We start from the raw sequence: 56,189 nt of genomic DNA on the forward strand, positions 1-56,189 counted from the left end.
TGCGTCGCATAGAGCGCGCTCAGGGCTGTCGCGCAAAACGAACATGCGCCCTGTTCCGGTTTATGGATTGAGGGAAACCAACCCACCCCGCAGATACCTGCGCAGGCAGGTATCCATGACATTGAAGGTTCAGCGGGGGTGTTTCCGGCGCTCAGGCATGGATCCCAGATCAAGTCTGGGATCGGCGGTTGAGAGGGTGAACTTGAAAAATGTAGGGCGGTGTTGAGCGTGAGACGCGATACCCGCCGTGAGGAGAGGCGTTATGCTGGCGGGATTGGCATCCCGCCCTACTGTTTGCTCGGTGCTGTTGTTTCGCCTTTGGCTCAACGCACCTGCGCCTGCACGGTCGTTTGTGGGGTGCCTCACGCAGGGGAAGTTTTTTACGTTTGCTTCCGTTTGCGTTCCGCAAACATGAAGCGGGCTCAAGGCTGCTTTTGTTTGCTCTCGCGACGCTGGTGCGTCGCATAGAGCGGACTCAGGGCTGTTCTGGTGCACTGCGCCGGGATGCTCCCGGCTTCGTGACACCCTACAATTCACCTCACGATGTCATCCCGGAATGGCCGCAGGGCATATACGGGATCCAGGGCATTTCGAGCTGGTTCCCGGAGACAGGCTCTGGGAAAGCTCAGAAATTGAAAGCCGCTGTGGGATATGAAACGTGACCCGGCAGGCAAAACCTGCTTTAAGCCCTCGCAAACACCTTAAAGCTTAAAAGCCCCATCATGACACTTCGCATTTATGACACCATGGCGCGTGAAAAGCGCGTTTTCGAGCCGCAAGATCCATCCCGCATCACGCTCTATGTGTGCGGTCCGACGGTGTATAACTATGCCCATATCGGCAATGCGCGCCCGCCTGTGGTGTTTGATGTGCTGCGTCGCCTGTTGAAAGACATGTATGGCCGCGATGCGGTGGTCTTTGCGCGCAACTTCACGGATGTCGATGACAAGATCATCAAGGCGCATCAGGAAACCGGTGAGCCGATTGCGGCCATCACGAAGAAATATGCCGATATCTATCTGGAAGACATGAGCGCGCTGAATGTGCTGGCGCCGGACCTCTCGCCGCGCGCGACGGATCATATCTCCGACATGATTGCCATTGGCGAACAGCTCAAGCGCAAGGGCTATGCCTATGTGACGAAGGATGGCCTGTATTTCCAGGTCGATCAGATGAGCGATTATGGCAAGCTGTCCGGGCGCAGGCAGGAAGACAATGAAGCCGGTGCGCGGATCGCTGTCGATGAAGGCAAGCGCAATCCGGCTGACTTTGCGATCTGGAAATTTGCCAAGGAAGGCGAACCGGAAGACGCGATCTGGGACAGCCCATGGGGACGCGGTCGTCCGGGCTGGCATATCGAATGCTCGGCCATGATCAAGGCGCTGATGGGCGACACGATCGACATTCATGGCGGCGGCATCGACCTGCAGTTTCCTCACCATGAGAATGAAATCGCGCAGAGCGAATGCGCCCATGGCGAGACGCTGGCCAATTACTGGATGCATAACGGCTTTCTCGACATGGAAGGCGAGAAAATGTCGAAATCGCTGGGCAATGTGAAGCTGGTGCATGACCTGACAAAGGAATGGCCGGGCGAAGTGCTGCGTTATGCGCTCTTGTCCGGGCATTACCGCGCGCCGCTCGACTGGACGCGCAGCCTGCTGGAGCAATCCAAGACGACGCTCGACCGGATTTATGGCGCGTATCGCCGGGTCTGGGGCGATGGTCATCCGCTGGCGGACAATCGCCACGGCGTGCGCGACAAGCTGATGGATGATCTGAACACGCCGCTGGCGCTGGCCGAGCTGAACGCGCTGGCCGGGGAAGCAAACCGCGCAGCCGATGAACAGAATGAAAGTGCGATGGAAATCGTGCGGAACATGATGTTCGACGCAGGTCAGGTGCTGGGGCTGCTCTCCAAGACACCGGCCGAGTGGGAACAGGGCGGCGATGGCGATGACAAGGCACGCATTGACGGGCTGGTTCAGGCGCGTCTCGATGCGCGCAAGAACAAGGACTGGGCCGAAGCCGACCGCATTCGCGATCAGCTGAAAGCTGAAGGCATTGAGATCATGGACGGCGCCGGTGGTTCAACCTGGCGCCGGGTGTGATCGCCTAGCGCGTCGTCTGCAAAAGCAGGTAAGAGAACAGCGAAATACTGCCGACGCCGCCTGCAAAGGTGACAAGGGTGATCATGAATTCGCGCAGTGCATTTTCCGCATGCGGACGTGATTGGATGGACGGGGTGCGTGTGCCCGATACATCGGACATGCTGATATCGCTCATGTTTTCCTCCCCAGGATTTTCCTGGTTATATATATTTTGCTTGAGGCTAGCATATTTCAGAAGATTCTCAAGCTGCTTGATTAGCGCGCGAAAAGGGGGCGGGTTGCCATGAAAAGTTTCAGACAGGTGATGACGGTTCTGATGGGGATGGTCTGGCTGGCGGCGTGTATGGTGCCGGCCTCGCAGGCTGAACCTGCGCTGACGGTGTATCTGGTGCGCCATGCCGAGAAGCTGACGGGGGATGATCCGGGACTGACAGAGGCGGGCGCGGCGCGGGCGGAGCGCATTGCCGATATCTTCGAGGACGTTGCGCTGAGCGGGGTCTATTCGACCGATACGAAACGCACGCGGGCAACGGCTGCGCCAAGCGCAGAGCAGGCCGGGCTGGAGATCCAGATCTATGATGCCGGGGATATGGCGCCGTTCGCCGAAACGCTGAAAGCGCAGTCCGGTGTGGTGCTGGTGGTGGGTCATTCCAACACCATTCCCACGCTGGCGGGTCTGCTGACGGGGCGCGATGAGGGCGGCGATCTCGATGAAAGCCAGTATGACGTGCTCTATCGCATCGCCTTTAACCGGGCTGGTGAGCCGGTGAGCTTTCTGATGAGCTATGACACGCTGGAAGCGTCACTCGCGGACTAGGCGCGGCGGCGCCAGGCGGGTCTGTCTGCGGCGCGATTGGCCGAGGCGGTCCGGTTGGTGCGCTGCTGCTCATCGGTGATGTAGGCAGTGACGTCGCTGATCGACATGGGACGGGCAATGTGGAAGCCCTGGACCAGGCGGCCGCCCATGTCGCGGACCATTTTGAGCTGGCTTTCGGTCTCCACGCCTTCGAGGATGCAATCGATCTTCATGCTGCGGCAGAGGAGGATCAGAGCGCGGATGATGTCCTGGCTGGCGCGGTCGGTTTCCATATTCGCGATGAAGCTGGAGTCGATCTTCAGCTTGTCGAGCGGCAGGAGCTGTAAGTGGCTGAGGCTGGAATGGCCGGTGCCGAAGTCATCCAGCGCGATGCGGGCGCCGAGGGCGGCAAACTTTGTCAGCGCTGCGCGGGCCTGATCAAAGTCACAGACAAGCGCGGTTTCCGTGATCTCGAAGTCAATGCGGCGCGGGTCGATCAGGCTTTCGCGGACAATGCGGATCAGCGCGTCAACGGCGTCCATGGATGCGATGTCGCGGGCGGACAGATTGATGGAGACGCGCATATGCTTGGGCCAGCTATGGGCGTGTTGCAGCGTGCGGCGGACAAGCTGACGGGTCAGTTCGACGATGAAACCGGAACGCTCTGCCGCCTGAATGAAGAGGTTGGGTGCCACCGGGCCGAGCTCCGGGCTTTGCCAGCGGGCCAGGGCTTCGAACGCGTGCGTGTGACCCAGACGGATATCGGTGATGGGCTGGAACTCGACATACATTTCTTTTGACAGGTCCGCGCGGCGCAGGAGTTGTTCGACGCGCGCAAGCTGGCAGATTTCGACTTCGTGTTCGGGTTCGAACAGGACCGCTGTACCCTTGTGGAACTGCTTGGCGAAATAGAGCGCGTAGTCGGCGCGCTGACAGAGCTGTTCGGCATCGCTGCCATCAATCGGTGCGCGGCTGAGCCCGACAGAGGCGCCGATTTCAGCGACCACACCTGTCAGTTCATAGGGTTGTGACAGACGCTCGACCAGAGCGTTGCCGAAGGCTTCAAGGTCTTCCGGGTCGATGCGGTTTTTCAGGATGAAGCCGAATTCATCACCGCCGAGGCGGGCGACATAGAAGATGCTGCCAACCATGGTTTTCAGGCGCTTGCCGACTTCGATGAGCAACTGGTCACCCGTGGCGTGTCCGAAGGCGTCATTGACCGGCTTGAAGCCATCCAGATCGATCACGCCAATGGTAAAGTCACGCGATGAACGCAGAATATGGTTGGTGACGGTCCGGAAGCCGCGCCGGTTTGGCAGATCCGTGAGCGGATCGCGCATGGCGGCGTATTCGAGATCGCGTGTCCGCTTGGTGACTTTCTTTTCCAGAGACTGGTTCAGATCCGTCAGCTCCCGAACCAGACCGCTGTTGGTTGCCTGAAGCTCCAGAGCCTGACGGTGAACGCGGTGATTGTTGGAGAGGCCAAATAGCAGGGTTGCACAGCATATGACCGCCATGATCGCGAGCAGGGGATCTGAACTCGGCCCGATGGCCAGTATGGCTGCGCTCGGCAAAAGCAGGCTGGAGATGTAAGCGCGTCCTACACCTTTGAGGGGCGCACAGATGCTGGCCGCGCCGCCTGCGAGCCCTGCAATGACGATACAAGTGAAGTATTTCGCGTCCACGCTGGCCGAGATTGACCGTTCCAGAATGAAAGACCAGAGCAGGCCCGCCGTGATAAGACCGGCAGCATAACGGAAGCGCCATTTCCGGATAAACGCCCGACGCATGCCTGCATCTTCAAGTGAGCCATTGGCGCCAGGTTCGATATTTGCATGCACTTCGTCGAAGAAGTGCTGCCATTTGATCCGGCGAATGAGGCTGAGGAGCAGAATCGCAACGACCCAACCCATCGCATAGGCAGGCTTCATGGGATAGAGGAAGCAGCCAACAGCGATGGCTGCCGCCGCGTTGACGAAAATCATTGCCCGGCCATTGGCATAGGCGTTCAGCAGAAGATTGAATTCGATATCGTCTTCAAAGCGCTGATGCAGTTTGCCGAACGTGTCGTTCTGCTGTTGCATAAAGATGGAGGACGTACCGAAAACGGTCGCGTGTCCGTCTCTTGCGACAGCGCGGCGGCATCTGGTTACCAGTGCGGAAAAAATACGTCCCATCCATTCCATGCGAATGTGTTTAGGTGAAAAAGGTTAAAACACACCCGCATGAATCTTCGTGATTTTCTCGAATAAATCGAAAAAGATCAGAATCTCCGCCTAATCCAGGGTGAGGATCAGATGAAAAGCAACCCGCGCAATATATAAGCGATGGTTGCAATACACGCACCGCTGACAATCGATATACCGGCGAACCAGAGCAGTTGGCGCCAAAGCGGGCGACCTTCCGGCTGCTCATCAGGAGCAACCGGTTCGATCAGATCATGTCCCTTAGTCATGATAGGCCTCATCAGGGTCAACCTTGCCCCAGAAGAGCGAGTAGACATACACGGTGTAGGCCAGAATGATCGGCAGCATGATCCCGGCACCCACAAGCATCAGCATGAGGGCATTGTCACGGGCGGCAGTCTGCCAGATGTCATACTGGAACGGCACCAGATATGGAAACAGACTGATCGCAAGGCCGAGATAGCCGGTCAGAAACAGACCTGCCGCATAGATCATGGGGCGCCAGTCCGGCGCTTTGTCGAAACGCAGCGCCAGATCACGCCAGATCAGGGCAAACAGGATGCCAGCGATCAGCGGGATCGGGGCAAGCGGCAGGAACTTGCCGAAATTGAAGGCCTGCATATCAATGCCCCAGCGCGCGGTGACGCGTGGATCAATGGACAGGGTGGCAAGGCTGACCGCGCCCATGGCGATGAGGACGAAGATCGTCATGCGCTTCGCCCATTTCAGGCAGCCTTTCTGGATGTCACCTTCGGTTTTCAGAACCAGCCAGCAAGACCCAAGCAGCATATAGCCGCCTGCAACCGACAGAGCTGTCAGCACGGTGAAAGGCGTGAACCAGTCAAATGTGCCACCGGTAAAGCCCCGGTCTGCGGCTTCGACGCCCTGAATGAAGCCGCCAAGGATGAAGCCTTGTGCCAGAGCGGCCGCAAGCGAGCCGTAAGCGAAGGCACCATTCCAGAACAGTTTGGTCGGCTTGCGAACGGCCTTGTGCCGGAATTCAAAGGCGACGCCCCGGAAGATCAGGGCGGCGAGCATGATCAGAACCGGAATGTAGAAGGCGGGCATGAGAACCGCATAGGCAAGCGGGAAGGCCGCAAACAGGCCGCCACCGCCGAGGATGAGCCAGGTTTCGTTCCCGTCCCAGACGGGCTCGATTGTGGCTGTCATCATGTTGCGCTCATGATCGCTCTTCGCGAAGGCTGTGAGCATGCCGATGCCCAGGTCAGAACCGTCCAGCAAGACATAGAGCATGACGGCAGTTGCAATGAGCAGCGACCAGATCAGTGGTAAGTCCATAATCAGCCCTCCTTATCCGTCGCAATGGTGTCGGATGGGGTTTCAGCGGGGTCGTCGACAGAGCCGAAGGCAGACCCCGGTGCGCGGTTTTCTTTTTGTGGTGGATCGGTTTTGTCATCGACAAAGCCGCGGGTCGCGATGCGGGCCATGTAGACGACACCCGCCGTAAAGATGATGGCATAGACCACCATGAAGACGATCAGCGATGTCGCGACCGAACTGACCTCGACCGGCGAGACACTGTCCTCGGTACGCAGCACGCCATAGACCGTATAGGGCTGACGTCCGACTTCGGCGACAATCCAGCCGGTGATCACGGCGACAAAGCCCATCACGCCGGTCGGAACGGCCAGCCAGTGGAAGAGGGCCGGCTTGTCGATCTTGTTGCGCAGCCACAGCACCACGCCCCAGCCGCCCATGAAGAGCATGGCAAGACCAGCCGCTACCATGATGCGGAACGCCCAGAATACGATGAAGACCGGCGGACGTTCTGTATCCGGGAAGGCTTTGAGACCCTTGAGCGGACCTTCTGCAGAGAAAAGGAATTTGCTGGTGCCTGGAATTTCGATCTCGGCAATATTGCGTTCTGCTTCCTCATCGGGAAATCCGAATAAAACGGTGCCCTGTTCATCCGCGGTATCCCACCAGCCTTCAATCGCGGCCACTTTGGCCGGTTGGTGATGGTGGGCGACTTCGCCTGACCAGTGACCGGCCCAGATTTGAAACGGCATCAGCACGAGCAGTGTGCCCGCAGCCATGCGGATCTGCCATTTGGTTGGCTCGGAATTGCGTCCGCGCAGGATCTGATAGCCACCCGCGGCGAGGACGACAGCCGCCGTGGTGATGAAGGCTGCCAGCATCATGTGGACATAACGGGATGGGAAGCTCGGATTGAATATGACCGCCATCCAGTCTGTCGCGAAGAGATTGCCGGTTTCCGGGTCCACATCGAAGCCGACCGGTGTTTGCATCCAGCTATTGGCGGACAGAATCCAGAATGCGGAAATCGAGGTACCAATGGCAACGGCGAGCGTGGCAATGAAGTGAAGCTTGCGGCCAACCCGTTTCCAGCCAAACAGCATGACACCGAGGAAGGTCGCTTCAAGAAAGAAGGCTGTCAGCACTTCATAGCCAAGAAGCGGGCCAATGACACTGCCGGCTTTGTCGGAGAAGACGGCCCAGTTCGTACCGAACTGGTAGCTCATCACGACACCGGACACGACGCCCATGGCAAAAGCCAGCGCGAAAATCTTGATCCAGTGGAGGTAAAGTCTCTTGAAAACGTCTCTTTTGGTCGCGAGCCACAAGCCTTCACAGACCGCCAGGAACGCGGCGAGACCGATTGTGAAAGCGGGAAACATGATGTGGAACGCAACGACGAAAGCGAACTGAAGTCGTGAAAGTAATAATGCGTCGAAATCCATAATGATCTCCAATCTGGAGTCTGACTATCGTATATGCGTGTTTTCTAAAATGGTACAAACTGTCCCTGAGGCAGAAGGGCCCATAATTCGAGTGTGGTTTCTCTCCAGAGTGATCTGAGTGCCTGAGGCTAGAGGTAGGTTATGGGTGACGCAATGCGCCGGGCGTTGAAATCTGTGACCGAAAGAGGGGGAACGCCGCAAAGCCGTTGCGGTTCTGTCTTGTGAAGTTTGCGTCAGTCATTGAAACTGGCATTGCGTGTGAAGAGGATGATTCATGGCGACAACGCTTTGCGGCCTGTTTGATCGCCTTGTTGCCGAAACCGAAGGCGACAAGGTCAGTATTCGCGATCTGTTGCAGATCGTCGGGGCACGGTCTTATGGCCCGATCATCCTATTGCTGGGGTTTATTGCGGTCAGCCCGCTGACCATTATTCCCGGTGCGACCTGGATTGTGGCGCTGTTAACGCTGGTCATCACGCTTCAAATCGTTCTCGGCTTTCGCAATCCATGGATACCGGCGCGTCTGCTGGATTTTGAGTTTCAGCGCGAGCATCTGGTCGAGGGGACGCGCACGGCGCGCCGATGGGCTGAAATCTTTGACCGCATCCTGCAGCCAAGACTGACCTTTCTGACCCGAAAGCCGTTTCTGCAGCTTGTGGCGCTGATGTGCGTGGCGGCGGCGTTGATTACATTCCCGCTTGGCTTTGTGCCGTTTGCGCCGCTTCTGCCGGGCATCACGATTCTGATTTTCGGACTGGGGCTGATGTCCCGCGATGGTGTGGTGATCCTGCTGGCGAGTGCCAGCCTTGTGGGGGCGGTGATCGTGCTCTCCAAGCTCGCCGAGCGCTGGCTGGGGATCTCTGTCTTCTAAAGCCGCGCGGCCGGCGGTGTCAGGACTGGGTTTCCAATCCGGAAAAGGGGGCTTTCCGTTACGACTCTTGTCGAACTTGCTCTTGCGAGTTATTCGCAATACGTCTCAGAGCGTGCTCAGACGCGCTCTGGCAAATGCAAGGAAACCCGTATGACTTCGACAACACTTGATGCCCCGAAAATTCGCCGTGAACGACTGCCCCTCGTGCGCCGTGAGCTGAAGGTCATCGAGAAGTTTTGTCCAACGCCCAACCTCATACGGGTTGTCCTTGCGGGCGAGGAGCTGGAAGGCTTTCTGTCGCCTTCACCGGATGACAATATCAAGATCTTCATCACGGATGAGGATGGGACTTCGACCATGCGCAGCTATACGCCGCGCCGTCATGATGCCGAGAAAGGCGAGCTGTTGCTCGACTTCGCGCTGCATCAGGCCGGTCCTGCGACGCAGTGGGCGATCGATATTCAGGTTGGCGACATGGCCCATATTGGCGGGCCGCGAGGGTCCAAGGTTCTGGAAGGCAATGTTGAGCGCCTGCTGCTGATCGGCGATGACACGGCTTTGCCGGCTATGGCGCGCCGGGTGGAAGAAGCCGAAGCGGGCCAGGCCATCACTATGTTAGCTTCAATTCCGGAAGCAGCCGACGAGCAGGACATTGAAACACCCGCGCTGTTCACGCCGCTCTGGCTGCATCGCAATGGCGCTGCGCCCGAAGACGCAGAGCCTTTCCTCAAGGCTCTGGAGACGCTGGATATTCCGCCGGGCACCTTTATCTGGCTGGCGGCAGAAGGCCAGGCGGTGAAAGCGATCCGCAGCTATCTGATGGAAAGCCGGGGCGTGCCGCGCAACTGGATCAAGGCCACTGGCTATTGGGTGAAGGGCAAAGCCGACACCACAGCCAAGTTCGAAGAATAGGCCTCTTTCAGCTTAACGGAATGGCGGCTCGTCGAAGGATCTGAGCTTGCGTGAGTGCACGCTGTTGGCACCTTCTTCGGCAATCCGCTCGAGCGTCGCAATGCCGATCTGGATGTGCTCGCTGATGGCCTTGTTGTAAAACGCATTGGCCGCGCCAGGCAGCTTGATTTCGCCATGCAGGGGTTTGTCTGACACGCAGAGCAGAACCCCATAGGGCACACGTAGCCGATAGCCGTTTGCGGCAATCGTGGCGCTTTCCATATCAATCGCGATGGCACGAGACTGGTTGAAGCGTTTGGCCGATTTGGTGAAGCGCAGCTCCCAGTTCCGGTCATCAATGGTGACGACGGTGCCCGTGCGCAAGCGCGCTTTCAGCGCCTCGCCGGTTTCCTGTGTCACGCGCTCTGCGGCGTCGTGCAGAGCGATCTGGATCTCGGCAATCGGTGGCACGGGAATGTCTGGCGGAAGGACGTCATCCAGCACATGATCATCACGCAGATAAGCGTGCGCCAGAACATAGTCGCCAATGCGCTGTGAATGACGCAGGCCGCCGCAATGGCCGACCATGACCCAGCATTGCGGGCGCAGAACAGCGAGGTGATCGGTGATCGTCTTCGCATTGGACGGGCCAACGCCGATATTGACCATGGTGATGCCCTGACCGTCTGCGCGGCGCAAATGGTAGGCTGGCATCTGGTGACGACGCCATGGCGCGTTGCGGATCTTCTCCAGCGCGTCCGGTGTATCTGCGGTCACTTCAATGCCGCCCGCAGCCGAGAGGCTGACATAGGGACCAGGCTGCTTGATGCGCTCGACCGCCCATTCGGCAAAGGCATCGATATAGCGGTGATAATTGGTGAAGAGCAGATAGCTCTGAAAATGCTCGAACGGCGTGCCGGTATAATGGTTCAGGCGCTGCAGGGAGAAGTCCACGCGCGGCGCATCGAACAGGGCGAGCGGTTTGCGATTGTTTTCCAGAACATACTCGCCATCGGCAATCTCATCGCCAATGGTGGCGAGATTGGGCGCCGGGAACCAGCGTGCGATCTCTGCCGACTGTTCGACATTCAGGCGTGCGGCTTGTTCCTGATCCCAGACATAGGGGTAGGGAATCTCATCTCGTGAGGGCTGGACCTGCAGCTCGATGTCATAATCGCGGCAGAGCGGTTCGAGCTGATCACGCAGATAGCCTTCGAAAAATTCGGGATGCGTAATCGTGGTTGAAAAAATGCCCGGCTCTGAAAACTTGCCGAAAGAGCGGGAAATCTGCGGAATGCTGGTGTCGGGCTGATAGCGGACAATCAGTTCCGGATAGGCGAACAGGCCCTGCTGACGCGCCTGTTTGTCAGGAAGTGTGCCATGTTCGAGAAATTCAGCCAGCGCATTACGGAGCGCTGTGGTCGAGTTCGTGTAGAGCCGTTTCAGCTCATTTATTGTTTCATCTATCGTCATGGCGAGCCCTTAAAGCATAAGATGTTGCCTGACAATTCCTGAGAAAAACTTGGGATTTGTCAAAAGCTCGGTTAGGAGCAAGGTTTTAAGTGTATAGTATCGGGGTATGACATGCAGATAACCCGCTTTGATATTCCTGGGCTCTTTCTGCTCAAGCCTAAGATTTTTCGCGATGATCGCGGCTGGTTCAGTGAAACCTTCAATGCGGAGACGTTCCGCGAAGCGCTCGGTTTTGTCCCGGACTTCGTTCAGGACAATGAATCCTTTTCCATGTACGAAAACACGATTCGCGGGCTTCATCTGCAGTTGAATCCCTATGCGCAGGCCAAGCTGGTTCGTGTGCTGAGCGGGGCCATTCTGGATGTGGTGGTCGACATTCGCAAAGGATCACCGACCTATCTTTCAACCGTATCGGTGCGGCTGGATGCGACCGGCATGCAGCAATTCTACATTCCGGCGGGCTTTCTGCATGGTTTCCGGACGCTCGAAGACAATACCCGCATCGCCTATAAAGTGGACGCGCATTATAATGCGCAGAGCGATCGCACCATACGCTTTGACGACCCTGCGTTGAAATGCAATTGGGATCTGGATGGTAAAGAGAAACTACACCTGTCAGACAAGGATAAAGACGCGCCGCCTTTCAAATCTCTCGGCGATGTTTTCCAGTATGATGACATGGCAGGGCCTGTGACATGAAGCGTGTGATCGTGACCGGAGGCGCCGGGTTTATCGGTGCCAATCTCTGCCACGCACTTGTCGCGAGCAAACGCTATCACGTGCTCAATATTGATAAGCTGACCGAAGCTTCCTGCCGGGCCTCCCTAGCAGAGCTTGAAGACAATCCGGCCTATACCTTTTTGCACGCAGATATCTGCGATGGCGGCAAGATGCGCGGTGCTGTGCAGGATTTTGCGCCTGACGGGATCATGCATCTGGCTGCGGAAACACATGTCGACCGCTCCATTGATGGCGCGCTGCCGTTTGTTCAGACCAATCTGGTCGGCACGTTTTCCTTGCTGGAGGCCGCGCGTGCCTATTGGATGTCGCTTGATCCTGCCGCGCAGAAGGCGTTCCGGTTTTTGCATGTCTCGACCGATGAAGTGTTTGGCAGTCTGGGGGCTGATGGCCTGTTCACGCCGGAATCGCCCTATGATCCGAGTTCACCGTATTCCGCGTCCAAGGCAGGGGCAGATCATCTGGTCAGAGCCTGGCACCGCACCTATGGCCTGCCTGCGCTGATCACGAATTGCTCGAACAATTATGGCCCGTATCAGTTTCCCGAAAAGCTGATCCCGCTGATGATCCTGAATGCGCTCGAAGGGCAGGGGCTGCCGGTTTATGGCAAGGGCAATCAGGTTCGCGACTGGTTGCATGTGTCCGATCATGTCTCTGCGCTGATCGCTGCTCTGGAGAAAGGCGCGCCGGGGGACACCTATCTGGTGGGCGGACGTTCGGAGCGGGAAAACATCGATGTGGTTCGCCAGATCTGTACCTATCTGGATGAGGCGTGCGGCACAGGCGGCCCACGCGAACGCCTGATTGAGCATGTCGAGGATCGCCCCGGGCATGACCAGCGCTACGCGATTGATGCCAGCGCAACGGAGAAGGCACTCGACTGGAAGCCGACTGTCTCTTTTGAGGAAGGCCTTCGGCGCACGGTCGACTGGTATCTCGCCAATGAGAGCTGGTGGCGTCCGCTGCGCGAACGCTTCCATACGCATGAACGTATCGGGCTTGGCACGACCGTATGATCCTGTGTGTTGGCGCTTCGGGACAGCTGGCAAGATCGCTGGTTGAGGTGGATGGAAAGCGCGTGCGTGCGCTTGGTCGCCCTGAACTGGATCTGACCGACGATCGCAGCATTCAAAACGCGCTGGAAACAGTGCAGCCAGATGCCGTGATCAATGCCGCAGCCTTTACCGCCGTTGACGATGCTGAAGCGAACGAAGACGCGGCCTTTGCGCTGAACCGTGATGGACCTGAGCAACTCGCCAGGCTGTGTGCCCGCCATGATGTGCCGCTGATCCATGTCTCCACGGATTTCGTTTTTGATGGCAAAAAGGGTGCGCCTTATTCGGAAACAGACCGGGCCGCGCCGCTGAATGTCTATGGCCGTTCCAAGCTTGCCGGAGAAGAAGCCGTGCTGGACGCGCACCCCAGGGCGATGGTGGTGCGAACAGCCTGGGTGCATAGCCCGTTTGGGACGAATTTCACAAAGCTCATGGCGGGGCTGCTGCAAACGCGTGAGGAAATCGGCGTGGTCGTCGACCAGGTCGGCTCACCGACTTATGCGCCGGATCTGGCTGCAGCTTTACTTAAACTGGCTGACGGAATGCAAAATCATCAGTGTACGGAAAATGGCATCTATCATCTGGCTGGTGATGGAGGTGCCACGCGCCATGAATGGGTCTCGGTTATTGCTGACACGCTGGCTGAGCGGGGGCTGAAAACGGCGCGAATTCGGGAAGCGTCTGCCCGTGAATTTCCCGCGCCTGCCCAGCGTCCAAACGATACGCGCCTGAATTGCATGAAGATTCAGCAAGACTGCGGACTTGCCTTGCCAGCCTGGCAGGAGGGGGTTAGGGCCTGCGTGTTGCGATTGTTGTCCGGGATGGAGGGGTCAGCATGAAGGGTATTGTATTGGCCGGTGGTTCCGGTACGCGGCTCGCGCCGCTGACAATTGCTGTCTCCAAGCAATTGCTGCCCATCTATGACAAGCCGATGGTGTTCTATCCAATCGGAACACTGATGAATGCCGGTATTCGCGATATTCTGATCATCACGACGCCGCATGATGCGCCGCTGTTCCAGAAGCTTCTGGGAGATGGGTCAAACTTTGGCGTGAATCTGAGCTATGCTGTGCAGCCGGAACCCGGCGGCCTGGCGCAGGCCTTTCTGATTGGCGAAGAGTTCATCAATGGGGAGCCGGTCTGCCTGATCCTTGGTGACAATATCTTTTATGGTCCGACCTTGCCGGAGCGCCTGAAAAAGGCCGCTGACCTGAAATCGGGTGGCCGGGTGTTCAGCTATGAAGTGCATGACCCGGAACGCTATGGCGTTGTCGCCTATGATGAGAATGGCAAGGCGACGTCCATTGAAGAGAAGCCGGAAAATCCGAAATCATCCTGCGCGGTGACGGGTATTTATTTCTTCGATTCCGAGGTCGTTCGCATCGCAAAGGCGATCAAGCCATCAGCGCGCGATCAGCTTGAGATCACCGATATCAATCAGACTTATCTTGAAGCGGGAGAGCTGGAAGTCATTCCGATGAAGACCGGCGATGTCTGGCATGATGCCGGCACGCATGCCTCTTTGCTGGAAGCAGGCCGTTTCATTGAGACGCTGGAGCGACTTCAGCACATTCATGTGGCCAATCTGGAAGCAATTGCCTGGAAGGCGGGCTGGATTGACGAAACGGTACTTGAGCGGCAGATGAATGCGTATAGCAATTCAGGATACGGCAAATACCTGAAACGTCTTCTGGACCGACGGGGCTGAATGGGGACTTATGCGCGTCAGGCGCATAGCGTAATTGGACGAAACAAAGGGGGCTCGTCATTTCCATGACAACAGAGATTAATGCAGCTTTATCTGACAAGCTGGTCAAACTGGCCATTGATGCGGGCGTCGTCATCATGGACGTTTACAATGCTGCGTCCGGCATCGACACAGACACCAAGAAGGATGATTCTCCGGTCACGGTCGCAGACCAGAAAGCCGAAGACCTGATCCTTGCGGGCCTGAAGGAAGCTGCGCCGGAAATCCCGGTGCTGGCCGAAGAATCGGTTGCTGCAGGCAAGATCCCTGAGCTGGGTGAGCAATTCTTTCTGGTCGATCCGCTGGATGGCACCAAGGAATTCATCAAGAGGGGCACCGACTTTACCGTCAATATCGCGCTGATCGTCAGTGGCCGCCCTGTCATGGGTGTGGTGTATGCACCGGCCCGTGACCACCTGTGGGTGGCGGAAGGCCCGACCAAAGCCTGGCAGGCTGAAGTCGCGCCGGGCGGCGATGTGCCGGCAGCGTCCGCGCGCAAGCCGATGAAGATCCGCAAACTGCCTGAAGCAGGCGTGACCGCCGTGGCATCGAAAAGTCACCGGACACCGGAAACCGACGAGTTTCTGGGTAAGTTCGAGGTTGCTGAACTAGTCTCCATGGGCAGTTCGCTGAAGTTCTGCATGATCGCTGCCGGTGATGCTGATCTCTATCCGCGCCTTGGCCGCACCATGGAATGGGACACGGGCGCTGCGCATGCGGTGATCTCGGCAGCCGGTGGTCGGGTGTTGACCTTGGAAGGCGAAGACCTCACTTACGGAAAGAAAGAACGCGGGTATGATAACCCGTATTTTGTCGTATATGGTGACGTTGAACCGCCTAAATCATAAGCGTTCGCAGAGTGGATGAATAAAGCGCATGGCCGTGAATACCTATCTTGATTTCGAAAAGTCTCTGGCAGAGCTGGACCGTAAGATCGTTGAGCTGGAAACCCTTTCCGCGACCAATGATGGGCCATCCCTTTCCGATGAGATTTCGAAGCTGAAAGAGAAGTCTTCGCGCCAGCTGCATGAAATCTACAAGAACCTGGATGCGTGGCGGAAAACGCAAGTGGCCCGCCACCCGGAGCGTCCACACTTCATGGACTATATCCAGAATGCGTTCGAGGACTTTGTCCCGCTCGCAGGTGACCGCGTGTTTGGCGAAGACGAAGCCCTGATGGGTGGACTGGCGCGCTTTAACGGGCGTTCGGTTGTCGTAATGGGCCATGAAAAGGGCCGCACGACGGAGACGCGTCTGAAGCACAATTTCGGCATGGCGCACCCGGAAGGCTATCGCAAAGCCGTACGTCTGATGGATATGGCCGAGCAGTTTGATCTGCCGGTGATTACGCTGGTTGATACGGCAGGTGCCTTTCCCGGCAAGGCCGGTGAAGAGCGCGGTCAGGCTGAAGCAATCGCGCGCTCAACAGAGCGTTGTCTGACGCTGCCAACGCCAATGGTGTCTGTCATTGTTGGTGAAGGTGGTTCTGGCGGTGCGATCGGGATTGCAGCGGCCAATAAAGTTCTGATCCTCGAGCATTCTATCTATTCGGTGATTTCACCGGAGGGCTGCGCATCTATTCTCTGGCGTGATGCGGCACGCGCACGCGATGCTGCCGAAGCCATGAAGATCACAGCCCATGAGCTGCTCGGCAACAAGATTGTCGATGAAGTGATCAATGAGCCGCTGGGCGGTGCACATCGCGATGTGATCGGCACGGTGCGCACGGTCGCTGATGCGGTCGAGCGCCAGCTTGTGTCACTGGAAGGCATGACGCCGGCGGAACTGCGCCGCCAGCGCAAAGAGCGTTTCTATGCCATTGGCCGGATGAACTAGCTCCGGCCTTTTCAGATTGAATCTTCAGACAGCAATAATCGGGTCGCTGAGGTTCGATTGATCTGGCTTTGTCTCTTCAGCCATGGAGGGACAAATGAGATTATCCGGCAAAACAGGTATTATTACAGGCGCCAGCAGCGGCATAGGTGCGGCAGCGGTTCGGCTGTTTGCGCGTGAAGGCGCCGCGCTGGTTATTACGGCGCGTCGTGAAGACCTGCTTCACGCGCTCAGAGACTCATGCCCAGAGCCATCGCGAATTATCGTTGTAGCAGGCGACACCTGTCTGGAAGAGACGCACAAGGCCTGTGTCGATGCGGCGATGCGGTCGTTTGGCCAGCTTGATTTCGGATTTAACAATGCGGGGATGACCGGCCCGAATGCGCCGCTGACAGAACTGGCGGAAGATGCCTGGCGGTCTGTCCTCGATACCAATCTCAACAGTGCTTATTATGCCTCGAAATACCAACTGCCGATGATGCAGACAGCTCAAAAGGGCTCTCTTGTCTTTACGTCCAGTTTTGTGGGCCACACGATTGGGCTGCCGGGCATGTCCGCTTATGCTGCGGCAAAGGCCGGGCTGATTGGTTTGACTCAGGTGCTGGCATCAGAAGTTGGTTCGGATGGCGTTCGGGTTAATGCGCTCCTGCCAGGAGGGACCATGACAGAAATGGCAGGTACGGACGCGAATTTCCACGCATTTGTACGTGGACTACATGCGCTGAAACGGATGGCCGAGCCAGAAGAAATAGCGCAGGCAGCGTTGTTCCTGGTCAGTGACGATTCAAGTTTCGTCACCGGAACAGCGCTGCTGGCTGATGGTGGCAATTCGATCTGTAAGACCTGAACCTATTTCAGGATTTCCGGTTCGCCGCCTTTTTCAACGGCGCGCTGATAGCCCGGACGGGCATGAATGCGTGCCACATAGGCGGCGATGTTCGGATAGGCATCACCCAGACCAAGACGTGCAGAGGCCGCTTCCAGCGGATAGCTCATCATGATGTCTGCGCCGGTGAGGTAGGGACCCGTGATCCAGTCTGAATAGCCGAGCTGCTCATTGGCATACTCAAACAGCGCCTTCGTGGTCGGCGACAGATACAGGTCACGTACGCGGCCTGTGACCGCTTTGATGATCGGACGCAGGAAGAATGGCGGCTGTGTTTCCATGCGGGAAAAGAACAGTCCCATGACGAGCGGCGGCATATAGCTGCCCTCTGCGGCGTGCATCCAGTAATGATAGCGGGCGCGGGCCGGATCGTGCAGGTCCGGGCGCATGCCGGCATTTGGATAGCGATCCATGAAATACTCAACAATCGCGCCGGTTTCTGCGAGCACATTGTCGCCATCGGTGACGATCGGCGATTTGCCGAGCGGATGCAGCGCCTTGTAGTCTTCGGGTGCGAGATTGGTTTCGGGATCTCTGGCGTAGACCTTGACCTCATAGTCGAGGCCGAGTTCTTCCATCAGCCAGAGGAGCCGCATGGATCGCGAATTCTGAAGGTGGTGGATGGTGATCATGAGCCCGCCTTTCGATGTCCGGTGTCTCTGCTTTCGTCTGAGCTAGACCTGTTGGTTGAGAAATCCAATTTATCTGGAGGCTCTCGGCTTCTTTCATGCAAATGTCCAGTGTTTCGTTTTTCCCGCGTGGGGGTAAACAGGCATTGGGGGAGACTTGCATGGAAATTGACGAACAGACGCCACTGGGCAGGCGTCTCGGCATCGACAATCTGGACCGGTTTATCGATGCGGATCTGGTCCCTGTTCTGGAGGAAGGCGCAGATGCACAGTCCGCGCAGGAACAGGATGTTCTGCTTGGAAAGCTGCGCTCAACCTTCACCCTGGCCTCCTTTGCGTTCATCGTGGCGTTCATGCCCTTCTTCGTTTTCCTGCCAGATGTGTGGTGGGGCAATATCGGGCGGTTTTTGGTCTTTCCGGTCCTGTTTTTCGGGGCCTTTATCATCGCCGCCTGGTTTCGCCGGGATTTGCTGGTCCAGTTTTTCATGAAGGCTGAAACGAATTTCCTGGTCCGCGCGGAGGCCCTGCAGAAGGTCGCCAGGGCCGTAGGTATCACTTATGTCCCATCGCCGGGTGGTGCACCGGAAGCGTTGAAGGTTCTGGCAAAACTCAACTTTGTGCCCAAACGCCTGTCTCAGCTCACAGACACGCTGGATGCGCATGGTGGGATGGATGATGTTGTGCGGGCAGCCGTGGAAAGCGGTCTCCTTGTCGGTGATACCGTCGTTCTGGGCAATGACGAACAGAAGGCGCGCTTTTATCGGCAATCGGCACTGGGAATTGCCTTCGAGGACGGATTTGAAGGCGCGCGCAATGGGCTGAGATTTTCGGCCTTTGAATGGCTTGAGGATGTTGATGAGGGCGAAGATCGCTATCATTTGCTGATTGCTCTCAAGCCGCCGCACAGGCTGCACGGCGTGACCCAGCTCCGTTCGCGCAAAACGCCCTGGCCAAATGCGCCCGAGGCACAGAGCCTGTCAGCTGTCGAGCTGGTGCCAGACACGTTCAACAGGCAGATGCGACTGCGCAGTTCTGATCAGGTCGAGGCGCGCACTATCTTTAACCCGGCTGTCGTGGAGCGAGTGCTCAAGCTTGCCCATGATATGCCGTTTCGTGCGGTGGCGGCTGGCAATTTCCTGATCCTCGACATTGTGGGAGACAACCGGTTTTCGGTCATCGAACTGGCAACGGGCAAGTGGAGCCGGCAGCGTATTGAAGATGCGCTGCGTGATGTCGCCGAGCTGCTGGAGCTGGTTGATGAGGCGGCGCACACTTTCATGATCCGCTGAGCTGTCTGTGTCGCTCAGTCCTCTTTGAGATTGGGGGAATACGCCTCCCCCGGTGCGGACACGAATGAGACGTCGCGGCCGGCATTGACGATCATGGCTGTCAGCGCGCCGCCATGAACCGCGCCGGTGTCGATGCCTGTGGCGTGCGCAAAACGGGCCGGCCCCTGCATGAAAACCTCATGGCCGAAGACGACATGTCCGAAACGGCCATCATAGACCTCCGCCCAGAAGGGATCGTCTGCTGCCTCGCGGCCGCGTGAGAGAAAGACGCCTGTTTCTCGATCAATATACCGCGTGCGCCAGATCTTGTTGAACTTGTCTCGCTTGCGAGCTGACAGGCTTTCCAGATCGGACGCGTCCTCCGGGAATTCGCGCATATTGCCGGGAATGCCGCCATGCAGGGCGAGCATGTTCAGCTCGGGAAGCTTCAGGAAGGGCAGGGCGCTGTTCAGAATGGCCCAGTCGCTGTCTTCCGCCTCGCGGTGAAAATGGCCGAGCACGGGGGCGCGCTCTGCCTGCTGGCGCGCGATTTTCGGGCGCATGTCCAGATTGCGGCGATAGCGAAGATGCTGGTCTTCATGATTGCCGCGAACGAACAGGGTATTGAGATCAGGGTTTTCGATCAGTTCGCCGACGCGACGGACAACGCCGACCGGGTCTGGCCCCTTGTCGATCAGGTCGCCGAGAAAGACCAGCCGGTCGCCGGTCTGCAGGGCAAGTCTGCCAAGCAAGTCATCGAGCGTTGCCAGCATGCCATGAACGTCACCAATGAAGATTGTTCGCATGCCGGTCGTGTGTTCCTCAATTCGATGCGTTTTTACCAGCGATCCTTTTTACGTTTGTGATGATCGCGGCGGTCCCGGTGATAATGATCATCCGGGTCTCGTGGGCCATCATAAGCGCGGTTTCGTTCCCAGCAGCCACAATGCGAGCCCCAGGTAAAGGCTTCACCGCGTCCATTTACGCGCAGGCTGGAGGATGAGTAGGAGCCGTCATCGGCGTTTCCGAACATGTCGGCATAGCCATTTCCGTCGGTATCACACGAGTAAAAGCTGCCAGAATGGCGACAGCTTAGCACGCCAACCCAGTTTCCATAGCTGAGCCCGGTCGGCCAGCCGCCATAGGTCGAAAACGTGTTGGGTGAGTAGAAGCCGCCATAAGGATAGCTGTTATAGGCGCTGGTGGTCGGGTAGGTGTTATAGGGAGAGCCATAAGCGCCATATTGCATGTCGTAATTAGCTTGCTCCATGGCGGCATTGAAAGCCATCAGGTCTTCGGTGGTACAGGCGCTGAGCGTTAGACCGGCTGCGGCCGTTGCCAGTAATGTTCGGATACCCATTGCGCCCTCCAGACATGATCGCTTGTGAACAAAGCGTAATCTTCGAATTTGACCATGTCGAGGCAGGTTCAGGGCCATATGAACCTGTTAAGAGAGCAATTTTCGTCGCGATGCACGCTGAGCGAGAAGTTTGGCACACTCTGCCATGTCGACGTACGACTTCCTGCCTCGGGCATTTGATGCCCAGAGGCAGAGCGCAGGTTTCTTGGGTTGCACCAGATGTTCGGTATTTGTGTCAGCCTACGACTTCGGTGAGCTTTGGCATTTTATACTCCCAGCTCATGAATTCGTCTTTCGGGAGGTAGCCTCTGAAGAAGACTGAGAACGGTCTCTCAGCAGGTGTCGGCAACCAGTTGGTCTGTATGTTTGCAGGTGGAGGTGTACGCGACATCCAGATATCAATTCCGCCATCGTCCATGCGAACCAGGTCTGGAGACCGATCGCCGATCACATAGCGATCCAGCGGGTTATCGACGAAGAAATACTGCCCTTCTGGCGTTTGCTCATACATGCTTAGAGACCAGAAGGCATCAACCGGAGGAAGCGCAGAGCCAGGCAATATCAGCCGCCAGACCTTGTTGCTGTCAAAATTCGGGTTTCCGCTGTCGCTGACCGGGCGAAGGTACATGGCTTCCACCATGGGCAAGGCGCCAAGACCGGCTATGGCAACCTGTGCCCGGTAGAGAAAATCATCGCCAAAGTCGCCAAGCGTGGCTTTCGGATAGGACCAGTTATTGATGACCGGGCCTGGCCGCCCAGCCGATCTCAACCATTTTTTAGCTGCGAGGAAGCCCGCGTCAATTTCGGCGCTTTGGGTTTCGTCGAACCGGGACGGATCGAAACCACCTGACATGCTCAGACCTAGCGGAGACATCGTCTCAAAGTAGCGTTCGTCTGTGACGGGGGGCGGGTTTTCCAAGACAAGCTTCTGGACACTCGTGAGGAATTCCTGCCATGGCGCAGATCGCTCGGCATATTCTGGTGGAAAGTCTGCAGCCGGGCCAGTGACCTTGAATTTATTCTGAATAGATCGTGCAGTATCGAGATCTTGCGGACCGTTGACCAGAACACGCAGCGTGCTCCAGACCCACGGCGTTGGCGCTCTGATTGTAAAAGCGTCCTCAATCGGATCTTTTGGCCCTACCAGTTTGTAGGTGCCTCCATCGTTTCCGGTTGTTCGGGTGCCGAGGATCGCGAAATTGTTCATATACATGTCCATCAGGGCGACGGACACGTAACGATCTCCACCTTTTGGAACCTGTATCTCAACAGGCCCTTCGGTCAAGTTGATCCAGGATCTGGAGTAGAGCGTGTCATTATTCGGTGTTGTGACGTCGCGCCAGCTCGCGTCCACAAGCTTGCCCTCATGAACGACCGTATTCGGCTTGCCGCGCTTGAGAACATCTGCTCTGGATTTCGCATTCTCAATCAATGCAAGACCGTAGATCCAGGCGTTCCGTGCTGCAATCGACAGGGGAGACAGATTGGTATCCTGCGCAGATGCCGGCGTGACGGGATCTGCAGCGAAAACTGGTTGTCCTGTGAGGGGCAATCCAGACATCAGCATTGAAGCAGCCGTCGTTTTCATCATGGTTCGACGATTCACAATTTATCTCCCTATTTTAGCTTTGGTTGTCCGGCCCTCTCCGCATGGGGCGCGGTTGTCCGGTCCAAGCATTTTATCATTGTTAGCTGTCGGCTTTTTCGCGACGCAGCTTCTCATGTCTTAACGTCACGAATTTTAGCGGTCAATCTTGACTGCAAATATCATGAGGCATAAGGGCTAAAGGCAAATTCATGTGATCAAACATGCAAACCTTCTGGCGAAATACGGAATATGAGGAAGCCAGCTCAAAACGTTGGGTACAGATTGTTCTGTGCGGGGGATGGTCCGTTTCTTCGCAGATCGCTCAGCTCTGCCAGACAACGAAGCATGGTAATCTTTTTAACCGTGCCTTATTGCTGGAATTGATCGAAAAAGCGGGGATAAAATTGTGGGATCGGGAAGCGGCGAACAAAGTCCTGCCAGAAAACAGGGAAATCCCTCTGTAACGCGTCGGGGGACGCACGAAGAGCGCACAGCCAAGATGCGGGAAAAGCTAATCGCTAGTGCGATCAGCTGCCTGTACAATGACGGATATTCGGCTGCTACAACTCTGAATGTGCAAAAAAAGGCGGGCGTTAGCCGCGGGGCTTTGGTCCATCACTTTCCCACGCGCGCGGATTTGTTGATTGCGGTTGCCAAGAAAATCATCGAAGAGCAGACGAAATTTTACATCAGCGAATTGGAAAAAATTGGCGATAACCGCGAACGGTATCTGCAAATCATTGCCATTGCCTGGAAGGCTCTGAAAAAACCATCAGGCATGGCTTTGCTGGAAATTCTTCTCGGCTGTCGCAGCGATGAAGACCTTTCTGTGCGTCTCGCACCGGTTATTCGGGATCTGACGGCGTTTCAGCGTCAGGGCATGTGGTATCTTGCAAAAGGCGCGGGCGCGACGGATCGTGCTGCCGTGCAAAGCGCCAACGATCTCTGTCTGGCTGCCTTGCGCGGCTTATCCATCCAGCTGCTCTATGATGACGATCCTGATGCGACGGAAAGCAGCGTAACATTGCTCCTCCATTGGGCTCGCAAATGGCTGGCGGAGACGGCGCCTGCAGATACGGCCATGGCCACTTTGCGCGCACTACGATAGTTCGCCACAGCTCATCATTTTCGTGCAGGTGTTTCTTGCAAAGAAAAAGCCGTCCCGGAACTGGGACGGCTTGAAGGTCTTGGGATAATACCGGCAAGACAGAGCTTGCCAGATGAACTAGAAGCGATACTTCGTCGAAATCCGGAATGTCTGGGGCTGCCCAAGCAGGCATCGTTGCGTAATGCCCCCTGTCTCTGGGTTCTGCAGACCAAGCGGTCCTCCGAAGGTCTGGCCGTACATGCCCGTGCAATAGTCTTCGTCGAGCAGATTCTCCCCGGAAAGTGAAACCTGCCAGGTGTCGTCTCTGCCGTAGAGTGTGACTGTGGCTCCCACCAGGGCAAACGCTTCCTGAATGGATTGAGGATTGTTGTCGCCGCCGCCACCGACGTCATTGTCTGACGTGTAGGACACGCGGCCATTGAAGCCGATATCAATGTCGGACAGGAGTGGCGTGCGGTAGTCCACGATGGCTGTCCCCTGCCATTCGGGAGAATAAGGTACCTCTTCGCCGGTCAGATTCTGAACGCCACCGAAACCAGGCAGACCCGGCGCATTTTCAAAACTTGTATATTCAGAGTCCAGATGCGTGCCGTTGAGAGACAGCGTCAAATCTTGCGATGGCATCCAGGAGAGGTCGAATTCAGCGCCCTGTTGTCTGATCGAACCTGCATTTCGAACACTGAACGCAGTGCCATCATAGGCTCTGAGCTGAAAGTCATCGACATCCATTCTGAAAAGTGTGGCATTTGCCGTCAGTGTTCGGTTCAGCCAGTCACTTTTGATACCTAGCTCATAGTTGGAAACTGTTTCAGGCGCAAACACGCGGTCTGTTCCAAATGCTGACCCGGCACCTGTGTCGAAGCCGCCAGATTTATATCCGGTCGATACGGTTGCGAATAACATTGTATTGGACGTTGGTCGGTAACGCGAGTTCAGACGATAGGTGACCTTGTCGCCTGAATAGCTCAGATCAGCGCTGTCGGGAACGACGATAATGGCAGCAGCGCGATTTGCCGCTTCGGAATAAAACTGCGCCGTTTTTTCGTCTCTGGAATATCGCAAGCCAACCGTGACATCCCACACAGGTGAAAACTCGTAAGTTGCCTGACCGTAAGCCGCATAGCTGTCTGTGGTTTGCTTGAAGTCGGTGATCGCAGCCTGCTGCTGTGGTCCAGCCAGGCAAGGTGCCTGCAGAACCGGAATGGCATTGGCCATAAGAATATTGCAATAGCCAGTACCGAGATTGTAGTCAGTGTGGATGTCGTACTGCTCGTTGAAGTAGTACAGACCAGCAACATACGTCAGATCACCCGTCTGTGGAGAGATGTACTGAAGTTCTTCTGAGTGAGAACGGCTCAGGAAGCTGCCATCGCGGCCAATCAGATCTGCAGACGTGAATGTCAGATCGCGGTCGGACTGCGTGTAGTCCCAGTCTCGATAGGAACTGATCAGGTTTACACTGGCGTCGCCAATATCCCATGTCAGCTGACTTGAAATGCCCCACTGATCGGAGTCGAGATTGTTACCGGGCGTTTGACGCACAACACGGCTATAATCGGTATCAAGACGCGGCGTGAGCCCATTCAGGCGGTCGATGAAGTTCTGTCGGCCTTCCGGCGTCAGGGTAGAAGCCATGAGTGTGACCGGTCCGGTGCCATCGCCTGTCATCTTCTGATAGTCGCCACGAACAACCCAGTTCAGGTTACCAGATAGCTCGATATCCGCCGCGCCGCGCAGGGAAAGGGTTTCTTCCTCTCCCAGGTCACTGTTGTTGTACTGATTGTAGCCGAAACCGTCGGTGCGGTCATACAGAGCTGAGAAGCGTGTGTTTACGGTGTCGGAAACCGGCAGGTTCAGAACGCCGTCTGCTCTCACTTTGCCAAAGCTGCCGGCTGCTAGTCCAACAGAGCCACCGAGTTCGTTTCCGGGCAGATTTGTTTTGATGTTGAGTGCCCCGACTGCAGCATTACGGCCAAACAGCGTGCCCTGTGGGCCGCGAAGGACTTCGACACTCGCAATATCATTCAGCGCTGAAAGCAAGGGGCCTGGTCGTGGAATGTAAACACCATCGACATATGCGCCGACGCTCGGCTCGATTGCGGCGTTTCCATAGGAGCCAATCCCGCGGATCGAAATACGCGTGTTTGCCGCTTGTGGAGATCGCTGAACATAGAGACCAGAGGCCAGTCTGGGCAGGTTTTCGATATTGTCGATATTTGCTTTAGCCAGCTCTGTTTCGGGCACGACCATCATGGAGATCGGGACGTCCTGGGCATTTTCTGCGCGTCGCTGGGCGGTCACAACGACCGCATTCAGCGTGCGTTCTTCGGCAGCATCCTCCACGGTTGACGCAGAGCTGCTCGCTTCAGCGGATACAGTGCCTGCTGTCTGAGCGTCCGTCGAATCGTACACTTCCTGCGCCGCTGCGACAGAGAAGGAAGACGTGCTGGCAAGCATAGCTATGGCGAGTTTTCTGAACATTCTTGTAAACCTCCCTTGGCGAACTTTTCCGTTCGCTCGTCGAATTGCGGGTGGCTTACCACCTTCGCAAATTGACAGTCAATACTGACTGCAAAATGCTGCTGACAAAATCTGCTCGCCTGGGAGAACATTCCAAGGACAGCTGTTCGCAGCCTGACATGCTGGGGCGGCAGCGAAACAAGCCCTGCGCGTCCGGACGCCGACATTGAACTCGTATCGGTTCGTTAGTGCTGAATATAAAAAAAGCCCTCCGACCTTTGGTCGAAGGGCTGTGTTGTCGATTGGTGCAGGTCTGCCTATGGGCGGGAGGACAGGAATGGGTAGTCGGTATATCCCGTCTCGTCGCCGCCATAGAAGGTTTCCTGGTTCGGCTCGTTCATGTCGGCACCGATGCGAATGCGTTCTGGCAGATCCGGGTTGGCGATATAAGGACGGCCAAAGGCGACAGCTGTTGCATAGCCGCTTTCGATCGCTTCGCTTGCGCGTTCGCCATCATATCCGCCGTTTGCGATGTAATTGCCTTCATAGCGCGAACGCAGACGTTTCAGCATGGCCGCATCCTCATCGCTGGAATCGCTGGTGAAAAAGCTTTCGACGACGTGCAGATAGGCGAGATTGCGCAGGGACAATGTCGAGTAGATGGCACCGAAAGTTGCTTCCGGATCGCTGTCTGACATGTCGTTTGCCTGTCCAAGCGGTGACAGACGCACACCGATGCGGCCTGGCGGGAAAATGCCTTCAACGGCGGCCAGAACTTCCAGAAGGAAGCGCATCCGGTTTTCAACATTGCCACCATAGGCATCGTCGCGGTTGTTCACGCCATTCTGGAGGAACTGGTCCAGCAGATAGCCATTGGCGGCATGGACTTCCACGCCATCAAAACCGGCTGCGCGGGCGAACTGCGCCGCATTCTGATAGTCTTTGATGGTTGCTTGAATGCCATCAATGCTGAGGGCTTCCGGCTTGGAGGTCGCTTCAAAGCCATTGGCTGTGAAGGTCTGGCTGTCTGCCTGTTTGTCGGATGATGAGACGGGGGCGCGTCCATCCGGCAGGAGCGAGGTGTGGCTGATGCGGCCAACATGCCAGAGCTGGCAGAAAATGCGTCCACCGCCCGCATGGACGGCATCTGTGATCTTCTTCCATGCGGCCATGTGTTCGGCCGTGTGAATGCCCGGCGTATCAATATAGCCTTTGCCCATGGGCGAAATCTGCGTGGCTTCGGAAATGATCAGGCCGGAGCTCGCGCGCTGGTAATAATAGGTTTCGGCCCAGGATTTCGGGGTGCCATCGCTTTCAGAGCGATTGCGTGTGAGCGGGGCCATCAGAATTCGGTTCGGAATTTCAACATCGCCCAGTCTGGTGGGCTCGAACAGTTTCTCTGAGATCGACATTTTTTCTCCCTTTTGGATACGTAATGACGACGCTTCAGATGTGGTGAGGTTCCGATCGTTAAAGGCTGTTCAAGGAAAGGTGATCAACGTCAGGTGGACATTCCGGGCAGTTGATCACGGTAACTGCGCGATCCGGGGATCTGTGCGCCGTTCTCCAGAAGGATGGACACATTGCCATCGCCCGTAGGCCGGATTTCCTGAATGTGACCGGTGTGGACGAGATAGGAGCGATGCACGCGGATATGGCCTGTGCCGGATTCGTGAAGCAGGCGTTCGAGTTCGGAAAGTGGCATGCGTGCCAGATGGGTCTGGTGCGGTGTGGTGACTTCCACATAGTTCGAAGCGGCCTTTGCGCAGATCACATCATCGGCCTGAATGAACAGGGTGCGTCCACCGGATTTGAGCGTGAGGCGACCGCGCTCATGCGCGTCCTCACGGGCAGCGCGGGCTTCGAGGGCGCGCTGTTCCAGCAGGCGCCCGGTGGAGAAGGCAAGCGCAAGCAGCGTGTAGCTCAGAATGTCCTTGCGATATTCATAGAGCCAGATCTCGGGCTGGAAGAGGCCGAACTCATAAGGCTCGCTGGACAGGAAGGACTGAGCGATTTTGCGGATCGCGACCATGGTGAGGATGTGGCACGCCGAAAACACCATGGAGGCCAGAATGTGTGCTGGCAGCGTTCGATACCAATTGCTTGCCGAGACCGGAAACCGGGACAGCATGACGGGAACAATCGGGATGAAGATCAGGGCTGCGAGGTGGGATGACCCCTGCCAGATCCAGGGATAGACCCATTCGGTGTGACCATCGCGTGCGAGATCAAACTGATCGGAACTGGCCTCGACCAGAAAATAGGCGAAGACGAGTATGACGACCAGCACCCAGGTCTGCCGGTCGGCGTGTCTGTCTGCGAGGTGTTCGGGGTGGGTTTGCGTCGTCGTCATCCGGTTCTACTGGCACAATTTTTCGAAAGGCCAAATTGGCGCGGCCCGGCATTCGTCCCGGCAGGCTGAATTTCGTCCCCGGCGAGCCGATTTCGTCACCTCTGTCTGATGATGGTGGCAAAGCGGCGGCTGCGCGCGGGTCAAACGGGCAGGGTGAGCTTTGCTGAAACGGAGCTTTTCATGACCCTTATTTCGACCCGGCGATATGATCTCGACTGGCTGCGGATCATCGCTTTCCTGCTGCTGATCTTCTACCATACCGGCATGTTCTATGTGAGCTGGGACTGGCATGTGAAAAGCGTTCATGCGGGGCCCGATGCCGAATGGCTGATGCGTTTGCTGAACCCGTGGCGGTTATCACTCCTGTTCTTCATTTCCGGTGTGGCCCTGCGTTTCGCCGCAGATAAATCCGGGGCTGCCTCATTGCTGAAGAGCCGGTTGCTGCGTCTGGGGCTCCCCATTCTGTTTGGCATGATCCTCATCGTTGCGCCGCAAAGCTGGCTGCAGCTGGTGGAGTCAGGTGAGTTTGAAGGCAGTTTCGCGGCCTTCTGGCCACGTTATCTGTTTGTCGGGCCCGCCTTTTCTGTGCTGACGCCGACCTGGAACCACCTCTGGTATGTTGTCTATCTGTTGGTCTATGTGCTGCTGATCGCGCCAGTGTCAGGCCCGATGAGCCGGTTTATGGCGGGTCGCGGCGAGGCGATCTGCAAGCAGGTTGTTGCCGGATGGCCGGGTGTTCTGGCTATGCTGGCGCTACCGGCGCTGCCGCATATGATCTATCGCCTGGTGCTCGATCCATACTTTCCCACCACGCATAATCTGATCTGGGACTGGGCCAATCATGCCCATAGCCTGACCTATGTGCTGATCGGGTTCTGGCTCGCCAAATCTGAAAGTTTCTGGGGGGCTGTGCGCCGTGTGATACCTGCCGCGATCTCGCTCGCGATTGGCCTTGGCGTAGTTCTATCGGTGCTCTGGGCGCAATGGGACGCGCTGGCTGTCTCTGAAGACTGGCAGTGGGTGATCTGGCCGGCACGCATGGGCCGCATTCTCTATGCCTGGCTTGTGATCCTATCACTGATCGGATTGGCGCAGCGCTATCTGAACCGGCCGGGCCCGCTCCTGACCTATATGACGAAGGCGATTTTTCCCTGGTACATCCTGCATCAGACGCTGATCATTCTGGCAGGTTTCTGGCTGACGCGGCAGGGCTTGAATGTCTGGGCAGAGTTTGCGCTGGTGATCACGGCAACGGTCGCGGGGTGTTTCCTGCTGAATGAGCTGATCATCCGGCGCGTGCCGGTCCTGCGACCGCTCTTTGGTCTGCCCTATCGGCAAGAGCAAGCGCGCACCGATACGCTGCCGGGCTTTCAGCTGTCGCATAAAAACACAGGTCCGGCATGAAGTTGATGCGCGCAAAGCAATGGGGCGGTTGAGCGCTGGACAGCACAAAGCCGGTGCGCCATTAGATCGCGAGTTCGGAAACCGTCCCTAATTTCCGGTGTGGAGCACCGGTCGGAGGCATCTATCGTGAGTGCCGAAGCGTTGCCTGAGAAAGATCCGACTGCGCTTCTGCGCGGACTGACCGAGCGACTCTACCGCAAACATGGCGCGCATCTGATTGTCTGGCTCCGCAAACGGTTCGGCGATGGACCGCCGGAGCCGGAAGACTGCGCACAGGCGGCGTTTGCGAAAATTTCCGGCATGGACAGTTTCGATCATGTCGAGGATCAGCGCGCCTTTCTCTACACTGTTGCAGCCAATATTGCTGTCTCCGGCATACGCTCTCAGCGCCGGGCGACGCGCCTCATCGAAGAAAATGTCAGTCATACTGACATTATTTTTGAAAATCTGACGCCTGAACGCGTCCTCCTAGGCAAGGACAATTTCAAGCAGCTGAAAAAGGCGCTCTCGCAATTGACGGACAGGCAGCGTGAAATCGTGGAACGAAGCAGGCTGAAAGGGCAGACCTATGCTCAGATCAGTCAGGAAACCGGTTGGAGTCTGGGGACGATTTCAGCCGAACTGCGGACTGCCATGCTTGTGCTTGCGAAAATACATGACCCGTCGGGAGGGGACGAATGACGCGGGAAATAAGTCGCCGCGAGCTGCTGCCAGTCGGCAGTGATGCTGTGACATCACTGGATGAGGAAGCGGCGCTGTGGCTTTCAGAGCTGCACGGAGATGCGTTCAGCGAGGCTGATGAGCAGCGTTTCAGGGCGTGGATTTCGCAATCGGATGCACATGCGTCATCGCTTGCGAGGCTCGAGCAATCCTGGCGGGACCTCGATCTGTTGCTCGTGGAAAACGCGCTACAGTCGGAAGCTGATGCGGATACCAGATCGACCAGCGTGTCCGCGCATGTCGCTAATGACAATAAACCCGCCCGGTTTGGAAAATTGTTGAAATGGGCTGCGCCTCTTGCAGCCGCCTGCGCTGTCATAATTGGACTTATGATCATCCAGAACGCTCCGGGGTCGGAGCCTGACCGATTTCGGTATGCGAGCGATAAGGGCGAAATAAAGACGGTGGAGCTTGCCGACGGCACCCAATTGACATTGGGCGCGCGCACGACAGTGACTGGCAGCTACACCGAAGGTCGCCGCTTTCTCCAGCTCCAGCAAGGGCGCGTCTTTCTGGATGTGGTCAGGGATGAAGACCGTCCGTTTATTGTCGAGTCCGATAACACCCAGGTCCGGGTTCTTGGCACGACATTTGATGTGGAGCGGGGCCGTGACTGGGTGAATGTCGCTTTGGCAAGCGGACGGATTGAAGTTGGTCTGCGCGGCAAAACCGATCGGGAAAACCGCGTCCTGGAGCCGGGGCAGAAAATACGGGTCTTTCGCGATGGTCAGCTTGGTGATGTGAGCCGCTTTGATGTCGCCTCTCTGTCCTGGCGCAATGGCAATCTGGAATATCTGAATGCTCGTTTAAGTGATGTTGTCTTCGAATTGAACCGCTATCGAGACGTCCCGATCCTCCTGGCAGACAGAGATATCGGTGATCTGCGGGTGACGTTTTCCGTTCCGTCCGGAGAAACCGACGTGTTCCTGAAGGCGGTGGAAGAGACCTTGCCAGTGCGCGCAGTCGAGACCGCGGGGGCTGTTGCGCTTTACAGGAAATGATTTTCAAGAATACAACTATTGAAGTATAATTTGGTAGATACAAATAGTTTTGTGACATTTATTTAAATATAATGTGTATCAATTGTTTCAATTATTTGAAAGTAAAAAACTGTTCTGTGAAACAATTGTGAAATCATGATTTTCTCCTGAAAATAAACTTGGCTGAAGCGACCAGTTCTCGGAGACCAACTTCGGCGCGTCTGACGGGGCGCTGTCGGAGCTGGCTTCAAAGCTGTTCTTTTCAGGGGAAAACCTACAATGTCGCAACAAGCCAACGGGCAAATGAAGACCGGTATCACCCGGTCACTGCTTGCTGCCGTATCTGTCTTCGCACTCCAGGGGGTGGCGCAAGCCGCAAGTGCACAGGACGCATCTGCTGTTCAGCCGATCTCGCTGAATGGCGGGAATCTGAGTGAAGTCATCGTCGAGCTCTCACGTGAGAGCGGCGTGCCTATTTTCGTGTCCGGTGAATTGATCGAGGGCATTAATGTTCCACCCCTGTCAGGTGAGATGTCGGTCCGCACCGCGCTGGAAAGCCTGACACTCGGTCAGGAACTGGAGATTTCCGAGAATGAAAGCGGTGCGCTGATCATAAAGTCAGTGAATGCTCCGAAAGAGATTTCACAAAGCGAGGCCTCGATCTCCACGTCTTTGTCCGGCCAGGTGACGGCTGCAGGCACGATGGGGTATCTGGAAGGCGCGCTCGTTGAAATTCCTTCGCTGAACCGTTCGGCAGAGACCGACCGCGAAGGCCGCTTTATCATCCGCAATCTGCCTACAGGCACGTTTGACGTGCTGATCACGTATCAGGGCAAGCGTGATTTCTCGAGCACTGTGAAAGTCGCGGACGGCAAGTCCAAGACGTTGAGCGTGGCCATGCTGCCATTGTCGGCCGATGACGATGTCGGTGTCATGGACAAGGTGATTGTAACCGCGTCCCCGATTGCAGATTCAGAAGCTGCTGCCTATTCGCGCCAGAAAGCCTCAGACAACCTCGTCAACATTATTGCATCCGACACGATTGGTCGCTTTCCTGACCAGAACGTCGCTGCGGCACTGTCTCGCGTGCCGGGTGTTTCCGTCGAGCGTGACCAGGGCCAGGCGCGTTACATCAACCTGCGTGGTGCGCCGACGAAATGGACAACCCTGTCTTTCAACGGATTGAACATTGTTTCGCCGAGTGGACGTACGCCGCGCTTTGATACGGTTCCGAATGCGATTGTGTCATCGATTGAAACAACGAAGGCGACGACAGCGGACATGCCTGCGGAGTCGATCGCCGGTAACGTCAACATCATCACGAGAAGTCCGTTCGACCATAACGGTCTGATGATTTCCGGTCAGGTTGCCGGTGGCTATATGGAACTCGGCGGCGGTGGAGAGCAGGATCTGAACCTCGCGATCTCCAATACCTTCAACAATGACACGATGGGCTTTGTGGTTTCTGCCGCGCATTATGAGCGCGATCAGGTGACCGACAATATCGAAAACCGTTTTGAACAGGCGAGCGAAGCGCGTGGCACGCCCGGTGAAGATATCATTTGGGCCAGTCAGTATGATTATCGTCTCTATCGCCTGAATCGCCAGAACAGAGCATATTCTGGCCGCTTCGACTGGCGTCCGAATGCCGATCACGAGCTCTTCGTTTCATCCATTTACACCGAGTTCCGTGACCATGAGCAGCGCCATTTGCTGCGATTTGACCTGGATGATTCCGAATCGTGTTATGCGCAGGTCTCATGCGGCAACACGTTTGAAGAAGGTATTGTTTATGGCGTCGAAGGTGACGGCCAGTTCAATACCGGCCTCAGCATTCAGAGCATTCTGACGAATACACTCGGCGGTGATCACTTCATCAAGGGCTGGGATGTCAGCTGGCGCCTCAATCAAACCAGCGCAAATGATGAAGGTTTCGCGTATTCTCAGTACGCGTTTACCAGCGATAGCAGTCTCGAGAGCCGTTTCACGGTCGAGTATGACTACACCGACCCTGACTATCCGATCTTCACCATGTTCGATACGATTGATAACGGGGACGGCACGTATTCTGCAGGACAGCAGCTCGATTTCTATGACGTTGAACGCCTGAAGTTTGATCGTGTGACCGAGTATCACAATCTGGATATGACGCAGTCCTGGGGCGGTCGTATCGACCTTGAACGCGACATTTCCGTCTATGATCTGCCGGTCACGGTGAAGTTTGGCGGCTCCTATGACACCCGTCTGAAGAAAGTCAAAGAGGACCGTACGCAGGTCTCTCCGGATACGCTCGAGGCGGCTGGTCTCAGTCAATTCAATGCGACCGAGATCATGTCTGACGAGTTGATGTTCGGTGAATTCCCTAGCGGCTGGGACGGATATCTTTACGACCATGACAAGGCGGCGCGTGTGCTGCGCACAGCGCTTGCGCAAGGTGCTGGTGAATATCAGAGCGACCGTTTCCTTGAAAACTACTATCGCGTTCAGGAAGATATCGCAGCGCTGTATGCGATGGCGACGGTTGATTTCGACTGGGGTAACATCGTTGCCGGTCTACGCGTAGAGCGTTCCGAAAACGAAGGTGAAGCCTATGGCGTCGAGGATGACGAGTTCGTTCTGCTGGATGCCGGTGATAGCCACACAGGCTATTTCCCATCCATTCACATCAACTACGACATCACTGAAGATCAGAAGTTCCGTCTGTCCTTTAACTCTGGTCTGGCGCGCGCCGACTTCGATACCCGGGCACCAAACTTTGAGATCAATGATGAGGATCAGGAGATTTCCGGCGGCAACCCATTCGTCAAACCAGAACTCGCCTATGGTGTGGACGCTTATTACGAGTGGTATCTGAAGCCGGTTGGTATTCTGTCTGCCGGTGCTTTCTTCAAGTACATCAAAGATCCGATCGTTTCCATGAATACGCGGTTTGGCTCTAATCAGCTGAACACACCGCTCTACAATCGTGCCGACTACATGTTCGACACCGATGCGAATGGTGACAAGGGGCAGTATTACGGTCTCGAATTTGTCTATGCCCAGAAGTTCGACTTCCTGCCGGATTACGGTCTGCCGGAATGGACGGATGGTTTTGGTTTCAATGGAAACCTGACAATCGCCGATTCTGAAATCACATTGGGTGATGGCCGTACGGCGCCAATGACGAGTTCGTCTGATTATAACTACAACACGTCCGTTTACTGGGAGAAATACGGTATTTCTGCTCGGGTGAACTGGCAGTGGCGTACCGAGTGGTTGAACTCCTACGGCAGTTCCGAGGAATTTGACCGTTACTGGGATGGCCTGGGTCGTCTCTCCTTCGGCGCGCGCTATCAGGCGAATGACAATCTCGAATTCTACTTTGATGCAAAGAACCTGACCGATCAGGTTGGCCGTCGCTATCGCGGCAATGACAGCCGCGTCTACGAGATTGAGGGCTTTGGTCGCACCTATATGGCAGGTCTGCGGTTCAATTTCTAACGGCCTCAAATGACCTTTCCATCCGGGGCAGAATGGCTGCCCCGGATGCTTTTTTTTCAGACAATCCGGATGAACAGAATGATGAAGCATTTGCTGCTCTCACTATGCTGCCTTGGTGCGAGCCTTGCGCCGCAAGCCTATGCACATGGCGAACACGACCATGACGAAAAACCCCTGACGCCGCCCTGGCAGGACGCCTCGAGCTGGCCTGACCGCATCGTCACCACGATCCCGGAAGCGCCGCAGACAAGCTTTGCTGTGACCTGGCGAACGGATGATGATGTGAGCTCTGCTGTGGCTCAGATCGTCGAAGCAACCGATGCGGCGCGCTTCGATGCGGGCGCAGAAATTGTGCTGGGTGAGACCGAAGCGCTCGATCTGGTGGATGTGCCGATTGCGCAGGAAATCTGGAAAGCGGACTGGAATGAAGGTCTGGCGCCGGTTCACTATCACTCTGTCATCTTTCGCGATCTGAAGCCGGACACGGTCTATGCCTATCGTGTGCGCGGTGGTGAGGGGAACTGGAGTGAGTGGTTCCAGATCCGCACAGCGGCAGAAGACGGCCCTGTGAAGTTCATCTATGTCGGGGACGCGCAGAACGGTGTTCTGTCACACTGGTCGCGCCTGATCCGCGCCGCATATTCGACAGCGCCGGACTCCCGCTTCATTCTGCATGCGGGAGACCTCGTCAATAATGGCGCGCGTGACATTGAATGGGCGAGCTGGTTCAAGGCTGTCGGCTTTATTCATGGCATGCTGCCAGCCATTCCGGTGGCGGGAAATCATGAATACCGCCGCTACAAGCTGAATGGTGAAGAATCTGACCGGCTGTTGTCCATGATGTGGCGGCCGCAATTCACCCTGCCGGAAGCACCTGGTCTGCCAGATGATCTGCAGGAAGCGGCTTATGACATTCGCTATTCTGACGACATTCACATCTTCATTCTGTCGACACAGAACGAGAAAATACAGGCGCAGGCGGACTGGCTGGACGAACAGCTGGCACGCAGTGATGCGAAGTGGAAAATCCTGTCCATGCACCACCCGATTTTCTCTTCAGGCAGTGACCGGGATACGCCTGAGCTTCGCGACGTTCTGTTGCCTGTGATCCAGAAACATAAGGTCGATCTGGTTCTGCAGGGCCATGATCACACATATGCGCGCGGCGCGATGAGCCAGACGCCGGAGCGGATCAGCTATACTGATGCTGGCGGCGATGTGGACATCATGTTCGTGAACTCTGTGTCCGGTCCGAAGCAGTATGACTTCAAGGACACTGGCTGGGATGACTATGCCGACACGGGCGTCCAGCTACAGCGCAGGGCGGAGAACACGCAGTTCTTCCAGATCATCACGATTGATGGCGATACGCTGACCTATGAAGCCCGCACGGCGCTGAACAATCTCTATGATGACTTCGTCATGACCAAGGGTGAAGACGGCAACAAGACGATCACGCGCGGCGCTCAGTCGACCATGGATGAACGCATGTTCGATTCAAGCGAGCCATATGTGAAGGGCGGCCTCGACTAAGGCGTACCGCCAACCTGTTTCGCCGCCTTCGCGCGAACCCATCCAGCTGCATGCAGGTTGCTTACCCCTCCCTGCATGCGAGCGGAGGCGGCGATCCCTCTTCTAAAGGAGCATCTGCACGCCGCAGAACTCAAAGCCGCGCGCGTCGATCTCGCAGCCTTGCTCGCTGGCACGTTTGAGGATGCTGGCTTTGTCCGGCAGGTCGAGATGATAGGCTGTGATGCCGGTTGTCTCTCCATGCTGGAAACAGACCGGTCCGTCTTCGGTATCAAAGCAATTGCGCGCGTCATCATAATCTGCGCCGAGGGCGGTAGCCCATGTCTTACCGAGTGCGACCGGGTCTGGCGCACTGAGCGTGATGCCACATACGCCGCCGACTGCGCTGCGCTGGTCCCAGTCCGGTCCACCCCAGCGCCAGGCCGATGCCGGGCGGGGTTCATCGATGGAGACAATCGCGCCGCCAATATCTGCCGGGTGAATATGGCTGGCGGAGATGTCATCAAGATCAATATCCCAGACGCGGCGCAGCTTTTGCGCATCCAGCCGGGCGCGTGAGGCCTGAATGTCAGGGACCTGGAAGATGGCCATATAGCCGCCTTCGCCATTACGGTCGAGAAAGCGTCTGGCGGGTGCTTCCGGTGTGGTGGGAACAACGATTTCGATGAATTGGTCGCCGAGCGCGTAGACCTCATTCACCAGTCCGAATTCGGCGACGCCCGGGTCCGGAAAGGGCGTCTGAAGCCCTAAAATCGCAGTCAGTTCGGAAAAACGTTCCGTGCTTTCGCACGCAAAGACGATCTGTCGGATCCGCAATCCGCTTGTCATTCATGCCTCCCAGCTTTTTTTGTTTTTCTTTGCAGAATGCCGGAGGAATGTGCGCACGTCGACCTATAAAACGTCGTGTTTATTCCGCTGCGGTTGCTTCGGTCTCACGCGCGTCGCGCATGGCTTCAGCCTTTTTCTCGACCAGTTCGACAATGTGCTCGATCATGTCAGCGTTCGAGACATTATGATCGGCCTTGCCGGAGACGAACATCTTGCCGGATTCCTTGCCGCCCCCGGTAAAGCCGAGGTCAGTCAGGGCCGCTTCGCCCGGTCCGTTGACGACACAGCCAATGATGGAGAGCGAGATCGGCTCTGCAATATGGGCGAGGCGATCTTCGAGTGTTTCAACCGTTTTGATGACGTCGAAGCCCTGCCGCGCGCAGCTTGGGCAGGCAATGATGTTCACACCGCGTGTGCGCAGACCAAGGCTTTTCAGCATGTCAAAGCCGACTTTGACTTCTTCGACCGGATCGGCGGACAGGGAGACACGGATGGTATCACCAATGCCCATCCAGAGGAGATTGCCCATGCCGATAGAGGATTTCACGGTGCCGGTGCGCAGGCCGCCTGCCTCTGTAATACCCAGATGAAGCGGGGCATCGGTTGCTTCAGCCAGTTGCTGATAGGCCGCGACGGTGAGGAACATGTCTGAGGCTTTGACCGAGATCTTGTAGTCGTGAAAGTCCAGATCATCGAGAATTCTGGCATGGTCGAGCGCGCTTTCGACCATGGCATCGGGGCAGGGCTCGCCGTACTTCTCCAACAGATGGCGTTCGAGCGATCCACCGTTCACGCCGATGCGGATGGAGCAGCCATTATTGCGTGCAGCAGAAACGACTTCCTTCACGCGGGCCTGATTGCCGATATTGCCGGGATTGATGCGCAGGCAAGCTGCGCCAGCCTCGGCCGCTTCAATGCCGCGCTTATAGTGGAAGTGAATATCCGCCACGATCGGCACCGGGCTTTCGCGGCAGATTTGCGGCATGGCGGCTGTGGCGTCTTCGGTCGGGCAGGACACGCGGACAATATCTACGCCAGCGTCGGCGGCGCGATGAATCTGGTCCAGCGTTGCGGCGGCATCTTCCGTCGGTGTGTTGGTCATGGTCTGGACAGCGATTGGCGCATCCCCGCCAACCGGCACATTGCCGACGAAAATCTGGCGGGATTTGCGGCGCTCAATATGTCGCCAGGGGCGTATGGCCTGCATGAGAGACGTCCTTTTGCCGTTGGCTCATACATGGTCCGGTAATCCTGTCAGGTAAAGGGCGATTTATGGGCAGGACTGCAGGTTTCTGCTGCCAGTAAGCCATTCTGCTTCATTGCAGGGGATGGGAGATGCTTTTAGGGAGGAGAGAAGCAGACAAGAGGCAGGTTATGCGCGTTTCGACCCGAGGGGATGTGGCCCCTTTCATCGTGATGGATGTGATGGAGCAGGCTGCCCGGCTGGAGGCGCAGGGGCGTCGCATCATTCACATGGAGGTTGGCCAGCCTGGGACAGCCGCGCCTGAAGTTGCGCGCACACGCCTTGCTGCCGAAATGAATGAAGGTCCGCTTGGTTATACCGGCGCGCTGGGGCTGCCAGCCTTGCGCGCGCGCATCGCGCAGCTTTATCGCGATTGGTACAATGTTGATCTGAACCCTGAGCGCGTGGTTATCACGACCGGCTCATCGGGCGGATTTACGCTCGCTTTTACGTCTCTGTTTGATGTGGGAGCAAAGGTCGGTATCGGGATGCCGGGCTATCCATCCTATAAGGCCATCCTGCAGGCATTGGGGCTGGAGACCGTGGCGATTTCCTGCGCTCCGGAAAACCGCTATCAGCCTGTGCCGGCTGATCTGCCGGATGATCTGGATGGTTTGCTGGTGGCTTCACCGGCCAATCCATCCGGAACCATGCTGGACCGCGAAGCGCTGAGTGCGCTGATTGGCGCGGTTCAGGCAAAGCATGCGGCGTTCATCTCGGACGAGATTTATCACGGCATTGATTATGAGCAGAGACCGGTAACGGCGCTGGAAGTGAGTGATGATGTCTATGTCATCAACTCATTCTCGAAATACTTCTCGATGACCGGCTGGCGCGTCGGATGGATGGTTGTGCCGGAAGATCATATCCGCCGGGTCGAACGGCTGGCGCAGAACTTCTTTATCTGTCCGCCGCATGCCAGTCAGATCGCGGCGCTGGCAGCGTTCGACGGGGAAGCGGAGCTGACGGCCAATGTCGCGGTTTATACGCGCAACCGCGCGCTGATGCTGGAGGGGTTGTCTGAGGCTGGCTTTACGAAGATCGCGCCACCGGACGGTGCGTTCTATATCTATGCTGATGTGTCGGATTTTACCGAGGACAGCCTCGCTTTTGCCAGGGAAATCCTGGAAGAGGCGGGGGTGGCTGTCACGCCAGGTGTCGATTTCGACCCGGAGCGCGGCCACCACATGATGCGCTTTTCCTATGCGCGCGCGACGGGCGACATTGAAGAAGGCCTTGCGCGGCTCAAGGCGTTCATGGCGCGTCGCTGACATTCAGCATCAAAAAACAAAGGCCGCCCAGAGGGCGACCTTTGTTGAAAAGAGCGAATGAAAAAGGATCTATTCGGCGGCTGCGAGCTGTTCGGCTTCTGCGGCGCGCGCGTCATTGACCATTTTGACGATGGTGTCGATGCCGAGCGTATAGAGCGGCTCGTCAGCTTCGCCGAGTGTGGAGAAGGTTTCGCCATCAACCACCCATTCGAATGCACCGGCATCCTGTGTGGTGAGCGTCCAGCCAGCACCAATGCGCAGGTCGTAGACTTCGTTCTTCGCCAGTTGGCGGTCAATGAAGAGTGTGCCGTCAGCGCCGCGGATCTCGATCCAGGCGCGGCGATTGGCGCGGACGCCCAGCTTCATCGGGTGATTGGCGCTCGCGAGTACTGGCGAGGAAGCATCCGTCACCGGCGTGCGGGCCGCATTGAGGCGCGGTGTCATCGCGATTGGCGGCGCGGTTTCCGTCACCACCGGGCTTTCGTTCATTTTGGACAGCGCCTGGAATCCGAACCAGCCGCTTGCGCCCAGAATCACGAGGCCGAGCAACATCAGTACCGGTTTCAGGAAATTGGTTTCCTGACGCGGTGAAATCTGTGGTGCAGGTTTGGTGTCACCAAATGTGAGTGAGCCGCACTGACTGTTGAAGTCTTTGACGCAGACCGTCGGGTCCAGACCAAGATAGCGGGCATAATCGCGCACATATGGATTGACCATACCGCGCGGCAGACGTGATGCCTGCATTGCCTCAATCGCTTCCAAGTATTCACGGCGATATTTCAAGTGCCGTGCAATATCGTCTGTTTTGAGATTTCTGTTTTCGCGCGCGGCCCGAAGTCGGTCGCCTACGCGAATATTAGGATCGTTGGTTTCGTCTACGAGATGTAAGTGACTAGACTTATTCTGTGTAAGTCTTTTGCCCTCGGAGATACCCACAATCGTGTCAGCTTTTTTTGTTTCTATCGCCTGCGCCATGGCTCGCCCGCCTGTTCAGAGCTCTTTTGCCCGTAAAAAACTCTATCCAGATTGTTAGACATGGAATCTATTGTTTTCAACAGGCGATCACAGCTCCACATAATCTTTCAGCAAGTTTAACAAATCCTTGTTGATATCAGATTTCTTATTATCCAGCGCTGCCTGAAATTTTACCAATGTTTCCGACAAGTTGACGGAACGAAGTGTTTTCTTGACAGGGCCAACGCCGGAAGCGGGCATGGAGAGGTGTCTGAAGCCGAGCAGGGCGAAAATCAGCGCCATTCTTGGCTGGCCTGCCGCTTCACCACAGATTGATACCGGAATGCCCATCCTGTTCGCGCGCGCGGCGACGTCCTGAAGGAAACGCAGAAATGCGCGGTCGATGATCGGATAGCGGTCCGACAGCATGCGATTGTCGCGGTCCGCAGCGAAGAAATACTGATGCAGATCATTCGTGCCGACCGACAGGAAATCGATCTCGCCTTCCAGCTCATCAAAGCTGAGTGCAAAGGCGGGCGTCTCGATCATCGCGCCAACCCGAATGTGGTCGGGTGCCGGATGGTTATGCTTGCGACCGAAGGCGAGCTCTTTTTCCAGCAGCGCCTTGGCTTCGCGGAATTCGTCCGGTTTGGTCACGAGCGGGAACATGACCGAAAGGGTGTGACCTTCAGCGGCGCGGCATAGCGCACGGAGCTGGCGGCGGAACAGGCCCTTCTTGTCGAGCGCAAAGCGAAGCGAGCGCCAGCCGAGTGCCGGGTTTTCTTCGGGCTGATGCCCACTCGGCAGCAGCTTGTCGCCGCCCAGATCCAGCGTCCGGAACAAGACAGGTCGATCGCCAGCCGTTTCGACGACATTGCGATAATAGTCCTGTTGCTCTTTCAGTGTTGGCAGGGTCTCGGAAACCAGGAACTGGAACTCGGTCCGGAACAGACCAATGCCTTCGGCGCCTGACGCGTCGAGATTGTCGACGTCGAGCCCAAGGCCTGCATTCATGAAGAGGTGAACATGCTCGCCATCTTTGGTGATGGCTTTCAGGTCGCGAATGGCTGCAAATTCGGCAAGCTTCTGGCTGCGCATGGCCAGACGATCGCGATAGAGCGTGACGATGTCCGCTTCCGGGCGAATATAAATGTGGCCGGTATCGCCATCGACAATGGCTTCATCGCCGCTCTCGACGCTTGCCATGATCCGGCCAACGCCGCCAATCAGCGGCAGGCCAAGCGCGCGTGCAACAATGACGGCGTGGGATTGTGTGCTGTCATCCTCGAGGATGAGGGCTTTGAGGCCCGCATTCCGGTATTCCAGAAGATCAGCAGGTCCGAGGCGTCTGGCGACGAGGATGGCACCATCAAGTGATGTGTTCGAGAAGGAATGATCATGCCCGGCCAGCAGGCGCAGCAGGCGGTTGTCCAGATCTTCCAGATCGTGCAGGCGCTCGCGCAGATAGCTGTCGGTCGCATTCTGCAGGCGAGCGCGGTGCTCGCGGCGCGCCCGGTCGACGGCAGCTTCTGCGGAGAGGCCTGAGGCCACGGCATCAAACAGGCGTCCAGCCCAGGACGGGTCATGCGCCAGCATGCGGTAGGTTTCCAGAATGTCTCTGGTATCTCCGGCCAGCGGCGAGAGATGCTGGACAACAATCGTGTCCAGATGGCTGCGCATCTGCTCGAGCGAGGTGCGCAGGCGTTGTTCTTCGAGTGCAATGTCCTGCGCGAAGAATTTCGCAGGCGGGACGACCGGGTCGTGCAGATGGATCGGGCCCATGGCAAGGCCCTCACTCAGAGAGCGTCCGAAGATCTCCAATGGGCGATTTGCCCGAACGGCGACATCGGCGAGTTCTTCCGATCCGCTCTGGCTTTCGGTCGTGACGACTTCGGCCAGAACCATTGCAATGGTTTGAAGGGTCTCGATGTCCTCTTCGTCATAGATCCGGCCGACGACGTTCTGGACCGCCAGAACACCGATGACCCGGCCAAAGCGCAGGATCGGCACACCAAGGAATGAGGTGTACGGGTCTTCCCCCGTTTCCGGGCGATAACTGAAGCGCGGATGGTGTGGGGCGTCCTGAACGTTGACGGGGCGCGCCTCGGAGGAGACCAGGCCCACCAGACCTTCATTTCTGGCCAGTCTGGTGCGCTTGATGGCGTCCGGTTTCAAGCCTTCTGTCGCGACGAGTTCGAATTCGCCGTTTTCGAGCCTGAGATAGATAGAGCAGACATCTGCAACAAAGGAGCGGGCGACGAGCTCGACCACGCCGGCAAGCCGGCCATCAAGACTTCGCCCTTCTGCCATAAGGGATCGCAGCCGCGTCATCAGGATGCGCGGGGCAACAGCGCCGAACGGGCGATGAGGCCTGTCTGCAGATGCCATTATCTATCCTGTGTGTGACGACCCTAGCTGGCGTCGAGACCGTAAGCTGTATGCAATGCACGTACAGCAAGTTCGGTGTAAGAGGAATCGATCAGGACCGAGATTTTGATCTCTGACGTCGAGATGACCTGAATATTGATCCCCTTTTCGGAGAGTGCATCAAACATGGTCTTTGCGACACCCGTATGGCTTCGCATACCGACACCGATCACGGACACTTTGGACACGTGCTTGTCGACGACAATGTCATCAAACTTGATGTCAGAGCTTGCGCCTTCCAGCACAGAAACAGCCAGCTCGCTGTCACGCTCTGTTGTTGTGAAGACCATGTTGGCGCGTTCCGGGCCACGAGCGTCCGCCTGAACGATCATATCAATATTGATATTGGCCTCTGACAGGCGCGCGAAAATTTTCGCAGCAATGCCAGGGTGGTTCGTTACGCCAAGCAGGCTGATCTTGGCTTCGTCGCGGCTATAGGCGATTCCGCTGACAACCTGTTTTTCCATGATTTCATCCTCATCACAAACGAGAGTTCCGGTATCTTCAGCGCCAGGGGCTTCTGCAAAACTTGAGAGCACCCGGATTGGCACGCCATGATTCATGGCCAGCTCTACCGAACGGGTTTGAAGTACTTTGGCGCCAAGCGACGCCATTTCGAGCATTTCCTCGTAGGAAATGCGATTGATCTTGCGTGCGCGGGACACAATGCGCGGATCGGTCGTGTAGACACCGTCAACATCTGTATAGATGTCACAGCGTTCTGCGCCAAGCGCAGCGGCAACCGCAACAGCCGATGTATCTGAACCGCCGCGACCCAGTGTCGAAATGCGCTCATCTTCCGTGCGCCCCTGAAAGCCCGCGACGACAGCGATCTCACCACCCGAAACGGCTTTCTGGAATTTGCCGTCTTCAATATCCTCAATGCGCGCCTTGCCGTGCGCATCGTCGGTAATCATCGGCATTTGCCAGCCGAGCCAGGAGCGTGCACGCAGGCCGCGCTTTCGAAGCGCCAGCGCGAGCAGACCTGAGGTAACTTGTTCGCCAGAAGAGACAACGACATCATATTCGTCATCAAAGTCTGGACCCTGAATGCCGGGACCTGCAGCATTGGTGGCGAGCCCAACCAGACGGTTGGTTTCACCAGCCATAGCGGAAACGATAACGGCAATGCCGCCATCACTTGTTTTCGCTTGTTGCTCGACCAGGTCAGCGACGTGATTTATGCGTTCAAGATCAGCGACGGACGTGCCGCCAAACTTCATGACTATGGGTGACATCAGCGTGTTTCAGTACCAGTTTTCTTTTTTATTTGGGCATTGGCCCGCTGGTCTTGTATTTGGTCAGAGGCTTCGGCGCAAATGCCGAATTGGATTCGAACATGAAGAAATTGTCGCAAATGGCCGTTGAAACCCCGAAACACCCGAGCATTGACCCTGATGAGGTCGAAAAATTCTCCAGGATCGCCAGTGAGTGGTGGGATCCGCGCGGCAAGTTTCGACCGCTTCACCGATTCAATCCGACTCGCCTCGGCTTTGTGCGCGACACGCTGGTCGAGCATTTCGGGCTGGATGCGCGTGCGCGCAAACCGCTGCAAGGCATTCGTCTGCTTGATATTGGCTGCGGGGGCGGACTGGTCAGCGAGCCGATGGCGCGCCTTGGTGCATCCGTGACGGGTGTGGATGCGTCTGAGAAGAATATCAAGACGGCGAGCGTCCATGCCGAAGAGCAGGGGCTGACCATTGATTACCGGGCCGGAGCGGTCGAAGGGCTTGAGGAGAGCGGTGAGCCGCTCTTTGATGTGGTGCTGGCACTTGAGATTGTCGAGCATGTTGCCGATCCGGATGCGTTCCTGCGCAAATGTGCCGGACTTGTGCGTCCTGGCGGCATCATGATCACCGCAACGATCAACCGGACACCGAAGGCGCTGGGACTTGCGATTGTCGGCGCTGAATATCTTCTGCGCTGGCTTGAGCCGGGCACGCATGAATACAGCAAGCTGGTGAAGCCATCAGAAATGCGTTCGGCGCTGGAAGCGGGCGGTCTCGTGACCGAGCGACCGGTTGGTGTCAGCTATAATCCGCTGATGGATAACTGGTCCTTATCGTCCGACACCAAGGTGAATTACATGATGATCGGCCGCAAACCGAACCTGTCGTAAGCTCACGAGTACAAAGAAAAACTCCGGCGACCAGAGGTGCGCCGGAGGGAAGTCTTGCCGTGGAAAAAAGGTATTAAGGCCGATCAGTAAGGATTGATGGCACGCAGATCGACGAAATCCTGTTCCGAACATTCGTATTCGGCGTTTTTCAGAGACAGGTTTGCGACCCCCATATAATAGCCATGGTCATCGGCGACGCGTTCCAGAATGAGATTCTGCTCGGATGCCAGCTGAATGAAGGTGACGAAACCCTGCTGCCAGTCAATGTCGCAATAGCGGCGTGCGCCGGAAACGACACCCATTTTCGCAACATCGTCATTCACAATGGTGTCGCCGATCAGGGAGCTGAGCAGAGGTGATTTGGTATAAGCCAGAAAGCTGCGCTCGACCGGCGTGACGGCTGCGTCTTCTGAGACGACCGTTTCGGCGATTTCGCTGGTCGCTTCGTCCTCAAGCGCTTCGAGCTGCTGACGCTGAAGCTCTTCCACGGTGAGTGGGAGGTCGGTTTCTGCTTCGGCCTGCGCTTCTGATGGGGGCGGCTCGCTTTGAGCCGCAGCCGTATTCATCTGAAACGCCGCAAGCGCGAGGGGCAGTAGAAGGGCTTGTATATATTTCACTTTTCGCTCCATCCCCGGCGTCTTGATCCGAAGTCCCAGCTGATAAACTGGCTCAATCCGGATCAAGTTAGGTCCTGTTACGCAGGTTGAAGCAAGTCTCAGGCCAAAATCGGGCCGGAGCTGATTATTCGCTTTCAGTAACCGACGTAGACTGAAGTTGAATATAGTTCTGAATTCCCGTGCGCTCAATCAGGTCGAACTGGGTTTCGATGAAGTCGACATGCTCTTCCTCATTATCGAGGATTTTGCAGAACAGATCGCGAGACACATAGTCACGAACGCTTTCTGAATACTCGATTGCATCACGCAGGAGCGGGATCGCCAGATTTTCGAGTTTCAGGTCACATTCGAGGATTTCCTCGACGGTTTCACCGATCATCAGCTTGCCGAGATCCTGGAGGTTTGGCAGGCCGCCGAGAAAGAGGATGCGCTCAATCAGCCAGTCGGCGTGATGCATTTCCTCGATCGATTCGTCGTATTCTTTCTTGCCGAGCTTGGTCACCCCCCAGTCGTTCAGCATGCGGCTGTGCAGGAAGTACTGGTTGATGGCGGTCAGCTCGTTTTTGAGTGCCTTGTTGAGGAACTCGATAACCTTCGGGTCACCCTTCATGCTGAATCTCCTATTCTGAGACTCGGAAATAACATTTGTTGGGTGTGCTTGAAAGGCGCTGGGGAGAATTTTCTAACGAAAACAAAGCATTGATAATGCTAGGCGATTGCATTCTCAACCAGTGACTCATTCGCAGTCGTCGGGGCCTGGCTTGCTCGCAGCTTTGCGCACATTTCCGGCTTGCAACGCCCACACTGAAAACGGTTTCCGTGGAACGCCTGAATCTCCTTTGGAGATGTCGCGCCGTTCTCGATGGCTTCGCCGACCTTTGAGCAATTCAGATTATGACAAACGCAAATGATCATGGCTCTCAAAAGCCACAGTTGCGAATGAGTGTCAATAAGAAAAGGCTGCGACCGATTGTGCTTTTCTGATCTTTCGCATGCGTCAGAGAATGCAGGCGCGCTTCGCCGCTGCGGTGAGGGCGCTTCGGTGATCAGGATGCGCCAGCGAAATCATCGCTTTTGCCCGTTCTGCGCCGGAAAGCCCGATCAGGCGAGCGACGCCAAATTCGGTGACGATGGTATCGACATCATTGCGGGGCGTTGTCACCGGGCCAGACAGTTTCGGGACGATTCGCGAAATCGTGCCGCGTTTGGCTGTCGAGGTGCAGGCAATGATCGAGCGGCCGCCATTGGACGCCCGCGCGCCACGGACGAAATCGAGCTGGCCGCCTGAGCCACTATACTGGTGTCCGCCGACATTCTCTGAATTGCAGGCGCCCATCAGATCGATCTCCAGCGTCGCATTGATGGAATAGACCTGATCATTCTTCGCGATGTGGCGCGGGTCATTCACAATGTTGACCGGGTGCGAGTTCATGGACGGGTTATCGTGCAGGAGATCGTACATTTTCCGATTGCCCAGTGCGAAGGTGAACACTGACCGGCCCGGAAAGGTGGTTTTCCGGCGATTGGTGACCGCGCCGCATTCGATGAGATCAACCAGTCCAGGCGATAACAGCTCGGTGTGAATGCCAAGGTCACGGCGGTCCTTCAGGGCGCCGCAGACCACATTCGGCAGGGCACCAATTCCCATCTGCAGACAGGCGCCATCAGGCACAAGCTCGGCGATCATCTCGCCAATCTGTTGTTCGAGATCTGAGGGCGCACGGGCCTTTGCTTCAGCCAGCGGGACATCGTTTTCGACGAGGGCGTGGATTTCACTGATATGGATCTGCGAGTCGCCAAACACGCGTGGCATGTTGGGATTGACCTCGAGAATGGTCCGTTTGGCGGCGCGGGCCGCTGTGCTGGCATAATCATTATTGGTGCCGAAGCTGAAAAAGCCATGCTGATCCATGGGCGACACGGACGTCATGAAGGTGTCGAGCTCGACATGCTGGCTCAAAAGGCGCGGCGCATCAGAGAAGGCGACAGGAACGAAGTCCAGCACATAACGGCCCTCTTCTTCGCCGCGGCGCACGAGTTCGCGCTCTGTTGCGCCCATGAACATGCAATGGGGATGGACGCGGTCCATCATCTCATAGCGCAGAATGGTTTCTGCAGCCGTTGGCATGGAATGAAAATACCAGAGCTTCAGATCAGTCAGCTCGCGACGTTCCAGGCGAGCGTTCAGTGCCCGCAAAAGGGCAGGAGGCTCGCCCAGCGCCATGCCCATCGATATATCAGCTCCGGTCGGTATCAGGGCTGCCGCGTCTTCAGGGGTGAGCCTTTTCTCGCGGTATTCGATGGTATGATCCGTCATGAAAACCTCTGCTGGATGTTGGTCCTGTCAGGGGATGCAATCCTGCGGCATGGCAGGCGTGCAGTCTTCGCCCCGGCAATAGAAAGCTGCCGTGCGAAGGTTACTCTTCTGTGACGAACTCCCGGATTTTCCATAGGTTTCCGTCTTTTTGCCCTTCGCTTTCAGACTGAAGGTGTTCAGCTCGTCCGACGCTTTCGGGTGACAGACCCGCGTGGCAACCGTGATGTCGAAATCGCAGAGATTCTGAAAGGTGAATTTGGTTTGGCCTGTCAGGAATGTGGAGGACTGCTTTGTCAGAATACAGTTCGACGCAGCATTCTGCCTGGGCAGGCTTTTGACGGCCTTTTCTGCCGCTTGTTGCTGGTCCGGCATTTGGAAGGGCCTCGCCTGCGGGTCCCCGTCGGATTTAGGCGTCAGGGCAGGGCGGTCTGCCTGTTCGGGTGGGGCGCTGAAATCAGGCGTCTGTGGTGTCTCTCCGGAGGTCTGGCTTGCGCGCATCAGCCGATCATAGGTCGGGTTTTCGGATGGCTCGGCTTCCTGCAGGGCGGGCTTGGCCGACCATACGGGTTTCTTTTGGAGGTCTGGCTCAGCAGAGTCCTGAGCGGGCGCCAGGCGTGGCATGACAACAGGCGCTGTGTTGGTTGAGCGGTATTTGCGTGTGTCCAGAACGGGCGGGTCTGGCAGGTCGAGGGCTGGAATGCCTGTGGTCGGCTCCGTTTCCGTTTCGGGCGTGTCGGATAAGAACTCGTCCTGTGTGAGCCAGAGCCCGAATTCAATGCCTGCTGCCAGGGCTTCATCGGACAGTTCGGTTTCGGTCTGAGCGACGGCATCTGGAGTCAGATCTGGTAAGAAAGCCAGCGCGCAAAGCGCCAGCATGGCATGCTGGATATTCATGTGTGTCCCCCGGTTTCACATGAAATTTAGCAGCCCGGAACACCGCATCAAGCTGCAAATTTTCGCATCTTCTAATCTTCTGTTTTTCCGGTGTTATTCGCTGCTGGTTTCTTCCCAGCCAAACACATCTTCCAGTCCGACGCCAAAGACGCGCGAGATCCGGAACGCACTTTCGAGCGATGGAGAATAGCGTCCCTGCTCAATGGCGATGACCGTCTGGCGTGTGACGCCGATGGCCTTGGCGAGCGCAGATTGGCTCATATTGTCATGCGCTTCGCGCAGCTCCCGGACGCGATTTGTAATCGGGGGGCGTTTGGCCATGGCTTAATGCCCCCGACGGTAAAACAGAATGGTTAGCGCATATTCGGCGATCTGGCTGGCAATCAGACTGGCAACAATGATGTGGAACAGCAGATTGCCGTCCTGATTCCAGAAGAAGTGCCAGAGACCGGCAAAGCAGCCAAACCCGAGCACATAACCGGAAATATTGCCAGCGCGGCGGAGGACCTGTTTGTCGCGTTCATCTTCCTGTCCTTCTGCGCCTTCCGGGTCAGCAACCGCGATGATGATATGGCTGACGACCGCACCGGCGATCAGGGCGACCGTCGCAAGGGCGACCAGCGCCAGCATGGGCGGCGCCGTCACGCCGGTCTCGCGGGAGATGTCCCAGACTGTGTTGATATACCAGCCGCCAATAACGGTGAGCAGCAGGCCCATGAGCCAGGCTGACTTTTCATGGAATGTCATGATGTGATCCCTGTGTGTCAAAAATTTCTAACACACATATGGTCAAACATTTTTGACATGTCAAATATTTCAGACAAGAAAATGTCTGATATTTTTTACATCCCTGTTTTGGCTGGGATCTCTGAAGCGGAACATCACCCAGGTTAGCGCGTCATTACGGTATGAAACCGACAGACGACACACAGACAGATATTTCCGGGCCTCAAACCTATGACGATCAGGACGTCCGTCAGGGACGGATCGTGATCTCGCGATACTGGCAGAGATGGATTTTCTTTGGTGGTCTTGCCGGTGTTGGTATCTTCGCCCTGCTGATCCTGATCTTCGGCACGGCGAGCTGATCGACGGCTAAACGCGCCCTTCGATAATCTTCAGAATGTTTGACTGAATGCCCCCAAGGGCGATCTCGCCCCAGAGTGCCGCATAGAGATTGATCGGCGTTTTTGCGTCATAGCGTGTGTGCAGGGTGAGCTTTGTCCTGCCGCCGGGTAGCGGCGTCAGCACATAGCCGCCTTCCAGAATTTTCAGATGGTCCCCATCCGGAGAAATATGCGGATCGGTATAGCGGCTGATGGAGTCGTCCGGAAAGGCGAACACCCAGACGAGACGCTGTTCGTCTTCCCATTGCGTGATGTGTTCTTCGAAGCGAATGTGGCTGCCCCATTTGGCATAGCGCACGGCCCCAATGCCTTGCCCCTGCACGACAGCGGTGCTTGGGCGGGGGATCTGCATGACGTTTTGCGCAAAATTCCAGCGTCCTTCGGCTGGCTGAATATCCTGCAAGTCCAAGAGATGAGGCCAGATCTCACCGGCTTCTGCATCGAGAACCACGCTGCGGGTGACGGTGAAACGCTCTGTCTGCGGTGTGTGGAGGAGATCGATGGCGAGCAGCAGCGCGAACACGCAAGCAATGATGTTTGCGTCAAAGACGGAAGCGATGGTGGTTCGCTTGGCGCGCATTTTCTGGAGCTTCCTCACCGTGAGCGAGCCCCCAAAAGCCATCGGTATCCAGAGCGGGAACGCCATCATGATGCAGACAATGCCCTCACGAAGGATCAATCCTCCGACCACGAGCACCAGAGGGACCGTCATGAGCGGCGCGAATGTGTAGTGTCTGCCGCCGAGTTTCCCGTTTGGCGCCGTCAGGAAGGCCGCAAGCGCGCCGAGGATATACGGAATTCCGAAGAGCAATGTCAGCGATATGGAAAGCGCAGCCACCCCCTCGCCAATCACATAGGCGAGGAAGTTGAGCGTAAGCGCGACAAACAGCAGTGCCAGAAAAACCCAGATCAGGCGCAGGCCTACCCATTTCCACTGACCTGATGTTTCGTCCGCATTCTGCATGACTCAATTGCCCCCGGCGTTGAGGAATAACGGGACCTGATGCAGAATGGAATAGAAAGCGAATAGGTTATTGATCAGCTGGAAGGTTCGCTAACGGGCCGCAGCGGTATCTTTGAAGGAGGAGCACTTAATGACGGGGTCATCGATCACTGGCACTTCCGAAGATTCACAAAGAATCGATAAACCTGACCAATGCCTGCAAGTGGATGGAATGATGTCGGGTACCGGCATCAAAGATTTGCGCCTCATGGAATGGATGGAACCGGAAGAATTAGGATTATCAAGCGCACTGGCAATTGAGATAGAGGATTGGATATCTCGATACGCCAGCATCCATTATCGTGGCTTCAAAGACAAAGATGAAATAACGGCGATAGATCAAGAAGGACTCTTGATTGCAAAAAAGGTTCAGTCTGAATGCCCGAATAGATTGGTCCGATATTGTTCGGCCGCAGACTTAGTATGGATGGACATACCTTAGACTTACGGTTGGCTATGAACCAGGCGTGCAGCCCCTTCTTACATAATCCAGGGTATCTTCATATCGACTTCAGAGACAGCGCCTTGACGCATACCCCCATCAGTTCTACCTCCCGCGCTTGTTTTCAACCAAAGGCAGACACACAAAATGACCGATTTTTCAACGCTGGCAGACTCCGCAAAGGCATGGCCCTTTGAGCTGGCGCGCAAGCTCAAGGCGCGCGTCGAGCAGATGGAGAAGGCCGGTAAGAAGAAGGACGCGGTCATTTTCGAGACTGGTTATGGTCCATCCGGTTTGCCACACATTGGCACGTTCGGCGAAGTCGTTCGCACGACCATGGTGCGCGTCGCGTTTGAAACGCTGACGGAAGGGAAAATTCCGACACGACTGATCTGTGTATCGGATGATATGGACGGCATGCGCAAAGTGCCGCCGACCGTACCAAACCCGGAAAGTCTGGAGGTTTATCTCCAGAAGCCTCTGACGGATGTGCCTGATCCATTCGGCACGCATGACAGCTATGGCGCACACATGAATGCGCGCCTTTGCGGTTTTCTCGACAGTTTCGGCTTTGAATATGAGTTCGCTTCCGCGACCGACTATTACAAGAACGGGACATATGATCCGTATCTGATCCGAGCGGCAGAAAAGTATCAGGACATCATGGATGTCATGCTGCCAACGCTGGGTGAGGAGCGCCGGGCGACCTATTCGCCTTTCCTGCCGATCTCGCCGACGACGGGCCGGGTGCTCTATGTGCCGATGAAAAACGTCAATGCAGCCAAGGGTGAGATCACCTTTGAAGATGAGGACGGAACGGACGTCACCATCCCGGTTACGGGTGGCAATGCCAAGCTGCAGTGGAAGCCGGATTTCGGCATGCGCTGGGCGGCGCTCGGTATTGATTTCGAGATGTTCGGCAAGGACCACCAGGCGAACGCGCCGATCTATTCCAAGATCTGCCGTATTCTGGGCGAGCGTCCGCCAGAGCAATATGTTTATGAGCTGTTCCTCGACGAAAAAGGCGAGAAAATCTCCAAGTCGAAAGGCAATGGTATTTCGGTGGAGCAATGGCTGAAATACGCCCCGCAGGAGAGCCTGGCGCTCTTCATGTGGCAGAAGCCACGCGCGGCGAAGAAGCTCTATTTTGACGTGATCCCGAAGGCGGTCGACGAGTATCTGACCTTTGTTGAGAAGTATCACAGTGAAGAACCGGCCAAGCAGCTGGAAAATCCGGCCTGGGCGATCCATTCCGGCAAGGTGCCGGAGCTGAATGTTCCGGTGAGCTTTGCTCTGTTGCTCAATCTGGTATCGGCGGCGAATGCGAACTCCAAAGAGCTGATCTGGGGCTTTATCTCCAAATATGCTGCAGATGCGACACCGGAGAATGCGCCATTCCTCGACCAGCTGGTCGGCTATGCGCTCAGCTATTACGAAGACTTCGTGAAGCCGGAGAAAGAATATCGCGCACCTTCAGCACAGGAGCGTGCGGCGCTTGAGGAACTGGCGGCGTCTCTGCGGAGCTATGATGGACCCGTGACAGGCGAAGACCTGCAGACACTGACATTCACGGCTGGCAAGAACCATGCGTTTGAGAACCTGCGTGACTGGTTCAAGGCAATCTATGAAGTCTGTCTTGGTCAGTCTCAGGGGCCGCGCTTTGGTGGCTTTATCGCCCTTTATGGTGTGGAAGAGACAGCCGAGCTGATTGAGAATGCCCTGAAAGGCGAGTTTGCCTGATCGATGGATGTTTGGCGTTGCGTGACGCTGAGCTGAAACTCGCATCCCCTTGCGCAGTGCTCGGAAGCTGTATTTTCATGAGCACAATCGGGAGGGGATGCAGATATGAATTTTGTCGCTGTTGATGTTGAGACCGCCAATTCATCGCGGGCGAGTATTTGCTCGATCGGTGTGGCGTCCTTTTCTGATGGAAAACTGGTCGACGAATTTTACACGCTGCTGAACCCGCAGACGGATTTTTATTCTCACAACATCCAGATTCACGGCATCACCGAAGCCGACGTCGCAAATGCGCCGACGTTCGCGGATATTTCTGAGGAGCTGTTCTCTCGGTTTTCTGAGAATATCGTGGTGTCTCATTCCTCGTTCGATCGCGGTGCGATAGAGCAATCAGCAGAGCGATTTGACATTTCTCTGCCTGAGCTCTGCTGGCTGGATTCTGCGCAAGTGGCGCGCCGGACATGGGCGGAATGTGCCCGAAGGGGATATGGTCTGGCCAATCTTTGCAGCAGGATTGGTTATCTGTTCCACCATCACAATGCACTGGAAGATGCCAAGGCGGCCGGTCATGTTCTTCTGGCCGCGATGCACCATAGTGGTCTCGGTCTTCATGACTGGGTGGACCGCGTGACGCTGCCGCTGGCCGAGTTTCATGGGGATGGCACGACACATGTCGCTGCATCCACGACGCATCGTCGTGAGGGGAATGCGCAGGGCGGTCTCTATGGCGAGGTTGTCGTCTTTACCGGGAATTTGGCCATTCCGCGTCAGCAGGCGGCTGACATCGCTGCGGCTGTCGGGTGTGATGTCAGAAACAGTGTGACCGGCAAAACGACCATGCTGGTCGTTGGGGATTCTGATGCAGAAAACCCTTCCAGCAAGGTTTTGAAAGCGCAGGCGAACGGCGTGAGATGCGTGAGTGAGCTGGCCTTCTTCACCAGCGCTCTGAAAGCTCTGGAAGAACAGACCGGGCAGAAGGTCGACTTCAGCTGGTCGTAATTATTTGATTAGTCGTTGTGAAAATTTTTGTCTGCGCAATGGCTGAAACACACGCCGTGCCCGGATGAAATGACACGCGATCTGGCAATTCTTGCGCGTGTTTCCCGGCACTTGCTGCCCCTAAGGCATGTGGTGTGGCACTTTTTCGGCGGTTGCTTGAAATCATGATTAATTTTGATTTTCTTTTCGTTGGAAATTCCGGGTCCATCTAAAGCAATGTGTTAAAAGCCCGCTGTGATAATTCAATCTTTCCTGTAATGAACTCAGGGCGCGTATTGTGGGCAGATCGCAAAGATTGGTAGAAGAAACCCAGAGGTTTCCATCAATTTTTCTCGAAAATTCAAGCGGGAACACCGTCATCGTGTTCGCCGTCATGTTGCCGCTCATGGTGGCGAGTCTGGCTCTGGTTGCAGATGTCGGCCTGTGGCGTCATCAGGCGCGTCAGCTTCAGATGAATGCCGACGTGGCTGCCGTTGCTGCGGCCCATGAGGTGACGCTTCTGGATGAGGCCGCGAATGTTGGCATGGCTGCCAAGGGCATGCTGTTCGAGAACGGCGTCACGTTCGATGAAACACATGTCGCTGTTTATTACCCGCCGATCTCCGGATCAAAAGCTGGCTCAAATGCAGTACAGGTTGTGCTGCGCCAGCCCCAGTCTCGGTTCTTTTCCGGGATTTTCATGGATCAGGCGTCTGCGGTGGAGCGCGTCGCGACCGCAGTTATCCGATCCGGAACAAATGCGCTGTGCATTCTGGCGCTGGATGATACAGCGCCCGGCGCGTTTGACCTGAATGGCTCGGCGATCGTCAATGTGAATGGTTGCGCGGTGCAGTCCAACTCCACCGATGTGCAAGCACTTGAGGTCAGTGGCACCAGCAATCTGTCGGCAGGCTGTATCTATTCATCCGGGGGCGTCTATGGCGAGACCAAGATGAATATCAGCGAGTGCGATCAGATCGAAACGCAATGGCGACGTATGCCCGACCCGTATGCGGATCTGACACCGCCGGAAAACATCTCGGCCATGCCGTGTCAGACGCCTAAAAAGACTGGCAAGCAGTCCATTTCGCTGAGCCCCGGTCGCTACTGCAAAACCTTCTCCGCCATGGACTATGCGGAGCTGGAAGACGGCGGCACATTCATATTTGATGGCGCCACCATAGATCTGAAGTCAGCGTCTTCCCATCTGTATGGGCGTAATATCACGATGATTTTCGTCAATGGTGGCACGATCGGGATGCCGACCGGCGGGCTGCTGGATCTCTCCGCCAAGACAAGCGGCCCCTATGCCGGGCTGATCATGTATTCCGATGGGGCAACGAGCCCGTCTTCTCTGAATGTGAAGATCACCGGTCACGCAGACAGCGTGCTGGAAGGAGTGATGTATTTCCCGAACCAGCCCGTCGAATATACGGGTGGATCATCAAGCGGCAGCACCTGCACGCAGCTGATCGCGCGCACGGTGACGCTGTCCGGTAATGCCAGTTTCAGCAATGCAAACTGCGCCGCCATGGGCGCGCGTGAGATGGCGCTGATCCCCGGCGTTGTTCTGGCTTCCGATTAAGGCGTTGAACGATATGGTTGCTGGTTTTCTGTCCCTTGTGAAATCGATTGCCGCAGACACGCGCGGTGTGTCGGCGCTGGAGTTCGCGCTGATTTCGCCTTTCGTGATTGGCATTGCGCTGTTCGCGATTTCTTCTTCATTCCAGATTCTGGATCGCCAGAAGCTCGATTCAGCGGTCACGTCGACGGCGTATTATCTGGAAGACCGAGTGCTGTCTGGTGACTGGGAATCCTTTCAGCCCGTTTCCACGACTGCTGGTAAATCGGAGTCGCAGGTGATTTCCACCGCGCGCCTTGTGCTGTCCGACGCTTTCAAGTCGAGTTCGCTTCTGACCATTCGCGAACTGAAAGTGAGCTGTGGATGCCCGCAGACATCAAGCGTCAGCTCCACCACATTTGATGAAACCAAACCCTTTTTCACCCGCTATGACGTCGAGTCGGCCGGTGAGCGTGAA

54 protein-coding genes (1 of these 54 cut by a window edge) are annotated in these 56,189 nt (G+C 56.4%); 28 read left to right on the forward strand and 26 right to left on the reverse strand.

Annotated elements, in window-relative coordinates:
* Window positions 1-434 precede the first annotated feature (434 nt).
* Both ACFQDM_RS10165 and cysS read left to right on the forward strand, forming a co-directional pair.
* The gene (locus ACFQDM_RS10165) at window positions 435-662 is read left to right on the forward strand and encodes a hypothetical protein (RefSeq protein ID WP_377378665.1); all 228 of its coding nucleotides are present in this window, start codon (window positions 435-437) and stop codon (window positions 660-662) included.
* A 60-nt stretch (window positions 663-722) separates the two neighbouring features.
* A complete protein-coding gene (cysS, locus tag ACFQDM_RS10170; RefSeq protein WP_377378667.1) occupies window positions 723-2,111 on the forward strand; it encodes a cysteine--tRNA ligase in 1,389 nt (462 codons plus the stop codon).
* A 4-nt stretch (window positions 2,112-2,115) separates the two neighbouring features.
* Here cysS and ACFQDM_RS10175 read toward each other — a convergent pair whose 3' ends face one another.
* On the reverse strand, window positions 2,116-2,286 hold the full coding sequence (locus tag ACFQDM_RS10175) for a hypothetical protein (RefSeq protein ID WP_377378669.1): 171 nt from the start codon (window positions 2,284-2,286) through the stop codon (window positions 2,116-2,118).
* A gap of 108 nt (window positions 2,287-2,394) precedes the next feature.
* On the opposite strand from ACFQDM_RS10175, the gene ACFQDM_RS10180 reads away from it, so the two are divergent.
* Window positions 2,395-2,928, forward strand: a complete 534-nt coding sequence (locus ACFQDM_RS10180) for a phosphoglycerate mutase family protein (RefSeq protein ID WP_377378671.1) — start codon at window positions 2,395-2,397, stop codon at window positions 2,926-2,928.
* Here ACFQDM_RS10180 and ACFQDM_RS10185 read toward each other — a convergent pair.
* The 4 genes from ACFQDM_RS10185 to ACFQDM_RS10200 all read right to left on the reverse strand — a co-directional run bounded on the left by ACFQDM_RS10185 (window position 2,925) and on the right by ACFQDM_RS10200 (window position 7,816).
* The gene (locus ACFQDM_RS10185) at window positions 2,925-4,991 is read right to left on the reverse strand and encodes a putative bifunctional diguanylate cyclase/phosphodiesterase (RefSeq protein ID WP_377378673.1); all 2,067 of its coding nucleotides are present in this window, start codon (window positions 4,989-4,991) and stop codon (window positions 2,925-2,927) included. The two genes, ACFQDM_RS10180 and ACFQDM_RS10185, sit on opposite strands and share 4 nt — an antisense overlap.
* A 209-nt stretch (window positions 4,992-5,200) precedes the next feature.
* Window positions 5,201-5,362 carry a hypothetical protein gene (locus tag ACFQDM_RS10190; protein ID WP_377378675.1) on the reverse strand — a complete coding sequence of 54 codons (162 nt, stop codon included), beginning with the start codon at window positions 5,360-5,362 and terminating at the stop codon, window positions 5,201-5,203.
* Window positions 5,355-6,392, reverse strand: coding sequence for a cytochrome d ubiquinol oxidase subunit II (gene cydB / locus ACFQDM_RS10195; protein ID WP_377378677.1), 1,038 nt, complete (start codon window positions 6,390-6,392; stop codon window positions 5,355-5,357). Before cydB ends, ACFQDM_RS10190 begins: the two co-directional genes overlap by 8 nt.
* Window positions 6,393-6,394: 2 nt before the next feature.
* A complete protein-coding gene (locus ACFQDM_RS10200; RefSeq protein ID WP_377378679.1) occupies window positions 6,395-7,816 on the reverse strand; it encodes a cytochrome ubiquinol oxidase subunit I in 1,422 nt (473 codons plus the stop codon).
* 274 nt (window positions 7,817-8,090) lie between these two features.
* Between ACFQDM_RS10200 and ACFQDM_RS10205 the strand changes: the two genes are divergently transcribed.
* Both ACFQDM_RS10205 and ACFQDM_RS10210 read left to right on the forward strand, forming a co-directional pair.
* A complete protein-coding gene (locus ACFQDM_RS10205; protein ID WP_377378681.1) occupies window positions 8,091-8,687 on the forward strand; it encodes an exopolysaccharide biosynthesis protein in 597 nt (198 codons plus the stop codon).
* Between the two features lie 150 nt (window positions 8,688-8,837).
* On the forward strand, window positions 8,838-9,599 hold the full coding sequence (locus ACFQDM_RS10210; RefSeq protein ID WP_377378683.1) for a siderophore-interacting protein: 762 nt from the start codon (window positions 8,838-8,840) through the stop codon (window positions 9,597-9,599).
* Window positions 9,600-9,611: 12 nt separating this feature from the next.
* Here ACFQDM_RS10210 and ACFQDM_RS10215 read toward each other — a convergent pair whose 3' ends face one another.
* Window positions 9,612-11,051 carry an AMP nucleosidase gene (locus tag ACFQDM_RS10215; protein WP_377378685.1) on the reverse strand — a complete coding sequence of 480 codons (1,440 nt, stop codon included), beginning with the start codon at window positions 11,049-11,051 and terminating at the stop codon, window positions 9,612-9,614.
* 111 nt (window positions 11,052-11,162) lie between these two features.
* Here ACFQDM_RS10215 and rfbC point away from each other — a divergent pair, with 111 nt between their 5' ends.
* The 7 genes from rfbC (at window position 11,163) to ACFQDM_RS10250 (ending at window position 17,271) form a co-directional block, all read left to right on the forward strand.
* The gene (gene rfbC, locus ACFQDM_RS10220; protein WP_377378687.1) at window positions 11,163-11,750 is read left to right on the forward strand and encodes a dTDP-4-dehydrorhamnose 3,5-epimerase; all 588 of its coding nucleotides are present in this window, start codon (window positions 11,163-11,165) and stop codon (window positions 11,748-11,750) included.
* A complete protein-coding gene (rfbB, locus tag ACFQDM_RS10225) occupies window positions 11,747-12,805 on the forward strand; it encodes a dTDP-glucose 4,6-dehydratase (protein WP_377378689.1) in 1,059 nt (352 codons plus the stop codon). Before rfbC ends, rfbB begins: the two co-directional genes overlap by 4 nt.
* Entirely contained in the window at window positions 12,802-13,683 is an 882-nt protein-coding gene (gene rfbD, locus ACFQDM_RS10230; RefSeq protein WP_377378691.1) for a dTDP-4-dehydrorhamnose reductase, read from the forward strand. Before rfbB ends, rfbD begins: the two co-directional genes overlap by 4 nt.
* Window positions 13,680-14,552 carry a glucose-1-phosphate thymidylyltransferase RfbA gene (rfbA, locus tag ACFQDM_RS10235; protein WP_377378693.1) on the forward strand — a complete coding sequence of 291 codons (873 nt, stop codon included), beginning with the start codon at window positions 13,680-13,682 and terminating at the stop codon, window positions 14,550-14,552. The genes rfbD and rfbA overlap by 4 nt, the downstream gene beginning before the upstream one ends.
* A gap of 65 nt (window positions 14,553-14,617) precedes the next feature.
* Entirely contained in the window at window positions 14,618-15,439 is an 822-nt protein-coding gene (cysQ, locus tag ACFQDM_RS10240; RefSeq protein ID WP_377378695.1) for a 3'(2'),5'-bisphosphate nucleotidase CysQ, read from the forward strand.
* Between the two features lie 28 nt (window positions 15,440-15,467).
* On the forward strand, window positions 15,468-16,427 hold the full coding sequence (locus tag ACFQDM_RS10245; RefSeq protein WP_377378697.1) for an acetyl-CoA carboxylase carboxyltransferase subunit alpha: 960 nt from the start codon (window positions 15,468-15,470) through the stop codon (window positions 16,425-16,427).
* A 94-nt stretch (window positions 16,428-16,521) separates the two neighbouring features.
* Entirely contained in the window at window positions 16,522-17,271 is a 750-nt protein-coding gene (locus ACFQDM_RS10250; RefSeq protein ID WP_377378699.1) for an SDR family oxidoreductase, read from the forward strand.
* A gap of 2 nt (window positions 17,272-17,273) precedes the next feature.
* Here the strand turns inward: ACFQDM_RS10250 and ACFQDM_RS10255 are convergent, their stop codons facing one another.
* A complete protein-coding gene (locus ACFQDM_RS10255; RefSeq protein ID WP_377378701.1) occupies window positions 17,274-17,942 on the reverse strand; it encodes a glutathione S-transferase family protein in 669 nt (222 codons plus the stop codon).
* A gap of 158 nt (window positions 17,943-18,100) precedes the next feature.
* Between ACFQDM_RS10255 and ACFQDM_RS10260 the strand changes: the two genes are divergently transcribed.
* Window positions 18,101-19,228 (forward strand): DUF3137 domain-containing protein, encoded by a 1,128-nt coding sequence (locus tag ACFQDM_RS10260; protein ID WP_377378703.1) that lies wholly within the window; start codon window positions 18,101-18,103, stop codon window positions 19,226-19,228.
* Between the two features lie 14 nt (window positions 19,229-19,242).
* On the opposite strand, the gene ACFQDM_RS10265 is transcribed toward ACFQDM_RS10260, so the two are convergent.
* From ACFQDM_RS10265 to ACFQDM_RS10275, 3 genes are all read right to left on the reverse strand, one after another.
* Entirely contained in the window at window positions 19,243-20,013 is a 771-nt protein-coding gene (locus ACFQDM_RS10265; RefSeq protein WP_377378705.1) for a metallophosphoesterase family protein, read from the reverse strand.
* A gap of 32 nt (window positions 20,014-20,045) precedes the next feature.
* Window positions 20,046-20,567 carry a hypothetical protein gene (locus ACFQDM_RS10270; RefSeq protein ID WP_377378707.1) on the reverse strand — a complete coding sequence of 174 codons (522 nt, stop codon included), beginning with the start codon at window positions 20,565-20,567 and terminating at the stop codon, window positions 20,046-20,048.
* A 235-nt stretch (window positions 20,568-20,802) separates the two neighbouring features.
* Window positions 20,803-22,173 carry a DUF1254 domain-containing protein gene (locus tag ACFQDM_RS10275; protein ID WP_377378709.1) on the reverse strand — a complete coding sequence of 457 codons (1,371 nt, stop codon included), beginning with the start codon at window positions 22,171-22,173 and terminating at the stop codon, window positions 20,803-20,805.
* 203 nt (window positions 22,174-22,376) lie between these two features.
* On the opposite strand from ACFQDM_RS10275, the gene ACFQDM_RS10280 reads away from it, so the two are divergent.
* Window positions 22,377-22,619, forward strand: a complete 243-nt coding sequence (locus ACFQDM_RS10280) for a hypothetical protein (RefSeq protein WP_377378711.1) — start codon at window positions 22,377-22,379, stop codon at window positions 22,617-22,619.
* A gap of 35 nt (window positions 22,620-22,654) precedes the next feature.
* Window positions 22,655-23,263: a TetR/AcrR family transcriptional regulator gene (locus ACFQDM_RS10285; RefSeq protein ID WP_377378713.1), complete on the forward strand. Its 609-nt coding sequence runs from the start codon at window positions 22,655-22,657 to the stop codon at window positions 23,261-23,263.
* Window positions 23,264-23,380: 117 nt separating this feature from the next.
* On the opposite strand, the gene ACFQDM_RS10290 is transcribed toward ACFQDM_RS10285, so the two are convergent.
* The 3 genes from ACFQDM_RS10290 to ACFQDM_RS10300 form a co-directional block, all read right to left on the reverse strand.
* Window positions 23,381-25,744, reverse strand: coding sequence for a TonB-dependent receptor (locus tag ACFQDM_RS10290; RefSeq protein WP_377378715.1), 2,364 nt, complete (start codon window positions 25,742-25,744; stop codon window positions 23,381-23,383).
* 296 nt (window positions 25,745-26,040) lie between these two features.
* Window positions 26,041-27,135, reverse strand: coding sequence for an alkene reductase (locus tag ACFQDM_RS10295; protein WP_377378717.1), 1,095 nt, complete (start codon window positions 27,133-27,135; stop codon window positions 26,041-26,043).
* Window positions 27,136-27,224: 89 nt separating this feature from the next.
* Entirely contained in the window at window positions 27,225-28,076 is an 852-nt protein-coding gene (locus tag ACFQDM_RS10300) for a LytR/AlgR family response regulator transcription factor (protein ID WP_377378719.1), read from the reverse strand.
* Window positions 28,077-28,256: 180 nt separating this feature from the next.
* Between ACFQDM_RS10300 and ACFQDM_RS10305 the strand changes: the two genes are divergently transcribed.
* The 5 genes from ACFQDM_RS10305 (at window position 28,257) to ACFQDM_RS10325 (ending at window position 36,193) form a co-directional block, all read left to right on the forward strand.
* Window positions 28,257-29,480 carry an acyltransferase family protein gene (locus ACFQDM_RS10305; protein ID WP_377378721.1) on the forward strand — a complete coding sequence of 408 codons (1,224 nt, stop codon included), beginning with the start codon at window positions 28,257-28,259 and terminating at the stop codon, window positions 29,478-29,480.
* Between the two features lie 126 nt (window positions 29,481-29,606).
* The gene (locus tag ACFQDM_RS10310; protein WP_377378723.1) at window positions 29,607-30,161 is read left to right on the forward strand and encodes an RNA polymerase sigma factor; all 555 of its coding nucleotides are present in this window, start codon (window positions 29,607-29,609) and stop codon (window positions 30,159-30,161) included.
* Entirely contained in the window at window positions 30,158-31,201 is a 1,044-nt protein-coding gene (locus ACFQDM_RS10315; RefSeq protein WP_377378724.1) for a FecR family protein, read from the forward strand. The genes ACFQDM_RS10310 and ACFQDM_RS10315 overlap by 4 nt, the downstream gene beginning before the upstream one ends.
* Window positions 31,202-31,459: 258 nt before the next feature.
* Window positions 31,460-34,660 carry a TonB-dependent receptor gene (locus ACFQDM_RS10320; protein WP_377378726.1) on the forward strand — a complete coding sequence of 1,067 codons (3,201 nt, stop codon included), beginning with the start codon at window positions 31,460-31,462 and terminating at the stop codon, window positions 34,658-34,660.
* 78 nt (window positions 34,661-34,738) lie between these two features.
* Window positions 34,739-36,193 carry a metallophosphoesterase gene (locus ACFQDM_RS10325; RefSeq protein ID WP_377378728.1) on the forward strand — a complete coding sequence of 485 codons (1,455 nt, stop codon included), beginning with the start codon at window positions 34,739-34,741 and terminating at the stop codon, window positions 36,191-36,193.
* Between the two features lie 102 nt (window positions 36,194-36,295).
* Here ACFQDM_RS10325 and ACFQDM_RS10330 read toward each other — a convergent pair whose 3' ends face one another.
* Together ACFQDM_RS10330 and ispG are read right to left on the reverse strand one after the other, a co-directional pair.
* Window positions 36,296-37,018 (reverse strand): hypothetical protein, encoded by a 723-nt coding sequence (locus ACFQDM_RS10330; protein WP_377378730.1) that lies wholly within the window; start codon window positions 37,016-37,018, stop codon window positions 36,296-36,298.
* A 79-nt stretch (window positions 37,019-37,097) separates the two neighbouring features.
* The gene (gene ispG, locus ACFQDM_RS10335; protein WP_377378731.1) at window positions 37,098-38,225 is read right to left on the reverse strand and encodes a flavodoxin-dependent (E)-4-hydroxy-3-methylbut-2-enyl-diphosphate synthase; all 1,128 of its coding nucleotides are present in this window, start codon (window positions 38,223-38,225) and stop codon (window positions 37,098-37,100) included.
* A 167-nt stretch (window positions 38,226-38,392) separates the two neighbouring features.
* Between ispG and ACFQDM_RS10340 the strand changes: the two genes are divergently transcribed.
* Window positions 38,393-39,532, forward strand: coding sequence for a pyridoxal phosphate-dependent aminotransferase (locus ACFQDM_RS10340; RefSeq protein WP_377378732.1), 1,140 nt, complete (start codon window positions 38,393-38,395; stop codon window positions 39,530-39,532).
* Window positions 39,533-39,601: 69 nt separating this feature from the next.
* Here ACFQDM_RS10340 and ACFQDM_RS10345 read toward each other — a convergent pair whose 3' ends face one another.
* The 3 genes from ACFQDM_RS10345 to ACFQDM_RS10355 form a co-directional block, all read right to left on the reverse strand.
* Window positions 39,602-40,507: a helix-turn-helix domain-containing protein gene (locus tag ACFQDM_RS10345; RefSeq protein ID WP_377378734.1), complete on the reverse strand. Its 906-nt coding sequence runs from the start codon at window positions 40,505-40,507 to the stop codon at window positions 39,602-39,604.
* Between the two features lie 87 nt (window positions 40,508-40,594).
* Window positions 40,595-42,874, reverse strand: coding sequence for a phosphoenolpyruvate--protein phosphotransferase (ptsP, locus tag ACFQDM_RS10350; RefSeq protein ID WP_377378736.1), 2,280 nt, complete (start codon window positions 42,872-42,874; stop codon window positions 40,595-40,597).
* Window positions 42,875-42,897: 23 nt separating this feature from the next.
* A complete protein-coding gene (locus tag ACFQDM_RS10355) occupies window positions 42,898-44,151 on the reverse strand; it encodes an aspartate kinase (RefSeq protein ID WP_377378738.1) in 1,254 nt (417 codons plus the stop codon).
* 101 nt (window positions 44,152-44,252) lie between these two features.
* On the opposite strand from ACFQDM_RS10355, the gene ubiG reads away from it, so the two are divergent.
* A complete protein-coding gene (gene ubiG, locus ACFQDM_RS10360; RefSeq protein ID WP_377378740.1) occupies window positions 44,253-45,032 on the forward strand; it encodes a bifunctional 2-polyprenyl-6-hydroxyphenol methylase/3-demethylubiquinol 3-O-methyltransferase UbiG in 780 nt (259 codons plus the stop codon).
* An 83-nt stretch (window positions 45,033-45,115) separates the two neighbouring features.
* On the opposite strand, the gene ACFQDM_RS10365 is transcribed toward ubiG, so the two are convergent.
* The 7 genes from ACFQDM_RS10365 to ACFQDM_RS10395 all read right to left on the reverse strand — a co-directional run bounded on the left by ACFQDM_RS10365 (window position 45,116) and on the right by ACFQDM_RS10395 (window position 49,607).
* Window positions 45,116-45,649: a hypothetical protein gene (locus ACFQDM_RS10365; protein ID WP_377378742.1), complete on the reverse strand. Its 534-nt coding sequence runs from the start codon at window positions 45,647-45,649 to the stop codon at window positions 45,116-45,118.
* Between the two features lie 124 nt (window positions 45,650-45,773).
* The gene (bfr, locus tag ACFQDM_RS10370) at window positions 45,774-46,259 is read right to left on the reverse strand and encodes a bacterioferritin (protein WP_377378744.1); all 486 of its coding nucleotides are present in this window, start codon (window positions 46,257-46,259) and stop codon (window positions 45,774-45,776) included.
* Window positions 46,260-46,357: 98 nt separating this feature from the next.
* A complete protein-coding gene (locus ACFQDM_RS10375; protein ID WP_377378746.1) occupies window positions 46,358-46,564 on the reverse strand; it encodes a (2Fe-2S)-binding protein in 207 nt (68 codons plus the stop codon).
* Window positions 46,565-46,646: 82 nt separating this feature from the next.
* Complete coding sequence (locus tag ACFQDM_RS10380) at window positions 46,647-47,966, reverse strand: acetyl-CoA hydrolase/transferase family protein (protein WP_377378748.1); 1,320 nt, start codon at window positions 47,964-47,966, stop codon at window positions 46,647-46,649.
* A gap of 27 nt (window positions 47,967-47,993) precedes the next feature.
* A complete protein-coding gene (locus ACFQDM_RS10385) occupies window positions 47,994-48,860 on the reverse strand; it encodes a hypothetical protein (RefSeq protein ID WP_377378750.1) in 867 nt (288 codons plus the stop codon).
* Window positions 48,861-48,953: 93 nt separating this feature from the next.
* Window positions 48,954-49,181, reverse strand: a complete 228-nt coding sequence (locus ACFQDM_RS10390) for a helix-turn-helix transcriptional regulator (protein ID WP_377378752.1) — start codon at window positions 49,179-49,181, stop codon at window positions 48,954-48,956.
* Between the two features lie 3 nt (window positions 49,182-49,184).
* A complete protein-coding gene (locus ACFQDM_RS10395; RefSeq protein WP_377378754.1) occupies window positions 49,185-49,607 on the reverse strand; it encodes a hypothetical protein in 423 nt (140 codons plus the stop codon).
* A gap of 161 nt (window positions 49,608-49,768) precedes the next feature.
* Between ACFQDM_RS10395 and ACFQDM_RS10400 the strand changes: the two genes are divergently transcribed.
* Window positions 49,769-49,948 carry a hypothetical protein gene (locus ACFQDM_RS10400; protein WP_377378755.1) on the forward strand — a complete coding sequence of 60 codons (180 nt, stop codon included), beginning with the start codon at window positions 49,769-49,771 and terminating at the stop codon, window positions 49,946-49,948.
* A 7-nt stretch (window positions 49,949-49,955) separates the two neighbouring features.
* On the opposite strand, the gene ACFQDM_RS10405 is transcribed toward ACFQDM_RS10400, so the two are convergent.
* Window positions 49,956-50,951, reverse strand: coding sequence for a hypothetical protein (locus ACFQDM_RS10405; protein ID WP_377378756.1), 996 nt, complete (start codon window positions 50,949-50,951; stop codon window positions 49,956-49,958).
* A 130-nt stretch (window positions 50,952-51,081) separates the two neighbouring features.
* Here ACFQDM_RS10405 and ACFQDM_RS10410 point away from each other — a divergent pair, with 130 nt between their 5' ends.
* The 5 genes from ACFQDM_RS10410 to ACFQDM_RS10430 form a co-directional block, all read left to right on the forward strand.
* Window positions 51,082-51,432, forward strand: coding sequence for a hypothetical protein (locus ACFQDM_RS10410; RefSeq protein ID WP_377378758.1), 351 nt, complete (start codon window positions 51,082-51,084; stop codon window positions 51,430-51,432).
* 147 nt (window positions 51,433-51,579) lie between these two features.
* Window positions 51,580-53,172: a lysine--tRNA ligase gene (locus tag ACFQDM_RS10415; protein WP_377378760.1), complete on the forward strand. Its 1,593-nt coding sequence runs from the start codon at window positions 51,580-51,582 to the stop codon at window positions 53,170-53,172.
* 105 nt (window positions 53,173-53,277) lie between these two features.
* Window positions 53,278-54,171, forward strand: coding sequence for an exonuclease domain-containing protein (locus ACFQDM_RS10420; protein ID WP_377378761.1), 894 nt, complete (start codon window positions 53,278-53,280; stop codon window positions 54,169-54,171).
* 277 nt (window positions 54,172-54,448) lie between these two features.
* Window positions 54,449-55,735, forward strand: a complete 1,287-nt coding sequence (locus tag ACFQDM_RS10425) for a pilus assembly protein TadG-related protein (protein ID WP_377378763.1) — start codon at window positions 54,449-54,451, stop codon at window positions 55,733-55,735.
* A 13-nt stretch (window positions 55,736-55,748) separates the two neighbouring features.
* On the forward strand, window positions 55,749-56,189 hold the 5' portion of the coding sequence (locus tag ACFQDM_RS10430; protein WP_377378764.1) for a TadE/TadG family type IV pilus assembly protein. Its footprint extends 132 nt past the window's final position; the window shows 441 of its 573 coding nt (coding positions 1-441); its start codon is at window positions 55,749-55,751; the stop codon falls past the right edge of the window.

Origin of the sequence: Ponticaulis profundi (genome assembly GCF_042659465.1) — a bacterium.
Lineage (GTDB): Bacteria > Pseudomonadota > Alphaproteobacteria > Caulobacterales > Hyphomonadaceae > Ponticaulis > Ponticaulis profundi.

Bases quoted from the DNA above. Each gene is read 5' to 3' on its own strand.
- cysS (WP_377378667.1), top strand. From the start codon at position 723: ATGACACTTCGCATTTATGACACCATGGCGCGTGAAAAGCGCGTTTTC.
- ACFQDM_RS10175 (WP_377378669.1), bottom strand. From the start codon at position 2,286: ATGAGCGATATCAGCATGTCCGATGTATCGGGCACACGCACCCCGTCC.
- ACFQDM_RS10180 (WP_377378671.1), top strand. From the start codon at position 2,395: ATGAAAAGTTTCAGACAGGTGATGACGGTTCTGATGGGGATGGTCTGG.
- ACFQDM_RS10185 (WP_377378673.1), bottom strand. From the start codon at position 4,991: ATGCAACAGCAGAACGACACGTTCGGCAAACTGCATCAGCGCTTTGAA.
- ACFQDM_RS10190 (WP_377378675.1), bottom strand. From the start codon at position 5,362: ATGACTAAGGGACATGATCTGATCGAACCGGTTGCTCCTGATGAGCAG.
- cydB (WP_377378677.1), bottom strand. From the start codon at position 6,392: ATGGACTTACCACTGATCTGGTCGCTGCTCATTGCAACTGCCGTCATG.
- ACFQDM_RS10200 (WP_377378679.1), bottom strand. From the start codon at position 7,816: ATGGATTTCGACGCATTATTACTTTCACGACTTCAGTTCGCTTTCGTC.
- ACFQDM_RS10205 (WP_377378681.1), top strand. From the start codon at position 8,091: ATGGCGACAACGCTTTGCGGCCTGTTTGATCGCCTTGTTGCCGAAACC.
- ACFQDM_RS10210 (WP_377378683.1), top strand. From the start codon at position 8,838: ATGACTTCGACAACACTTGATGCCCCGAAAATTCGCCGTGAACGACTG.
- ACFQDM_RS10215 (WP_377378685.1), bottom strand. From the start codon at position 11,051: ATGACGATAGATGAAACAATAAATGAGCTGAAACGGCTCTACACGAAC.
- rfbC (WP_377378687.1), top strand. From the start codon at position 11,163: ATGCAGATAACCCGCTTTGATATTCCTGGGCTCTTTCTGCTCAAGCCT.
- rfbB (WP_377378689.1), top strand. From the start codon at position 11,747: ATGAAGCGTGTGATCGTGACCGGAGGCGCCGGGTTTATCGGTGCCAAT.
- rfbD (WP_377378691.1), top strand. From the start codon at position 12,802: ATGATCCTGTGTGTTGGCGCTTCGGGACAGCTGGCAAGATCGCTGGTT.
- rfbA (WP_377378693.1), top strand. From the start codon at position 13,680: ATGAAGGGTATTGTATTGGCCGGTGGTTCCGGTACGCGGCTCGCGCCG.
- cysQ (WP_377378695.1), top strand. From the start codon at position 14,618: ATGACAACAGAGATTAATGCAGCTTTATCTGACAAGCTGGTCAAACTG.
- ACFQDM_RS10245 (WP_377378697.1), top strand. From the start codon at position 15,468: ATGGCCGTGAATACCTATCTTGATTTCGAAAAGTCTCTGGCAGAGCTG.
- ACFQDM_RS10250 (WP_377378699.1), top strand. From the start codon at position 16,522: ATGAGATTATCCGGCAAAACAGGTATTATTACAGGCGCCAGCAGCGGC.
- ACFQDM_RS10255 (WP_377378701.1), bottom strand. From the start codon at position 17,942: ATGATCACCATCCACCACCTTCAGAATTCGCGATCCATGCGGCTCCTC.
- ACFQDM_RS10260 (WP_377378703.1), top strand. From the start codon at position 18,101: ATGGAAATTGACGAACAGACGCCACTGGGCAGGCGTCTCGGCATCGAC.
- ACFQDM_RS10265 (WP_377378705.1), bottom strand. From the start codon at position 20,013: ATGCGAACAATCTTCATTGGTGACGTTCATGGCATGCTGGCAACGCTC.
- ACFQDM_RS10270 (WP_377378707.1), bottom strand. From the start codon at position 20,567: ATGGGTATCCGAACATTACTGGCAACGGCCGCAGCCGGTCTAACGCTC.
- ACFQDM_RS10280 (WP_377378711.1), top strand. From the start codon at position 22,377: ATGCAAACCTTCTGGCGAAATACGGAATATGAGGAAGCCAGCTCAAAA.
- ACFQDM_RS10285 (WP_377378713.1), top strand. From the start codon at position 22,655: ATGCGGGAAAAGCTAATCGCTAGTGCGATCAGCTGCCTGTACAATGAC.
- ACFQDM_RS10290 (WP_377378715.1), bottom strand. From the start codon at position 25,744: ATGTTCAGAAAACTCGCCATAGCTATGCTTGCCAGCACGTCTTCCTTC.
- ACFQDM_RS10295 (WP_377378717.1), bottom strand. From the start codon at position 27,135: ATGTCGATCTCAGAGAAACTGTTCGAGCCCACCAGACTGGGCGATGTT.
- ACFQDM_RS10300 (WP_377378719.1), bottom strand. From the start codon at position 28,076: ATGACGACGACGCAAACCCACCCCGAACACCTCGCAGACAGACACGCC.
- ACFQDM_RS10305 (WP_377378721.1), top strand. From the start codon at position 28,257: ATGACCCTTATTTCGACCCGGCGATATGATCTCGACTGGCTGCGGATC.
- ACFQDM_RS10315 (WP_377378724.1), top strand. From the start codon at position 30,158: ATGACGCGGGAAATAAGTCGCCGCGAGCTGCTGCCAGTCGGCAGTGAT.
- ACFQDM_RS10320 (WP_377378726.1), top strand. From the start codon at position 31,460: ATGTCGCAACAAGCCAACGGGCAAATGAAGACCGGTATCACCCGGTCA.
- ACFQDM_RS10325 (WP_377378728.1), top strand. From the start codon at position 34,739: ATGATGAAGCATTTGCTGCTCTCACTATGCTGCCTTGGTGCGAGCCTT.
- ACFQDM_RS10330 (WP_377378730.1), bottom strand. From the start codon at position 37,018: ATGACAAGCGGATTGCGGATCCGACAGATCGTCTTTGCGTGCGAAAGC.
- ispG (WP_377378731.1), bottom strand. From the start codon at position 38,225: ATGCAGGCCATACGCCCCTGGCGACATATTGAGCGCCGCAAATCCCGC.
- ACFQDM_RS10340 (WP_377378732.1), top strand. From the start codon at position 38,393: ATGCGCGTTTCGACCCGAGGGGATGTGGCCCCTTTCATCGTGATGGAT.
- ACFQDM_RS10345 (WP_377378734.1), bottom strand. From the start codon at position 40,507: ATGGCGCAGGCGATAGAAACAAAAAAAGCTGACACGATTGTGGGTATC.
- ptsP (WP_377378736.1), bottom strand. From the start codon at position 42,874: ATGGCATCTGCAGACAGGCCTCATCGCCCGTTCGGCGCTGTTGCCCCG.
- ACFQDM_RS10355 (WP_377378738.1), bottom strand. From the start codon at position 44,151: ATGTCACCCATAGTCATGAAGTTTGGCGGCACGTCCGTCGCTGATCTT.
- ubiG (WP_377378740.1), top strand. From the start codon at position 44,253: ATGAAGAAATTGTCGCAAATGGCCGTTGAAACCCCGAAACACCCGAGC.
- bfr (WP_377378744.1), bottom strand. From the start codon at position 46,259: ATGAAGGGTGACCCGAAGGTTATCGAGTTCCTCAACAAGGCACTCAAA.
- ACFQDM_RS10375 (WP_377378746.1), bottom strand. From the start codon at position 46,564: ATGATCATTTGCGTTTGTCATAATCTGAATTGCTCAAAGGTCGGCGAA.
- ACFQDM_RS10380 (WP_377378748.1), bottom strand. From the start codon at position 47,966: ATGACGGATCATACCATCGAATACCGCGAGAAAAGGCTCACCCCTGAA.
- ACFQDM_RS10385 (WP_377378750.1), bottom strand. From the start codon at position 48,860: ATGAATATCCAGCATGCCATGCTGGCGCTTTGCGCGCTGGCTTTCTTA.
- ACFQDM_RS10390 (WP_377378752.1), bottom strand. From the start codon at position 49,181: ATGGCCAAACGCCCCCCGATTACAAATCGCGTCCGGGAGCTGCGCGAA.
- ACFQDM_RS10395 (WP_377378754.1), bottom strand. From the start codon at position 49,607: ATGACATTCCATGAAAAGTCAGCCTGGCTCATGGGCCTGCTGCTCACC.
- ACFQDM_RS10400 (WP_377378755.1), top strand. From the start codon at position 49,769: ATGAAACCGACAGACGACACACAGACAGATATTTCCGGGCCTCAAACC.
- ACFQDM_RS10405 (WP_377378756.1), bottom strand. From the start codon at position 50,951: ATGCAGAATGCGGACGAAACATCAGGTCAGTGGAAATGGGTAGGCCTG.
- ACFQDM_RS10410 (WP_377378758.1), top strand. From the start codon at position 51,082: ATGACGGGGTCATCGATCACTGGCACTTCCGAAGATTCACAAAGAATC.
- ACFQDM_RS10415 (WP_377378760.1), top strand. From the start codon at position 51,580: ATGACCGATTTTTCAACGCTGGCAGACTCCGCAAAGGCATGGCCCTTT.
- ACFQDM_RS10420 (WP_377378761.1), top strand. From the start codon at position 53,278: ATGAATTTTGTCGCTGTTGATGTTGAGACCGCCAATTCATCGCGGGCG.